The 54,495-nt window shown below is 63.2% G+C and carries 56 protein-coding genes (1 of these 56 cut by a window edge); 33 read left to right on the forward strand and 23 right to left on the reverse strand.

Annotated elements, in window-relative coordinates:
* Positions 1-108: 108 nt before the first annotated feature.
* A complete protein-coding gene (gene hisH, locus ACK4SV_RS05985; protein ID WP_409916897.1) occupies positions 109-732 on the reverse strand; it encodes an imidazole glycerol phosphate synthase subunit HisH in 624 nt (207 codons plus the stop codon).
* A 774-nt stretch (positions 733-1,506) separates the two neighbouring features.
* The gene (hisB, locus tag ACK4SV_RS05990; protein ID WP_409916898.1) at positions 1,507-2,103 is read right to left on the reverse strand and encodes an imidazoleglycerol-phosphate dehydratase HisB; all 597 of its coding nucleotides are present in this window, start codon (positions 2,101-2,103) and stop codon (positions 1,507-1,509) included.
* A gap of 145 nt (positions 2,104-2,248) precedes the next feature.
* Between hisB and ACK4SV_RS05995 the strand changes: the two genes are divergently transcribed.
* The gene (locus tag ACK4SV_RS05995; RefSeq protein WP_409916899.1) at positions 2,249-3,991 is read left to right on the forward strand and encodes a putative bifunctional diguanylate cyclase/phosphodiesterase; all 1,743 of its coding nucleotides are present in this window, start codon (positions 2,249-2,251) and stop codon (positions 3,989-3,991) included.
* Here the strand turns inward: ACK4SV_RS05995 and ACK4SV_RS06000 are convergent.
* The 3 genes from ACK4SV_RS06000 to ACK4SV_RS06010 all read right to left on the reverse strand — a co-directional run bounded on the left by ACK4SV_RS06000 (position 3,979) and on the right by ACK4SV_RS06010 (position 6,051).
* Positions 3,979-4,491, reverse strand: a complete 513-nt coding sequence (locus ACK4SV_RS06000) for a GNAT family N-acetyltransferase (RefSeq protein ID WP_409916900.1) — start codon at positions 4,489-4,491, stop codon at positions 3,979-3,981. The genes ACK4SV_RS05995 and ACK4SV_RS06000 overlap by 13 nt on opposite strands.
* The gene (locus ACK4SV_RS06005) at positions 4,488-4,913 is read right to left on the reverse strand and encodes a hypothetical protein (RefSeq protein WP_409916901.1); all 426 of its coding nucleotides are present in this window, start codon (positions 4,911-4,913) and stop codon (positions 4,488-4,490) included. The genes ACK4SV_RS06000 and ACK4SV_RS06005 overlap by 4 nt, the downstream gene beginning before the upstream one ends.
* A gap of 82 nt (positions 4,914-4,995) precedes the next feature.
* Positions 4,996-6,051, reverse strand: a complete 1,056-nt coding sequence (locus ACK4SV_RS06010) for an HpcH/HpaI aldolase/citrate lyase family protein (protein ID WP_409916902.1) — start codon at positions 6,049-6,051, stop codon at positions 4,996-4,998.
* Positions 6,052-6,184: 133 nt separating this feature from the next.
* On the opposite strand from ACK4SV_RS06010, the gene ACK4SV_RS06015 reads away from it, so the two are divergent.
* Positions 6,185-6,346 (forward strand): YqaE/Pmp3 family membrane protein, encoded by a 162-nt coding sequence (locus ACK4SV_RS06015; protein WP_409916903.1) that lies wholly within the window; start codon positions 6,185-6,187, stop codon positions 6,344-6,346.
* Between the two features lie 11 nt (positions 6,347-6,357).
* Here the strand turns inward: ACK4SV_RS06015 and ACK4SV_RS06020 are convergent, their stop codons facing one another.
* The 3 genes from ACK4SV_RS06020 to ACK4SV_RS06030 form a co-directional block, all read right to left on the reverse strand.
* A complete protein-coding gene (locus ACK4SV_RS06020; protein ID WP_409916904.1) occupies positions 6,358-6,591 on the reverse strand; it encodes a hypothetical protein in 234 nt (77 codons plus the stop codon).
* A gap of 93 nt (positions 6,592-6,684) precedes the next feature.
* Positions 6,685-7,626, reverse strand: coding sequence for a tyrosine recombinase (locus tag ACK4SV_RS06025; RefSeq protein WP_409916905.1), 942 nt, complete (start codon positions 7,624-7,626; stop codon positions 6,685-6,687).
* A gap of 45 nt (positions 7,627-7,671) precedes the next feature.
* On the reverse strand, positions 7,672-7,809 hold the full coding sequence (locus tag ACK4SV_RS06030; RefSeq protein WP_409916906.1) for a hypothetical protein: 138 nt from the start codon (positions 7,807-7,809) through the stop codon (positions 7,672-7,674).
* A 106-nt stretch (positions 7,810-7,915) separates the two neighbouring features.
* Here ACK4SV_RS06030 and ACK4SV_RS06035 point away from each other — a divergent pair, with 106 nt between their 5' ends.
* The 3 genes from ACK4SV_RS06035 to ACK4SV_RS06045 are packed head-to-tail and all read left to right on the forward strand — an operon-like array spanning position 7,916 to position 10,887.
* On the forward strand, positions 7,916-8,476 hold the full coding sequence (locus ACK4SV_RS06035; protein WP_409916907.1) for a shikimate kinase: 561 nt from the start codon (positions 7,916-7,918) through the stop codon (positions 8,474-8,476).
* Positions 8,473-9,603, forward strand: coding sequence for a 3-dehydroquinate synthase (gene aroB / locus ACK4SV_RS06040; protein ID WP_409916908.1), 1,131 nt, complete (start codon positions 8,473-8,475; stop codon positions 9,601-9,603). The genes ACK4SV_RS06035 and aroB overlap by 4 nt, the downstream gene beginning before the upstream one ends.
* A gap of 18 nt (positions 9,604-9,621) precedes the next feature.
* Positions 9,622-10,887, forward strand: coding sequence for an HlyC/CorC family transporter (locus ACK4SV_RS06045; protein WP_409916909.1), 1,266 nt, complete (start codon positions 9,622-9,624; stop codon positions 10,885-10,887).
* 7 nt (positions 10,888-10,894) lie between these two features.
* On the opposite strand, the gene ACK4SV_RS06050 is transcribed toward ACK4SV_RS06045, so the two are convergent.
* Positions 10,895-11,170 carry a BolA family protein gene (locus tag ACK4SV_RS06050; RefSeq protein ID WP_409916910.1) on the reverse strand — a complete coding sequence of 92 codons (276 nt, stop codon included), beginning with the start codon at positions 11,168-11,170 and terminating at the stop codon, positions 10,895-10,897.
* Between the two features lie 31 nt (positions 11,171-11,201).
* Here ACK4SV_RS06050 and ACK4SV_RS06055 point away from each other — a divergent pair, with 31 nt between their 5' ends.
* Together ACK4SV_RS06055 and ACK4SV_RS06060 are read left to right on the forward strand one after the other, a co-directional pair.
* Complete coding sequence (locus ACK4SV_RS06055; protein WP_409916911.1) at positions 11,202-11,825, forward strand: J domain-containing protein; 624 nt, start codon at positions 11,202-11,204, stop codon at positions 11,823-11,825.
* Positions 11,826-11,935: 110 nt separating this feature from the next.
* Complete coding sequence (locus ACK4SV_RS06060) at positions 11,936-12,925, forward strand: complex I NDUFA9 subunit family protein (protein ID WP_409916912.1); 990 nt, start codon at positions 11,936-11,938, stop codon at positions 12,923-12,925.
* An 18-nt stretch (positions 12,926-12,943) separates the two neighbouring features.
* On the opposite strand, the gene ACK4SV_RS06065 is transcribed toward ACK4SV_RS06060, so the two are convergent.
* Positions 12,944-13,798, reverse strand: coding sequence for an undecaprenyl-diphosphate phosphatase (locus ACK4SV_RS06065; RefSeq protein ID WP_409916913.1), 855 nt, complete (start codon positions 13,796-13,798; stop codon positions 12,944-12,946).
* Positions 13,799-14,032: 234 nt separating this feature from the next.
* Between ACK4SV_RS06065 and ACK4SV_RS06070 the strand changes: the two genes are divergently transcribed.
* Complete coding sequence (locus tag ACK4SV_RS06070) at positions 14,033-15,478, forward strand: NAD(P)-dependent oxidoreductase (protein WP_409916914.1); 1,446 nt, start codon at positions 14,033-14,035, stop codon at positions 15,476-15,478.
* A gap of 5 nt (positions 15,479-15,483) precedes the next feature.
* A complete protein-coding gene (gltB, locus tag ACK4SV_RS06075) occupies positions 15,484-20,025 on the forward strand; it encodes a glutamate synthase large subunit (RefSeq protein ID WP_409916915.1) in 4,542 nt (1,513 codons plus the stop codon).
* A gap of 10 nt (positions 20,026-20,035) precedes the next feature.
* Here the strand turns inward: gltB and ACK4SV_RS06080 are convergent, their stop codons facing one another.
* Positions 20,036-20,815 (reverse strand): DUF4349 domain-containing protein, encoded by a 780-nt coding sequence (locus ACK4SV_RS06080; protein WP_409916916.1) that lies wholly within the window; start codon positions 20,813-20,815, stop codon positions 20,036-20,038.
* A gap of 217 nt (positions 20,816-21,032) precedes the next feature.
* Positions 21,033-22,580 (reverse strand): acyl-CoA carboxylase subunit beta, encoded by a 1,548-nt coding sequence (locus ACK4SV_RS06085; protein WP_409916917.1) that lies wholly within the window; start codon positions 22,578-22,580, stop codon positions 21,033-21,035.
* Positions 22,581-22,687: 107 nt separating this feature from the next.
* Between ACK4SV_RS06085 and ACK4SV_RS06090 the strand changes: the two genes are divergently transcribed.
* From ACK4SV_RS06090 to ACK4SV_RS06105, 4 genes are all read left to right on the forward strand, one after another.
* Positions 22,688-22,993: an SCP2 sterol-binding domain-containing protein gene (locus ACK4SV_RS06090; protein WP_409916918.1), complete on the forward strand. Its 306-nt coding sequence runs from the start codon at positions 22,688-22,690 to the stop codon at positions 22,991-22,993.
* A gap of 87 nt (positions 22,994-23,080) precedes the next feature.
* A complete protein-coding gene (locus ACK4SV_RS06095; protein WP_409916919.1) occupies positions 23,081-24,028 on the forward strand; it encodes an alpha/beta fold hydrolase in 948 nt (315 codons plus the stop codon).
* Between the two features lie 36 nt (positions 24,029-24,064).
* Positions 24,065-25,525 carry an AMP-binding protein gene (locus ACK4SV_RS06100; RefSeq protein WP_409916920.1) on the forward strand — a complete coding sequence of 487 codons (1,461 nt, stop codon included), beginning with the start codon at positions 24,065-24,067 and terminating at the stop codon, positions 25,523-25,525.
* 53 nt (positions 25,526-25,578) lie between these two features.
* Entirely contained in the window at positions 25,579-26,586 is a 1,008-nt protein-coding gene (locus ACK4SV_RS06105; RefSeq protein ID WP_409916921.1) for a zinc-dependent alcohol dehydrogenase family protein, read from the forward strand.
* Between the two features lie 36 nt (positions 26,587-26,622).
* Here the strand turns inward: ACK4SV_RS06105 and ACK4SV_RS06110 are convergent, their stop codons facing one another.
* Positions 26,623-28,164, reverse strand: coding sequence for an alanine/glycine:cation symporter family protein (locus tag ACK4SV_RS06110; protein ID WP_409916922.1), 1,542 nt, complete (start codon positions 28,162-28,164; stop codon positions 26,623-26,625).
* A 148-nt stretch (positions 28,165-28,312) separates the two neighbouring features.
* On the opposite strand from ACK4SV_RS06110, the gene miaB reads away from it, so the two are divergent.
* The 14 genes from miaB to ACK4SV_RS06180 all read left to right on the forward strand — a co-directional run bounded on the left by miaB (position 28,313) and on the right by ACK4SV_RS06180 (position 42,100).
* The gene (gene miaB, locus ACK4SV_RS06115) at positions 28,313-29,689 is read left to right on the forward strand and encodes a tRNA (N6-isopentenyl adenosine(37)-C2)-methylthiotransferase MiaB (RefSeq protein ID WP_409916923.1); all 1,377 of its coding nucleotides are present in this window, start codon (positions 28,313-28,315) and stop codon (positions 29,687-29,689) included.
* A complete protein-coding gene (locus ACK4SV_RS06120; RefSeq protein WP_409916924.1) occupies positions 29,686-30,672 on the forward strand; it encodes a PhoH family protein in 987 nt (328 codons plus the stop codon). The genes miaB and ACK4SV_RS06120 overlap by 4 nt, the downstream gene beginning before the upstream one ends.
* Positions 30,673-30,682: 10 nt before the next feature.
* The gene (ybeY, locus tag ACK4SV_RS06125) at positions 30,683-31,132 is read left to right on the forward strand and encodes an rRNA maturation RNase YbeY (RefSeq protein ID WP_409916925.1); all 450 of its coding nucleotides are present in this window, start codon (positions 30,683-30,685) and stop codon (positions 31,130-31,132) included.
* A 6-nt stretch (positions 31,133-31,138) separates the two neighbouring features.
* The gene (locus ACK4SV_RS06130) at positions 31,139-31,999 is read left to right on the forward strand and encodes a CBS domain-containing protein (protein ID WP_409916926.1); all 861 of its coding nucleotides are present in this window, start codon (positions 31,139-31,141) and stop codon (positions 31,997-31,999) included.
* Between the two features lie 6 nt (positions 32,000-32,005).
* A complete protein-coding gene (gene lnt, locus ACK4SV_RS06135) occupies positions 32,006-33,649 on the forward strand; it encodes an apolipoprotein N-acyltransferase (protein WP_409916927.1) in 1,644 nt (547 codons plus the stop codon).
* Between the two features lie 38 nt (positions 33,650-33,687).
* Positions 33,688-34,116 (forward strand): helix-turn-helix domain-containing protein, encoded by a 429-nt coding sequence (locus ACK4SV_RS06140; RefSeq protein ID WP_409916928.1) that lies wholly within the window; start codon positions 33,688-33,690, stop codon positions 34,114-34,116.
* Positions 34,106-34,795, forward strand: coding sequence for a tRNA (guanosine(46)-N7)-methyltransferase TrmB (gene trmB, locus ACK4SV_RS06145; protein ID WP_409916929.1), 690 nt, complete (start codon positions 34,106-34,108; stop codon positions 34,793-34,795). The genes ACK4SV_RS06140 and trmB overlap by 11 nt, the downstream gene beginning before the upstream one ends.
* A gap of 187 nt (positions 34,796-34,982) precedes the next feature.
* Positions 34,983-35,192, forward strand: coding sequence for a cold-shock protein (locus ACK4SV_RS06150; protein ID WP_409916930.1), 210 nt, complete (start codon positions 34,983-34,985; stop codon positions 35,190-35,192).
* A gap of 148 nt (positions 35,193-35,340) precedes the next feature.
* A complete protein-coding gene (gene rimP, locus ACK4SV_RS06155; RefSeq protein ID WP_409916931.1) occupies positions 35,341-35,937 on the forward strand; it encodes a ribosome maturation factor RimP in 597 nt (198 codons plus the stop codon).
* A complete protein-coding gene (nusA, locus tag ACK4SV_RS06160; protein ID WP_409916932.1) occupies positions 35,934-37,703 on the forward strand; it encodes a transcription termination factor NusA in 1,770 nt (589 codons plus the stop codon). Before rimP ends, nusA begins: the two co-directional genes overlap by 4 nt.
* Positions 37,681-38,367, forward strand: coding sequence for an RNA-binding protein (locus ACK4SV_RS06165; protein WP_409916933.1), 687 nt, complete (start codon positions 37,681-37,683; stop codon positions 38,365-38,367). Before nusA ends, ACK4SV_RS06165 begins: the two co-directional genes overlap by 23 nt.
* 55 nt (positions 38,368-38,422) lie before the next feature.
* Positions 38,423-40,972 (forward strand): translation initiation factor IF-2, encoded by a 2,550-nt coding sequence (gene infB, locus ACK4SV_RS06170; RefSeq protein WP_409916934.1) that lies wholly within the window; start codon positions 38,423-38,425, stop codon positions 40,970-40,972.
* A 14-nt stretch (positions 40,973-40,986) separates the two neighbouring features.
* Entirely contained in the window at positions 40,987-41,394 is a 408-nt protein-coding gene (gene rbfA / locus ACK4SV_RS06175; RefSeq protein WP_409916935.1) for a 30S ribosome-binding factor RbfA, read from the forward strand.
* 94 nt (positions 41,395-41,488) lie between these two features.
* Complete coding sequence (locus tag ACK4SV_RS06180; protein ID WP_409916936.1) at positions 41,489-42,100, forward strand: hypothetical protein; 612 nt, start codon at positions 41,489-41,491, stop codon at positions 42,098-42,100.
* A 26-nt stretch (positions 42,101-42,126) separates the two neighbouring features.
* Here the strand turns inward: ACK4SV_RS06180 and ACK4SV_RS06185 are convergent, their stop codons facing one another.
* Both ACK4SV_RS06185 and ACK4SV_RS06190 read right to left on the reverse strand, forming a co-directional pair.
* Positions 42,127-42,549, reverse strand: a complete 423-nt coding sequence (locus ACK4SV_RS06185; protein WP_409916937.1) for an organic hydroperoxide resistance protein — start codon at positions 42,547-42,549, stop codon at positions 42,127-42,129.
* Between the two features lie 94 nt (positions 42,550-42,643).
* A complete protein-coding gene (locus tag ACK4SV_RS06190) occupies positions 42,644-43,081 on the reverse strand; it encodes a MarR family winged helix-turn-helix transcriptional regulator (protein WP_409916938.1) in 438 nt (145 codons plus the stop codon).
* 196 nt (positions 43,082-43,277) lie between these two features.
* On the opposite strand from ACK4SV_RS06190, the gene truB reads away from it, so the two are divergent.
* Positions 43,278-44,219 carry a tRNA pseudouridine(55) synthase TruB gene (gene truB, locus ACK4SV_RS06195; RefSeq protein ID WP_409916939.1) on the forward strand — a complete coding sequence of 314 codons (942 nt, stop codon included), beginning with the start codon at positions 43,278-43,280 and terminating at the stop codon, positions 44,217-44,219.
* 4 nt (positions 44,220-44,223) lie between these two features.
* On the opposite strand, the gene ACK4SV_RS06200 is transcribed toward truB, so the two are convergent.
* Positions 44,224-44,688 (reverse strand): DUF2721 domain-containing protein, encoded by a 465-nt coding sequence (locus tag ACK4SV_RS06200; protein ID WP_409916940.1) that lies wholly within the window; start codon positions 44,686-44,688, stop codon positions 44,224-44,226.
* Between the two features lie 292 nt (positions 44,689-44,980).
* On the opposite strand from ACK4SV_RS06200, the gene rpsO reads away from it, so the two are divergent.
* From rpsO to ACK4SV_RS06220, 4 genes are all read left to right on the forward strand, one after another.
* Complete coding sequence (rpsO, locus tag ACK4SV_RS06205) at positions 44,981-45,250, forward strand: 30S ribosomal protein S15 (protein ID WP_409916941.1); 270 nt, start codon at positions 44,981-44,983, stop codon at positions 45,248-45,250.
* Between the two features lie 68 nt (positions 45,251-45,318).
* A complete protein-coding gene (gene pnp, locus ACK4SV_RS06210; protein WP_409916942.1) occupies positions 45,319-47,454 on the forward strand; it encodes a polyribonucleotide nucleotidyltransferase in 2,136 nt (711 codons plus the stop codon).
* A 91-nt stretch (positions 47,455-47,545) separates the two neighbouring features.
* Complete coding sequence (udk, locus tag ACK4SV_RS06215) at positions 47,546-48,232, forward strand: uridine kinase (protein ID WP_409916943.1); 687 nt, start codon at positions 47,546-47,548, stop codon at positions 48,230-48,232.
* A 27-nt stretch (positions 48,233-48,259) separates the two neighbouring features.
* On the forward strand, positions 48,260-49,084 hold the full coding sequence (locus ACK4SV_RS06220) for a CAP domain-containing protein (protein ID WP_409916944.1): 825 nt from the start codon (positions 48,260-48,262) through the stop codon (positions 49,082-49,084).
* Here the strand turns inward: ACK4SV_RS06220 and ACK4SV_RS06225 are convergent, their stop codons facing one another.
* From ACK4SV_RS06225 to ACK4SV_RS06255, 7 genes are all read right to left on the reverse strand, one after another.
* On the reverse strand, positions 49,085-49,522 hold the full coding sequence (locus ACK4SV_RS06225) for a hypothetical protein (protein WP_409916945.1): 438 nt from the start codon (positions 49,520-49,522) through the stop codon (positions 49,085-49,087).
* Positions 49,523-49,720: 198 nt separating this feature from the next.
* Positions 49,721-50,314: an NAD(P)H-dependent oxidoreductase gene (locus ACK4SV_RS06230; protein WP_409916946.1), complete on the reverse strand. Its 594-nt coding sequence runs from the start codon at positions 50,312-50,314 to the stop codon at positions 49,721-49,723.
* Positions 50,311-51,072, reverse strand: coding sequence for a hypothetical protein (locus ACK4SV_RS06235; RefSeq protein WP_409916947.1), 762 nt, complete (start codon positions 51,070-51,072; stop codon positions 50,311-50,313). Before ACK4SV_RS06235 ends, ACK4SV_RS06230 begins: the two co-directional genes overlap by 4 nt.
* 72 nt (positions 51,073-51,144) lie before the next feature.
* Complete coding sequence (locus ACK4SV_RS06240; RefSeq protein WP_409916948.1) at positions 51,145-51,402, reverse strand: YjhX family toxin; 258 nt, start codon at positions 51,400-51,402, stop codon at positions 51,145-51,147.
* Positions 51,403-51,627: 225 nt separating this feature from the next.
* On the reverse strand, positions 51,628-52,446 hold the full coding sequence (locus tag ACK4SV_RS06245; RefSeq protein WP_409916949.1) for an enoyl-ACP reductase: 819 nt from the start codon (positions 52,444-52,446) through the stop codon (positions 51,628-51,630).
* A 127-nt stretch (positions 52,447-52,573) separates the two neighbouring features.
* Complete coding sequence (gene fabA, locus ACK4SV_RS06250) at positions 52,574-53,110, reverse strand: bifunctional 3-hydroxydecanoyl-ACP dehydratase/trans-2-decenoyl-ACP isomerase (RefSeq protein WP_409916950.1); 537 nt, start codon at positions 53,108-53,110, stop codon at positions 52,574-52,576.
* A 58-nt stretch (positions 53,111-53,168) separates the two neighbouring features.
* Positions 53,169-53,693: an SH3 domain-containing protein gene (locus tag ACK4SV_RS06255; protein ID WP_409916951.1), complete on the reverse strand. Its 525-nt coding sequence runs from the start codon at positions 53,691-53,693 to the stop codon at positions 53,169-53,171.
* Between the two features lie 140 nt (positions 53,694-53,833).
* Here ACK4SV_RS06255 and ACK4SV_RS06260 point away from each other — a divergent pair, with 140 nt between their 5' ends.
* Positions 53,834-54,495: the 5' portion of a 2-hydroxyacid dehydrogenase gene (locus tag ACK4SV_RS06260; protein ID WP_409916952.1), read on the forward strand. It continues 325 nt past the right edge of the window; the window shows 662 of its 987 coding nt (coding positions 1-662); it begins with the start codon at positions 53,834-53,836; its stop codon lies beyond the right edge, outside the window.

Genomic DNA, 54,495 nt, shown 5'->3' on the forward strand with positions numbered 1-54,495 from the left:
CTTCCCCGGCGGGGGGGCCAATTCGGGGCAGGTGGAGGTGGCTTCCCCCTCCGACCCCTTCGGGGCCACCTCCCCCGCAAGCGGGGGAGGAGCGGGTCGCGGCAGGCTTCACGGCCTCCATTGCAGGAAATTGGCGAGCAGCGTCAGGCCGACGCGCTGGCTCTTTTCGGGGTGGAACTGCGTGCCGATGAGGTTGCCGCGCGCGACCGCCGCCGCGAAGGGGCCGCCATAATCGCACCAGGCGGCGGCTTCGCCTTCATCCTCGGGGCGGAAAACGTAGGAATGGGTGAAATAGGCGTGCGGCTGGTCGCCGAGGCCGGCCATCACAGGATGGGGCCGGGGCAGGCGCAGCGCGTTCCAGCCGACATGCGGCACAGGCAGGCCGGGGGAGGGGGTGAGCCCCTCGACGAGGCCATGGATCCAGCCGAGGCCGCGCGTCTCGCCGTCCTCCAGGCCAATGTCCGCCATCAGCTGCATCCCGACACAGATGCCCAGGAAGGGCCGCCCGCCTTGCAGCACGGCCTCCTCCAGCGCGTCCACCATGCCCGGGATGGCCCGCAGCGCGCCGGCGCAGTCTGCAAAGTGGCCGACACCCGGCAGCACGATCCGCTCGGCCCGGCGGATGGTGTCAGGGTCGGCCGTCACGGTCACATCGCCTGCGGCGGCGGCGAGGGCGCGCGCGCAGGAATGGAGATTGCCGGAGCCGTAATCGATCAGGGCGACGCGCGTCATGGCGCGCTCTTAGCGGCGGCGGTGGGCCATGGCAATTATGCCCCGGTAGAGTTGCTGGCCTGAGATGCTGCGCTGACCCGGATCGGCGAATTCCTGCGCCTTGAAGGGTATGGATACTCCCGAAGACCCGATTCCACGCGCCTTGCCCTGTCCGGCTTGCTCACAGCTGCAGGTGCTTCCAGCCAATTACTGTGAGACGTGCGGGCATCGTTTGCCTCAAGCATTCCATCGAAAAGGCGCGGCCCAGGCCCCAGCCAGCAGCCCCGCTCAGAAACCGGCTCCTGTGCCGTTACCGCCGTATATGGTGCGAAAAGGCCCGCCCCCGAAACCATTCGACCCTGCGCGTGCAGGCGAATTCTCGGGCATATCGAGGTCGCCGCCTCTGGCCGCAGTGGCGGCCGGGCGCTGCGTGCGCTGCGGCGAGCCGCAGGATGGCGTCGCGAACCTCAGCTATGCCTATGAACCGAAAGACGTGTATGGTGGCCGAACAATGTATTCGGCGGGGTATGACCCCGGAATGCCTCCGGAAGGTGGGCTGCTAGTCCGGCCGGGGCCGTTTCGGACCGGGCGTTTCGGGGACCAGCCAGAGATGGATTTCTGGGGCCAGCTGACGGCTGGGGCTGTCTTTGACCTGCACGTCGATGTCGTGCGGGTGTACGTGGCCGCGTGCTCAAGTTGCGGCGAAAGCGACGTCTTCGGCTTGCGGGCCGCTGGCGAAGGGCTCGCCAGGTTCCGGGTCGTGTCGCCCGTCAGGGATGGCGCCGGGGAGGAACCCTAAAGACTGCCCTTGGTGCTCGCCGGCTTGCCGCCGAGGCGCGGGTCGATGGCGATGGCGGTGCGCAGGGCGCGGGCGGTGGCCTTGAAGCAGCTCTCGGCGATATGGTGGCAGTTCTCGCCGTAGATGTTCTCTATGTGCAGGCACATGCCGCCATTGCCGGCCAGGGCATGGAAGAACTCCTTGAAGAGCTCGGTATCCATCTCGCCGATCTTGTCGCGCGAGAAATGCACCTTCCAGACAAAATACGGCCGCTTGCACAGGTCTATCGACACCCGCGTCAGGGTCTCGTCCATCGGGATATAGGCATGGCCGAAGCGCGTTATGCCGCCGAAATCGCCCAGCGCCTTTGCAATCGCCTGGCCGATGACAATGCCTGTATCTTCCACCGAATGGTGCATGTCGATGTGCAGGTCGCCTTTGCAGCGGACGGTCAGGTCCATCAGAGAGTGGCGCGCCAGGCTGTCGAGCATATGGTCGAAGAAGCCGATGCCGGTATCGATATCGGCCTTGCCGGTGCCATCGAGGGTCACGGAGACGGAAATGTCCGTTTCCTTGGTCTTGCGGGTCACATCTGCGGAGCGGGTCTGGGTCATGGCGGCCATATAATCCGTTGCTGGCCATACAGCTAGCACATCCCTGTTCACGGATTCCTAAACATCTATGGGTCAGTGTCAGCGGGCGTTATTGATCAGAGGCCCGTCCGGGACAGTTGTGAAACAAGGCACACTCCTTGGCCGTTTGACCGGCAGTCTTACGATCCCGGCCTTTGCGGGGATTGCAGGCGGGCTTTTGTCCTCCGTTCTGTTCGTGATCATTGTCGCGGTCGAAGTGTTCGTCCGCACCCGGGCCAACGGCGAACCGCTTGGGTTTTCCTTGCCCGTTCCCGTCGTTATCGCCCTGCTCGTCGGGACAATCCTGGTCTCGGCCTGTTTCTGTTACCTGTTGGCGCGGCCGCTGCAGGGCGTCTTCCTTCGTTTCACGAACTATATGATGACGACGCGCGGCGATACGGATGCGGACCTGCGCAGCCTGCAGTTCCCGGAACTCCGGCGCCTGCGCGTTGCCACGACCCGCGCTGTCAGAAAACTTCGCCGCGAGAATGAGGCGCTCCGCAAGATCGCCTATCGCGACGCCCGCACCGGCCTGCCGAACCTGGTTGCTTCAGAAAAGCGGATCACAGACTCCCTCCCGATGGCCAGTTTCGAGCGGCCTGCTGCCTTCATGCTGCTGGACATCGACCGCTTCGCTCATCTGGTGGAGCAGGTGGGTGTCACCTATGGGGACTCGCTCATCTATCTGGCTGCGCAGCGGATTACGCGCGCGCTGAGCGATGTGCCTGATCCGTCTGCAGCAGCACTTCGCGGCTCGATGCTTGCGGCGCTGTCAGCCGATCAGTTCACCCTTTACATGCCGGATGCTGTCAGCCGCGAGCACGTCATCGCCATCGCCCGGGCGATCCGGAACGCTTTTGCCGAGCCATTCACAGTCCAGGGGCGTCCGGTGACCATGTCGCTGTCGGGCGGGATCGTTATGGCGCCGGAAGATGCCGATTCTCCGCAAAAGCTGATCCAGAACGCGAAACTCGCGCTCCGGCTCGTGCGCAATGAATCCCAGTCGGGCTTCCGCTTCTTCACGCCGCGCCTCACCCGGATTGTTCAGGGCCGCTACCGGTTCGAGGCAGAATTGCGCGAGGCGGTCGAGAACCGCGAATTCAAGGCCGTGTTCCAACCCAAGATCGACTTTGCCACAGGCCGGATCGTGGGCGCCGAGGCGCTTGCGCGCTGGCGGCGGGCCAATGGCAAGCTGATTTCCCCGGCCGCTTTCATCCCGGTTGCCGAGGAGGCCGGCCTGATTGATGAAATCGGGCGGCAGATCCTTGAAGCAGCCTGTGAAGCCGGGCGTGTGTGGGAGCTGGAAGGGCATGATGTGACGGTGGCCGTCAACGTCTCGCCCAGCCAGTTCCAGCGCAGCGACCTGACCGAAATCGTGATGAGCGCGCTCAAGCGCTCGGGTCTCCATCCCCGGCGCCTGGAGCTGGAAATCACCGAGAGCATGGCGGTGTCGGACCCCGCGCGGGTTGCCGAGTTCATATCACCGCTCCGCGCGATGGGCACGAAGCTTGCGATTGATGATTTCGGCACCGGCCACTCCAACCTCGCGATGCTCACCCAGCTGCCATTCGACGTGTTCAAGATCGACCGCCAGTTCGTCTCGGCGCTCGAGACGGATCGCCAGGCGCCCGCGATCGTGGAAATGATCCTCGCCATGGCCGAGACGCTGGGCCTCAAGACAGTGGCAGAGGGCGTCGAGACGACACGGCAGGCGGATTTCCTGCGCCGGCGCGGTTGCACCATGGCGCAGGGTTTCCTTTACAGTCCTGGCCTGCCGGATCAGGCTTTCCTCGACCTGCTTCGGGCCTGGAAGCCGCTGGGCGCCAATGACGAATTGCGGTCTGGCGGCGCTCAGGCTCAACGGGAATAGATCAAGACTTCTGTCCCGCTCAGCAGTGTCTTGCCGGTGCAGGTGTAGCCAGTTTTCTCGGCAACCCGGATCGACGCCTGATTGCCAGGTTCGATGACGCAGCAGCTCGGTTCTGCCAAAGTCCGGTCGAGCCATTGATGCATCGCCTGCACTGCTTCGGTCGCGATGCCGCGCCCCCACGCCGACGGGCCAAAAGCCCAGCCGGCCTCTGCGCCGCTGACGAGTTCCGGCGGCAGGCCGCGCTGGAAGTCCGCAAAACCCGCCTCTCCGAGAAACGCGCCTGTCTTGCGGTCTGTGACGACCCAGTAGCCGAAGCCCCGCAATGTCCACAGTCCGGCGCCGCGCAGCAGCGCAAACCAGGCATCCTGGCGCGCCCGGGGCTTGCCGCCGATAAAGCGCGTCACGTCTTCTTTCGCCCACATGTCGGCGGCAGCATCGAGGTCTTCAGCTTTGGCGCCGCGCAGCGTCAGGCGCTCGGTTTCAAGAATCGGCGCGTTCATTCGGTCAGGGGAGTCCCGATTAGATAGTCCGTTGCCGCATCAAAGCAGCTGCCACGCAAGGCCACCCAGCCACCCGGCGAGTCAGGCTCGGTGAATATCAGGTCCATCTGGCCCCAGGCATGACTGGTCCTGCCTGAGAGCGGGTCAACCATAGCTGCCGGGCAGGGGCCTTCGGTGCCCGCATCCGGGTCAACCCACACCCCGGCATGGTATCCCCGGCCGGACGTTACGCCGGCAAGGCCGTCAAATATGGCTATCAGCCGTGCGCCGCCTTCGCCCGGAAATGAAAACACGGCCCGGCCATCCGGCAGGTCTGCCTCATAGATGACCTCTCCGATCGGGGTGCTCCAGGCCTCATCGGCATGAACCGGAAGCATGATCGGCCACAGGGCCAGCAGCGACGAAGCCATCAGTTTGCGCATTGCAGGCACCTTTCCGCTCGTTGTCATCCATAGCTGTTTGCATACGGACCATAGCAGCGCGCACGGCTCTCAAGAATAGGGCTCAAGCTGAATAGGCCGAGGCGAGATCCGGATCCTTCGAAGCGACAAGGTCGGCGAGGTCGGAGATGACTTTCGCCTGTTTCCAGGTGGCATCGTCCTGCATCTTGCCGTCGATCATTGCGACACCCGACCCATCCGGCATGGCGGCGAGGATCTTCCGGGCAAATCTGACTTCGTCAGGGTCCGGCGAGAACACGCGCTTGGCAATCGCGATCTGGTTCGGGTGCAGGCTCCATGCCCCCGCGCAGCCGAGCAGGAAGGCATTGCGGAACTGCTGTTCGCAGGCATCCAGATCTGCAATATCGCCGAACGGGCCATAGAAGGCATTGATCCCGGCCATGCGGCAGGCGTCGACCATCCTTGCGATTGTGTAGTGCCAGAGATCCTGCTGAGCGTTTGCGCGCGGGCTGCCATCGGCGTGCGGGTCTTCAAGGACGCGGTAGAAGGGGTGCCCGCCGCCGACGCGGGTGGTCTTCATCTTGCGGTTAGCCGCAAGGTCCGCCGGTCCGAGCGAGATGCCCTGCATCCGGGGGGAGGCGAGCGCAATCTCCTCGACGCGGGCCATGCCCTCTGCGGTTTCGAGGATCGCGTGGAAGAGGATGGGTCGGCTCAGCCCGGCCTTGGCCTCCAGCTGAGCAACCAGCTGGTCGGCATAGTGAATGTCCCAGGGTCCCTCGACCTTGGGCAGCATGATGACGTCCAGCTGCCGGCCGGCCTTGAGGACCAAATCCGTTACATCATCCAGGAACCAGGGGGAGTTGATGCAGTTCACCCGGCTCCAGAAACCCGTGCCGGAAGCCTGCCAATCTATCATGTTCGCCATTTCAACCGCGCCCGCACGCGCTGCGTCCTTCGCATCGGAGGGAATGGCATCCTCAAGATTGGCAAGCAGGACATCCACCTGCTTCGCCATATCCGGCACCTTTGGCCGGATTTTCTCATTATGCCCGGGAACGAAGTGGATCATCCGCTCCAGCCGGACTGGCAGGTCCCGGAATGGCTCCGGCGCCCCGATGGCAAGCGGCTTGAAAAACTGACGCGGCGTTTTCTGTGACATGGCTTGGCTTCCTCCCGAAGCGCATCGCCTAGCCAGAATGCTGCAGCGCGTCAAACTGCGACGGGGGGAACGACCCGCGCCGCCACGCGTTGACCTAGCGACAGTTTAAGGAGGCTCAGCCATGTCGCTTGTAATGATCCTGTTGACCATTTTCCTTCCGCCCGTCGCGGTGGCGGTCAAGGAAGGCCTGGGCCTCCAATTGCTGCTCAATATCCTGCTGACACTGATCGGCTGGCTGCCGGGCGTTATTCACGCCTTTTGGGTGAACACCCGGTCAGGCACTTCCGTCGCCTGAATGGGTGAGCCTCAGCCTTCAGACGGTATGCCTGCTTCGATCCGCTGCTCGGATGCCATGGCGCGACGGAAGATGATGACCGCCAGAACGGCCACGCCCACCGCTGCGACCACTTCGGCGCCGATGATCACCGGCAGGCTTGCATGAAGTTCCGAGAGGAACGCCCAGATGGATGTTCCAAGAAAAATCGCTGCGATTTCAACGAGAAGAACAGTTGCGATGAGGGCACGGAAAAAGCGGCCCATGAGAGACCCCGAAGCTGGAACACCAGCATGTGCTGGCCCGCCCAATATCGGACGGCGTCCGGTAGCGTGCAAGGGCGCAAATACGGTGCGGCGCTATCGCCGCCTGCGGCCAGGAAAACCTCCCGCAGCCGCCATCGGATGCGCGGTCTCGAGGAGTTCGGCCAGCTCGTCCGTCAGCACATGGGTGTAGATCTGCGTGGTGGCGATATCGGCATGGCCGAGCAGGGTCTGGACGCTGCGAAGGTCTGCGCCTCCCTGCAGTAGGTGCGTGGCATAGGCGTGCCGCAGGGCGTGCGGATACACACGGTCGGGCCGCAGGCCGGCCTTCAGCGCAAGCTCCTCGAGCATCTGGCCAAGGCGCCGGCGGGTCAGGTGGCCGTCCTTGCCGCGCGACGGAAAGACGAACAGGTCGGCCCGAGTGCGTTGGATCGGCGTGACGGGCAGGGCAGCCTCACGGTCTGCAAGCCATGCAGCTAGGGCATTAAGGGCCTCCCGGCCGAGCGGGCAAAGCCGGTCTTTCCCGCCCTTTCCGCGGATGATTATGTCCGCGGATAGCCATTGGCCACTCTTGCGCCTCGGGAGGTTGCCCATGCGTAGCGAGACGAGTTCGGAGGCGCGCAGCCCGGCACCATAGAGCAGCTCCACGAGGCAGCGCAGGCGGGCATCCCTGCCGCAAGCCTCGATCAGGCGGGCGACTTCTTCCCGGCTCAGCACATCCGGTACTTCCCGCTCGGGTGAGGGGCCATCAAGCCGGGCGGTGGGGTCGTCCGTTCGGTCGCCTTCCTGGAAAAGGAAACGGAAGAAGCGGCGCACGGCGGAGAGCTTTCTTGCCTGGGTCGACGGCGCCATGCCGCGCGCAGCAAGGTCCGACAGCCAGCCGGCGAGGTCCGGTGCGCTCGCCCGGGTCAGCCCCCCTCCGCAGAACTCCGATGCATCCAGCAAGTCCCGGCCATACGCATCCAGCGTGTGCGGGCTGGCGCCCCGCTCCGCAGACATCATCTCAAGGAAGGCCCCGATGCGTGCACGATCACTCATGACGCCAGACTAGGCGCGCCGCTTTAAGGCAGCATGAACAAAGAGCTAGTTGAAAACGCCTTCTACGGGTATGCGAATTTCGCCTTCCGGCGGGGCATTGCTGGCAGCGCGCTGCCCGAGCCACCACATACCGCCCACGATAACGACGACCGCGACAAGGAACAGGATGAGGTATTTGCGCATGAAGCTGGTCCTGATTGGTTCAAGTCACAGGCTGATTCTGCCCGCCGATCTGGCTGCTTATGTGGCACCCCTAGGATATCTGCGCAACGCCGGGTAAGAAGTAGTTATGCCGTCTGACGCAGACCCTCCGAGTTCTCTGCCGCCCTATCAGGGGCGCACAATTGCGCTTGTCGGTCTGATGGGGGCAGGAAAATCGACAGTCGGGCGGCGTCTTGCAGAGCGCCTTGGCCGCGAATTCTTCGATAGCGACGCTGAAATCGAAAAAGCAGCCGGCTTGTCGATTCCGGACATATTCGCCCTGCACGGGGAAGCTGATTTTCGCCGGGGAGAGAAACAGGTCATCCGCCGCCTGCTCGAGCGGCCTCCGCACGTCCTGGCAACGGGGGGAGGGGCGTTCATTGATGCTGACACCCGCGCCCTGATGCGCGAACGTGCCGTCACGGTGTGGCTGAATGCGGACCTCGAGACCCTCTGGCGCCGCGTCCAGAAGCGTGAAGACCGCCCGCTCTTGCACCGGCCCGACGCCAAAGCGCACCTGACGAACCTTGTGACTGAACGCCAGCCCTATTATGCGCAGGCCGACCTGACCGTCCATTCAAAGGACGGACCTCATGCGCAAACTGTGAACGCGATCCTGAAAGCCCTTCAGACCTGGACCCCGTCATGATCACTGCCTCATCGCTGGAAACGGTGCGCGTCAATCTCGGTGCGCGTTCCTATGACATTGTCGTTGGCGCAGGGGCGCTTGCCGAACTCGGCCGGCGCCTGCCGCCCATGCTGAAGCGGCCGAGAGCCTTTGTCCTGACCGATGAAACCGTGATGCGGCACCATCGCGGCGCGCTGGAAGACGTATGCCGCAGCGCCGGGATCGCGCTGGACTGGATGGCGGTGCCCGCAGGGGAGCAAACCAAGACCTTCAGCCAGCTGGAAGCTGTCCTCGACTGGCTGCTTGCGGGCGGCGCGGACCGGGGAGACATCCTGATCGCATTCGGCGGCGGTGTGATCGGCGATATGGCCGGCCTGGCGGCCAGCCTGATGAAGCGCGGGATGGGGTTTGTGCAAGTGCCGACGACGCTGCTCGCCCAGGTCGATTCCTCTGTGGGCGGAAAAACAGCCGTCAACACACCGAGCGGCAAGAACCTGATTGGCGCTTTTTACCAGCCCCGGCTCGTGATCGCCGATACCGGCCTGCTCGCCACGTTGCCTGCACGCGAATTGAGAGCCGGTTATGCCGAGATCGTCAAATACGGCCTGATCAATGATGCTGCCTTTTTTGAATGGCTTTCCGAAAAGGGCAGCGATGTGCTCGGCCTTGAGCCGGAAGCTATCCGCCATGCGGTTGCGTGTTCCTGCGCCGCAAAGGCGGCCATCGTGGCGGAGGACGAAACAGAATCGGGGGTGCGCCAGCTGCTCAACCTCGGTCACACCTTCGGACATGCGCTTGAAGCCGCCAATGATTATGGGCCCGACCTCCTGCACGGCGAAGCCGTCGCGCTCGGCATGGCGCTCGCTTTCAGGTATGGCGCGGCGCAGGGACTCACGCCCGCCGCCGATGCGGAGCAGGTAACCCGGATGCTGGGCGCCAGCGGGCTTCCTGTTTCTCTTGCGGGCTGGGACCTGCAGCGCTTCGCGCCGCAACGGCTCGCCAGCCTCATGCAGCAGGACAAGAAAGCGCGCGGCGGACGCGTTCCGTTGATTCTCGCGCGCCGTATTGGCGCAGCGTTTGTTCATCCTGATGCAGATCTTTCTTCTGTGGAAGAATTCCTCGGCCGCGAAATATCCGGGGCCAAGTGAGCCAGCTGGGAACAAGAGATGATTGCCGGATACGCAGCCGCCATATTCTGCCTACTGATGATTTCAGCCTTCTTCTCGGGATCCGAGACCGCGCTGACAGCGGCGTCCCGCGCGCGGATGCACGCGCTTGAAAAGGAGGGTAACCGCCGGGCGCAGACCGTAAACAAATTGATTGCCAATCGTGAGAGCTTCATCGGCGCAATCCTGCTTGGCAACAATGTCGTCAATATTCTTGCTTCTGTTCTCGCCACTTCGCTTTTCACGATGATGTTCGGTCCTGGGGGTGAGGCGTTGGCGATCGCCACGCTCGTCATGACCGTCCTGGTGCTGATCTTTGCGGAAGTTCTGCCAAAAACTTATGCCATTTCGAGGCCGGACGCAGTCGCGCTGACAGTTGCCGGGCCGATCCTGCTGCTTGTGCGTTCGGCTTCCTGGGTCATTAAGGTCATTCAGTGGATTGTCGCAGTGTTTCTTCGCCTGCTTGGTGTGGGCGCGCCCGCGAACCCTCTGTCTGCGGAGGACGAGATTCGCGGAGCGATTGATCTGCATGCCGCTGAAGGCGGGGTGGGCATGGCCGACAAGTTGCGCCTCGTCGGCGCGCTCGACCTGAAAGACCTCCTCGTTGAGGACGTCATGATCCACCGCAAGAACATCCAGATGCTGGATGCGGATATGGACAGGCGGCAGCTGGTGATGAAAGCCCTGTCCAGCCCCCATACCCGCCTGCCGCTCTATCGCGGCGAGAAGGAGGAGATCATCGGCATCCTCCACGCAAAGGATTTGCTGCGCGCGGCCCTGCCGCTGGGCGGTGACCTTTCAAAGCTCGATCTCGAAACGATCCTTCGCCAGCCCTGGTTCGTTCCGGAAACGACGCCGGTGCAGGAACAACTCGACCAGTTCCTGTCGCGCGGCCAGCATTTTGCGCTTGTCGTCGATGAGTATGGTGAGCTTCAAGGCCTGATCACGCTCGAGGATATCCTGGAGGAGATCGTCGGCGCGATCCATGACGAGCACGATGTTCAGGTTCAGGGTGTTCGACCCCAGCAGGACGGGTCGGTCAATGTGGATGGCTGGGTGCCGATCCGCGACCTTAACCGGGCAACTGGCTGGAGCCTGCCGGACGAGGAGGCTGTTACAGTCGCCGGACTGGTCATTCATGAGGCGCAGACAATCCCCGAGCCCGGCCAGAGCTTCGTCTTTCACGGCTACAGGTTCAACATCCTCAGGCGGCAACGCAATCAAGTGACCGGGCTCAACGTCTCCAAAGCCGAAGACCCCGCCTGAGGGCCGATCAATCCGGGGCGCGTGCTTTCAGGGAAAGGGCGTGGAGGCCGGTGTCGAACTCCTTCTGCAGCACTATCATGACAGCGCGCTGCACCTGGACGCGCGACAGGCCGGCAAACGCCTCTGCGACGATTTCGACAGAATAGTGGGTCTCCCCGCCGGGCGCTGCGCCGGCATGGCCGGCATGGGCGGCGCTATCGTCCTTTACGGTCAACAAGACAGGCTCGAAAGCGACCGCTAGCACTTCTTCAATCCGCGAAAGCCTGTCAGTTGGTTGTGGCATCTTTACCCGGCGCTCCTTATTATCCCTGCCCATGTCCGACGGAGAGCGTTTCATCTACCGCGTCAAGTTCACCGATATACGTGTGAACCCTCCCGCCGACGAGGCTTCTCGTCAGCGGGCGAAGCGCACGCGTGTCTGCGAACAGCCGGGATGCGACCTTGAGGGCGCTCACCCCGCGCCGGCACCCGGCGGAAAAGGGCGCCGCTGGTTCTGCGAAGGCCATGCGGCGGCGTATAATCGGGGTTTCAATTTCTTTGAGGGGATGACGGAGAGCGAGGCTGCCGCTTTCCTCCGCGCCGAGCGCTATGGCCACAAACGGACCTGGCGCTTCGGGGCCGGGCCGGTTGGCGGACAGAAGGCGGCTCAGATGAACGACCCGCGCAAATGGTCCGGCCGGGGCTTTTTTGACATGGACGACACGCCAGCGGCTGAAGCGCGGGTGGCGGCCCATCGCTCCAGCCTGCAGATTCGCGCCCTGAAAGAGCTGGATCTTGAGGCTGACGCAACGTCTGCCGAAATCCGGGCGCGCTATGCCGAATATGTCCGCCGGTTCCACCCGGATTCCAACAAGGGCGACCGCTCGAGTGAGCACAAGCTCGCGCGGGTTCTGCGGGCAGGCAAGCTGCTCAAGGCGTCGGGGCTGATGAAAGCCTGACCACTGCGCTGCGGGGCGCCATCGCCGCATGGACATGTGCCCGCGAGGTGTGGTGAAAGGCGCGAAAGATCTACTCACGGCCAGACTGGCCAGAATGGGAACAGGCAGACATGAACAAGGGCCTCGTCACGCTTGTCGGCGGATCCGGATTTATCGGGCGCTATGCGGCCCGCGCGCTCGTGGAGCAGGGGTGGCGGGTCCGGGTCGCCTGCCGCCGGGTACATGCGGCTCTTGATGTGCGCCTCGCCGGGCCGCCCGGCTGGGTTGATGTGGTGCAGGCCAACATTCGCGACCGGGCCTCGCTTGAGCGCGCCCTGGACGGCGCTGATGCGGTGGTGAACCTTGTCGGCATCCTGTTTGAGAAGGGCCGCCAGACCTATCAGGGTGAGCAGGCCGACGGGGCGGGGCTGCTCGCGAGGATCGCGGCAGAAAAAGGGATCACGCGGTTTGTACAGGTGTCTGCCATTGGCGCCGATCCTCAGTCGAAATCGCCCTACGGGCGCACCAAGGCAGCTGCTGAAGCAGCGGTCAGGGAAGCTATCCCCTCGGCGGTCATTCTGAGGCCTTCCATTGTGTTCGGGCCAGAGGACCAGTTCTTCAACCGGTTCGCCAATATGGCGCGGTTCGCGCCGGTTATGCCGGCCATTGGCGGCGGCCGAACCAAGTTCCAGCCCGTTTTTGCCGGGGACGTGGCGGCGGCAATTGCTGCAGCGGTGACGCGGGATGACATTTCCGGGAAGACCTTTGAACTCGGCGGCGCGCGCAGCTACACCTTCAATGAGCTTTTCGATATCATCCTGAAGACCATTGATCGTCCGCGGTTCAAGGTGCCGGTGCCATTTTTCGCGATCCGTCCTGCGGCCTATATCGCTGGTGCGGTCTGGCGCTTTGTGCCGCCGTTCTCCTGGGGCCTATTTGGCGCTCCGCCGATTACGGGCGCGCAGATTGAGATGCTCACAAAAGACAACGTCGTATCCGGCGATCATCCCGGCCTTGCAGACCTTGGCATCACGCGCCCGGAAACCGTCGAGGCGATTGTGCCATCCTATCTGTGGCGCTTCCGACCCTATGGCGAGTTCCACAAAGCCCGCGAGGCCTGAGGCGCCCTCGTTGCCTGCTCAGAACCAACCCATGACGAACGGGGACGTCAGGAGCAAGAGCACGCCCAGCGCCAGCCGGTAGATGACAAAAGGCAGGAAGCTCATCCGCCGGACAACGGTCATCAACAGTCCGATCGAGGCGTATCCTGAGACAAAGGAAAATGCCGCGACAATGAGGCCGTCGGTGAACGTGAGGACCGACTCGCCGTCAGATGTCATGAGGCCGAGGATCCCATAAAGGCTGACAGCCGCCAGCAGCGGCGCACCGATCAGCATGGCAAAGCGCGCCGCCTCGGTACGCTCATAGCCGAGCGCCCGCGCGGCGGTCATGGTGATGCCGGATCGGCTTGTGCCCGGGATGATCACCGCGATGAGCTGAGTGGCGCCAATGAGTATGGCGTCGCGCAGGGTCATGTCGGCTTCGGTGCGGGTGCGGCCGCCCTTCACATCGGCCCACCAGAGAAGCGCACCGAAGAAAATCGTGGCGGCGGCGACGGTATAGACGGTGCGCATCCCCGTCTGGAATACTTCCGGGGCCAGCCGGTCATAAAGAAGCGCGCCAATCATCGCAAAAGGCGTTGCAACCAGGATGCAGAGCGCGAGCCGGGCGCCGCGCGAAAGCGAAGCGGGTTTCCGCACAGGGGCGAGGGCCAGTTCGAAACTCCCGAAGATTGCCGCGCTGACATCCTTACGGAAATAGATCAGCATCGCCACCAGAGTTCCGGAATGCGAGATCGCGTTGATCAGCAATTCATCCCGTCCGGTGACACCGAAAAAATCCGATGCGAGCAGCACATGCGCCGATGACGAAATCGGCAGCCATTCGGTCACGCCCTGGACGATGGCAATAAGGATCAGCTGTATCAGGGACATGCAACGGCCAACTTTTTCTGGAGACCTTGCGGTTAAAGCAATTTGGATGCCGTTGGCAGGGTCAAATTAAAGTATCAAGTTGATATTATGAGTAAGCACCGAAGCTCGGCTGCGCGCCGGCAGTGAGGAAAATCTGCAAGTCAGATATCAATTAGATATTATAATTGATAAAAGCTGCTTCCCCGGCGCGCTCCGCCGGTCTAAAGCCATGCGGCTGCGTTCAGGAGGACGGAAATGGCGGAAAAAATGCTCCAGTTCACAAAGGTTTCGCGGGCAATGCCGGCGAAACGCCCGCCTGTTGAACGCGCGTCTGATTTCGGCGAGATCTATGCGGGCTACACGCCCGAGGCCGCAGAGGCACAGGCCAGTCGCTGCTCACAGTGCGGGGTGCCGTTCTGTCAGCAAGGGTGTCCGCTCCAGAACAATATTCCGGACTGGCTGAAGCTCGCCGCTGAAGGCCGCATGGAAGAGGCCTGGCGGGTGTCATCCGCAACCAACAACATGCCGGAGATCTGCGGCCGCATCTGCCCTCAGGACCGGCTGTGCGAGGGTATCTGCACGATCGAGCAATCTGGCCATGGCACAGTGACAATCGGCTCAATCGAGAAACACATCACGGATACCGCGTGGGCCGAAGGCTGGGTTCAGCCAATCAAGCCCATGCGGGAACGCGCCCAGTCTGCCGGCATAATCGGCGCTGGCCCGGCAGGGCTCGCTGCTGCGGAACAACTCCGCCGCAAGGGTTACCAGGTCACCGTTTATGATGCCTATGACCGGGGAGGGGGGCTGCTGATCTATGGCATTCCCGGTTTCAAGCTTGAAAAAGATGTCGTCGAGCGCCGGATCAAATGGCTGGAGGACTCAGGGATTACGTTCCGGTTCAACACCCGCATCGGGGTCGACAGGAGCCTCTCCGAGCTTCGCGCTGAACATGATACAGTGCTGATCGCCACCGGCGTTTATGCAGCGAAAGACCTGAAGTGTCCCGGCAGCGGCGCAGATGGTGTTTTCGCGGCGCTCGAATACCTCACCGCGTCCAACCGGGTCGGCCTCGGGGATGTCGTGGAGGAATATGAATCCGGCGCGCTCAATGCTGCAGGCAAACGGATCGTTGTCATTGGCGGCGGTGATACCGCCATGGATTGCGTGCGAACGGCAATCCGCCAGGGCGCAAAATCGGTTACCTGCGTCTACCGGCGGGACAGGGCCAACATGCCGGGCTCCCAGCGGGAAGTGCAGAATGCCGAGGAAGAAGGCGTTGTCTTCGAGTGGCTCGCCAATCCGGAATCGATTCTCGATACCAAGGCCGGCAAGGTGAAGGCAGTCCGGGCAAGCCGGATGAAGCTCGGAGAACCCGATGCCTCCGGCCGTCAGGCGCCTGTGAAAACCGGGGAAACATTCGATCTGAAGGCCGACATGGTGATCAAGGCGCTGGGCTTTGACCCGGAAGACCTGCCGGCTCTGTTCAATGAGCCGGCCCTCACGGTCAACCGGTGGGGCGCCGTGCGCATCGACTATGCGACGATGATGACCAGTCTGCCGGGCGTCTATGCCGCCGGGGATATCGTGCGCGGCGCCTCGCTGGTGGTCTGGGCCATCAAGGATGGCCGGGACGCGGCCGAAGCAATGCACAAGGCAATGAAGGCCGCAGATGCGGCAGCGAAAGTGGCGGCGGAGTAAATCAGATGTCTGATTATGTGAAACAGTATGAGCAGAACCGCCAGCGGCTGATCGAGGCGAATGCCTATAACCCCGACGATGAGCGCGACGCCTGCGGCGTTGGTCTCGTTGTGGCGCTTGACGGCAAGCCCCGCCGCGAGATCGTGGAAATGGGTATCAAGGCGCTCAAGAATGTCTGGCACCGCGGCGCAGTCGATGCAGATGGCAAGACCGGGGACGGCGCCGGTATCCGGCTTGATGTGCCGCAGGATTTCTTCCGCGAGCATGTCAGCCGTACGGGCCATAGCCCGACCGATGACCGGATCTGTGTTGGCCAGATATTCCTTCCGCAGACGGATTTCTCCGCGCAGGAGGCCGGGCGCACCCTGGTGGAGCGCGAAGTGCTCAACTCAGGCTTTTACATTTATGGCTGGCGCCAGCCGCCGGTCGATGTGTCAGTCATCGGGCAAAAGGCCAAGGACACGCGCCCGGCCATCGAACAGATCATGTTCCGCGATGCCCGCAACCGGACGCCCGAGGAGCTTGAACGCGCCCTTTATATCTGCCGAAGGCGGATCGAACGTCGCGCCCGCGAAGCGGCGATCCCTTCCTTCTATGTTTGTTCGCTCAGCCATAAATCCCTGATCTACAAGGGCATGTTCCTTGCGCAGGATATCGACAATTTCTTCCTCGACCTGCGCGACCCGCGCTTTGTCTCGGCCTTTGCGATCTACCACCAGAGATATTCCACCAACACCTTTCCCCAATGGGCGCTTGCGCAGCCGTTCCGCCAGATCGCCCACAATGGTGAAATCAACACGCTGCGCGGAAACCGCAACTGGATGAAGAGTCACGAGATCCGAATGGTCTCTGAGGCGTTCGGTGATTATACGCAGGACCTGAAGCCCGTGATCCCGGATGGAACATCCGATTCCGGAGCATTGGACGCAGTCTTCGAACTTCTGTGTAAATCAGGACGCCCGGCCCCGATGGCCAAGGCGATGCTTATTCCGGAAGCCTGGTCGAAACGGGACTCGGTCATGCCGGTGGCGCACCGCGCGCTGTATGATTACTGCAATTCGGTGATGGAGCCCTGGGATGGCCCGGCTGCTATTGCCGCCTATGACGGGCGTTGGGCGATTGCAGGCCTGGACCGGAATGGCCTCAGGCCTCTGCGCTATGCTCTGACGACGGATGGTATCCTGGCAGTCGGCTCGGAAACCGGCATGTGCCCGCTGGGTGACCATGAAATCGCGCGCCGGGGATCCATCCCCGCCGGCGGGATGATTGCGGCCGATCTCGGGACAGGCAAGTTCTACGACCACCGGGAAATCATTGATTACCTTGCCGCTCAGGCCCCTTACGAAGATTGGCTGCAGGCGGTCGTTGAACTTGAGCCGGAAATCGGACCGGGGCCGGAACCGGCCTTGTTCGGACGTGAGGACCTGCTGCGGCGCCAGACAGCCGCAGGCTTCACGCTCGAAACGCTCGAACTGATCCTTGCGCCGATGGCAGAGGGGGCAAAGGAGGCAGTCGGCTCCATGGGTGATGATACAGCGCCGGCAGTGCTGACATCCGCCTATCGCCCGATGAGCCATTTCTTCCGCCAGAATTTCAGCCAGGTGACCAACCCGCCGATTGACCCGCTGCGGGAAGGCCGGGTCATGAGCCTTCGCACCCGCTTCAAGAACCTCGGAAATGTTCTGGATACAGACAAATCCCAGCAGGAAGTGTTTGTCCTCGAAAGCCCGGTGCTGACAACCGGCATGTATGAGCGTCTTATCGAACGGCTCGGCGTCGGCACGGAAATCATCGACTGCACATTTGCCGCCGAAGATGTGACTTCCGAAGGCGCAGCGCTCAAGGCTGCGCTGGAACGTATCCGGCGCGAGGCTGAAGAAGCAGTCCGGGCCGGGCGCGAACACATCATCCTGACGGACGAACACCAGTCGGCCACCCGGATCGCCGCCCCGATGGTTCTCGCCACCGGCGCTGTTCATTCCCACCTGGTTGCTCAAGGGCTGCGGACATTCTGCTCCATCACGGTCCGGTCCGCTGAATGTCTGGATACGCATTACTTTGCGGTTCTGGTCGGCGTTGGTGCGACCTGCGTGAATGCGTACCTCGCTCAGGATGCGATTGCTGATCGCCATGCGCGCGGATTGATGGGCGATATGTCGCTCGGAAAAGCCGTGCAGAATTACAAGGAAGCCATTGAGGCGGGTCTTCTCAAGATCATTTCGAAAATGGGTATCTCCGTCATCTCGTCATACCGCGGAGGATACAATTTCGAGGCGCTCGGGCTCTCCCGCGCATTGGTCGCGGATTACTTCCCCGGCATGTCCAGCCGCATTTCCGGCCTCGGCCTCGCGGGCCTCGAAGAAAACGCCCTTGTCCGGCATCAGAAGGCTTTTGATGAGGACGTCATCTCGCTTCCTGTCGGCGGGTTCTATCGTCTGCGGGCGTCGGATGAACCTCATGCCCTTGATGGCAACCTGATCCATACGCTTCAGGCGGCGTGCGACCGGGGCGACTACTCAATCTACCGGAAATATGTCGATGCGGTTCACAACCGTGACCCGATACAGTTGCGAGACCTCCTGGATTTCAAGGCCGCTGGACCGGCCGTGCCGCTGTCTCAAGTTCAGTCGATCAATGAGATCCGCAAGCGGTTCGTCACACCGGGCATGTCGCTCGGAGCGCTTTCGCCAGAGGCGCACGGAACGCTGAACATCGCCATGAACCGCATCGGCGCAAAGTCCGTATCCGGAGAAGGCGGTGAGGACCGCGCGCGTTACCGTCCGCTTCCGAACGGCGACAACATGAACTCTGCGGTCAAGCAGATCGCCTCCGGCCGCTTTGGTGTGACGGCGGAATATCTCAATGAATGCCGTGAAATCGAGATCAAGGTGGCTCAAGGCGCAAAGCCGGGCGAAGGCGGCCAGCTTCCGGGCTTCAAGGTCACGGAACTGATTGCGAAGCTGCGCCATGCAACGCCAGGCGTGACGCTGATCTCGCCCCCGCCACATCACGATATCTATTCCATCGAAGACCTCGCCCAGCTGATCTATGACCTGAAGCAGATCAACCCGGATTGCCGGGTCTGCGTGAAACTCGTCGCTCAGTCCGGCGTCGGCACGGTCGCGGCCGGCGTTGCAAAGGCGAAGGCAGACATCATCCTGATCGCCGGCGGTGTCGGCGGCACGGGCGCGAGCCCGCAGACATCAATCAAGTATGCTGGCCTCCCCTGGGAAATCGGCCTGGCGGAAGCCCATCAGGTGCTCTCCCTCAACAATCTGCGCGACAAGATCACTTTGCGTACGGATGGTGGCCTGCGCACGGGCCGTGACATTGTCATCGCGGCCATGCTGGGCGCCGAGGAATATGGTATTGGCACAGCCTCGCTCGTCGCAATGGGCTGTATCATGGTGCGCCAGTGCCACTCGAACACCTGCCCGGTCGGCGTCTGTACGCAGGATGAGGCGTTGCGTGCACACTTTACGGGTAACCCCGACAAGGTCGTGAACCTCATGAGTTTCATCGCTGAGGATGTCCGCGAAATACTCGCCTCTCTCGGCCTGAAATCGCTCGATGAAGCCATCGGTCGCACGGACCTCCTGAAACAGGTCAGCCGCGGCGCGACCCATCTCGACGACCTCGATCTCAACCCGCTCCTTGTCCAGGTCGATACCGACAGCCCGGTTGTCTACAAGCCGAACCGGCGCGAACCTGTGCCAGATACGCTGGACGCTCAGATCCTGCGCGATGCCGAACCCTTCTTCGAGCGCGGCGAGAAGATGCAGCTCGAATACGGCGTCCAGAACACGATGCGGGCCATCGGCGCGCGCGCGAGCTCGCGCATTACCCGTAAGTTCGGGATGCATTCCCTGCCGGAAGGCCGCTTGCACATCCGGCTGGAAGGATCGGCTGGACAGTCGCTGGGTGCGTTCAGTGTCCAGGGCTTGCTCCTTGAGGTTCTAGGCGACGCGAACGACTATGTCGGCAAAGGCCTCTCCGGTGCGACGATTGTCGTCACGCCGCGCCCGCGTGACCGGCGTGCGGCGGTCGGCGATGCGATCATCGGCAATACCTGCCTCTATGGCGCCACTTCGGGAAAACTGTTCGCAGCAGGTACAGCAGGTGTCCGTTTCGCGGTCCGCAACTCCGGCGCAAAGACGGTTGTTGAAGGGTGCGGCGCCAATGGCTGCGAATACATGACCGGTGGAAGAGCTTTGATTCTCGGTTCGGTTGGCGACAATTTCGGCGCCGGCATGACGGGCGGCGCAGCCTTCATCTGGGATCCTTCAGACCGTTTCGAGCGGGTCGTGAACCCGGACTCGGTTGACTGGTATCCGCTGGCCGAAATGCCGGCCGAGCATATCGGCGAGGCGCGCGCCCTGCTTGAGGAACATGTCCGCCGCACCGGTTCAGTGCGGGGCAAGGAACGCCTTGACTATTGGGAAACGACGCTCAGCCAGACACTGATGGTCGTGCCGAAGGAAATCGCGGCCCTTCTTCTGAAAGGCAAAGGCGACACTGCCCGCCGGAAGGAAGCCGAACGGGCCTGATCCTTCCGGGTCAGGCCCCCGGCTTCTTGCGGCGCACGCGCGGCCAGATCAGCCGCAGCCAGATCCAGAGCAGGGCGCCAATCAGCAGCAGCCAGGGCAGCCCCACCGCGAAGGCCGTGATGACAGCGGCCAGCGCGCTCGCAAGATTGTAGAAGAATCCGCTGAAGGCATCGCCCAGCGGTTTCAGGGCGCCTTGCGAGACCGGATTGCGCTTCGTTTCGTAACTGATCGACAGCCGGCTCATATCGACCCGCTGGCGCAGGGCGGCGAGCGTCGATTTCAGCGAGTCGATCTCGCCATTGACGCGCGCCAGCTCTCGCTCGGTCTCCAGCACATCCTTGAGTTCACCCGGCCGCGTCGCGAGCAGCTGTTCAAGACGTCCCTGCAGGGTTGTGAGCGCTTTCACGCGCGCATCGGTATCAACGATGGAAACGGTCAGATCTTCGGCGGTGGTCTGCCGGCTGGTAACCTCCCCGCGAACCGCCTGCACCTCGGCATCGATGCCGCCAAGGAAGCTCTCTATCCAGGCAGGCGTTGCCCGAAGGTTCAGGAAAGCTGAGGCCTCGTCCTCGGAATAGGCATACAGGTTTGAATTGGTCACGATACAGACGGACGGGCCAGCTGCGTTGCAGGCATCGATATGGCCCTGAAGGCTTGGCTCGATAGACCGCACAGGCAAGCGCAGACCGATTGAGTGGGCGTAGGCGATGTATTGCTGAGCGACGGGTTCACTGCCGCCGCCGCCAGCTTCGCCGCTGGCCATGTCGAACTTTGCGTCGGAGCGCTGCATGGCCATCTCAATCGGGGGCGCGGGGGCGGTTGCAACACGTCCGCCATCATATCCCGAGCCGCCGCACCCTGCGAGCAGCAGGGCTGAAAGTCCGCAAAACAAAGTTGTCCGTATCATGACAGGTTCCCTCCCCAAGGACTGGGCGTAAGGAGGCATCATCCGCATGAAAATGGCAAGAGGATGCTCTAAGCCGGGCGAATTGGCGCGGGCCGGGTTGCTATGGGCGGAAGCCGATGCGCCGCTCCCCCGTTTCCAGGCAACGCTGCGCATGGTGGATGAAATCCACGAGCAGGGGCCTTGTGTCCCGCGGGTCGATGATTTCCTCCGCAAGGAAACTTTCTGCCGTCCGGAACGGGGATCGGATCGCCTCGAACTTCCGGTAGAGCTGGGCTTTCAGCGCTTCAGGGTCTTCAGCTTCGGAAAGCTCCTTGCGGAACGCCGCCTCGATGCCGCCGGCCATCGGCAGGGACCCCCAGTCGCCGCTCGGCCAGCAGTACCGCCACTTCGTCCGGCTCTGGTTCATCATCGCCGATCCGGCAAGGCCGTAAGCTTTGCGGATGACGACGGAACAAACGGGCACATCGGCCTGATAGACCGCTGTCATCGCCCGCACACCGGCGCGGGTGACCCCGGCAGTTTCCGCCTTCACTCCGACTGCAAAGCCCGGACAGTCCACGAAATGAACGACAGGCAGGTGGAAGGTAGAGCAGAGGTCCATATGCCGGGTAACCTTGTCGCACACATCCGCTGTCCATGCGCCGTCCAGGAAGAACGGGTCGCCTGCGAGGATGCCGACCGGATAGCCATCAATCCGCGCAAGCCCGGCAACGATGCCCCGTCCCCAGTATTGCCCGATCTCGAAGAAGCTGCCCTTGTCAACGCTCGCTTCGATGATCCGGCGCGGCTTGTACGGCGTGCGCCCGTCCTTCGGGACGATTGACAAGAGGCTGTCATCACGCCGGCGCGGGTCGTCGGCAGGCGGCGTGCGCTCAGCCAGTTGGTGCACCGACAAGGGCATGTAGCTCAGAAAGCGCCGCGCTGCTGCGAAGGCATCCGCCTCTGTGTCGACGACGTTATCGACGGTGCCATTCATCGCCTGGATCTTCCAGCCACCGAGTTCTTCCTTGGTGACATCTTCACCGAGTGCGATCGCGACCGGTGGCCCTGCCACGAAGACCTGGGAGAGTTCCTTCACCATGATGCTGAAATGGCTCGCGGCCACCCGGCCTGCGCCCATGCCGGCGCATGGGCCGAGCGCCAGCGAGACAAACGGCACCTGCGTCAGGCCGTGGGTGATCTCGTTCCAGCCTGGCGTCTCTGGGATATAGGTGCGCGGATCCTTCTCCAGCATCTTGACGGATCCGCCCCCGCCGGTGCCGTCAATCATCTGCACCAGCGGCATCCGGTATTCGGCGGCCATCTTGATGGCCTGCACCATCTTCTGCCAGATCGAGGCGTCGGCCGCCCCGCCGCGCACCGTGAAGTCATCCGCCAGGATCACAGTGGGGCGGCCCTCCAGCGTGGCCCGGCCCATGACGGAGTTGGAGGGCATGAAGCTCGCGAGGTCCTCATCCAGCCCATACGTCGCCTTGCCGGCGATTTTGCCGATCTCATGGAAACTGCCGGGGTCGGCCAGGAAGGCGACACGCTCCCGGACGGTCAGCTTGCCGCGCCCACGCTGGCGGGAGACAGGCTCCTCGCCGCCCATTTCCTCTGCAAGCCGTTCCCGGCGGCGAAGTTCCTCAATTGCTTTTTGCCAGCTCATAGGCCCACCTGATTGACGTGCCGCCGCGCACGTCAAGGGATTCTTCTTGCCCGCGCGGCCCCGGTTTGCTTTACCCACAGCAGGTCTCAATCCAAGGAGGAAGCCTGATGGATCTCGCCCAACTCACCGCCCGCGCGTCGGAAGCACTCGCTGGCGGCAGCGATTTCAAGAAGAAGGTAAAGTTTGATTTCGGAAGCGTCGGCAAGCTGCTGATCGATGGTGCCGCCGGCAAGGTCGACAATTCCGATGATCCGGCCGACGCGACGATCTCGGTCAGCTGGGATGATTTCGTGAAAATCGCTTCTGGCGCAATGGATCCCACCATGGCGTTCATGCAGGGCAAGCTGAAAGTGGCCGGCGACATGTCGGTTGCCATGCAGCTGCAGTCGCTGATGAAGAAGCTCGCGGGCTGATCACGCGCCCAGGTGCTTGACGGATCGGGCCGCCCCGGGGGAGACCTCTGGGCGGCCCAGTCTTTTTTTGCCGGAACAAGCTGCCCCATGACCCAGACGCCCGAGCTTGACCGTTTCATCGACGTACCCGGGAATCCAGCACCGAAGGGCGCCGAGATCATCTGGTTTGAAGGCGGGGGAAACCGCCGGCTGCGGGCGTGTGCTGCGCCGGCTCTGTCGGCATCTTCGCCGCGGGGAACGGTCATCGTGTGCCCGGGGCGCACCGAGTTCATAGAAAAGTATTTCGAGGTTGGCCGTGAGCTGCAGCAGATGGGCTTTGCGGTTCTTATCCTCGACTGGCCGGGGCAGGGCTTGTCCGACCGTCTGCTGCCAGATGGCCGCAAGGGACATATCGACCGGTTCGAGACCTTCATGACCGCCCTTGCCAGCGGGCTGGAGACTTTGGATGAACGGCTACCGAGACCCTACGTCTCGCTCGCGCATTCGATGGGCGGCGCCATCGCGCTGGCCGCCATCGCGCAAGGGTTTGTAAAGGTCGAGGCGGCCGCTTTCTGCGCGCCGATGTGGGGCCTCAAATCGAAATTCTTCGGGATGCGCTACCTGGTCTGGGCGATGCGCGTGACAGGCCGATCGGGCGATTACGCCATTCAGCCCGGGCCGCCGGAGCGGTTCGAGACCAATATCGTCACGCATGACAAGCGCCGCTGGGAAATCCAGCGTGCACTCACGGATGCGCACCCAACGCTGGAACTGGGCCCGGTGACCTGGGGCTGGCTTGATGCCTCGCTGAACATCCTTGAGACCTTCACAAAACCTAAGGCCCTCGCGCGGGTGAATATCCCGGTCTTTGTCGCATCAGCCAGCGAGGAAAAGCTCGTCGACAACGCCTCCCACGCCGCCATCGCCGCGCGCCTGAAGGATTGCGAGCACATCACGGTCGAAGGCGCGATGCATGAAATCCTGATGGAAACAGACGACCGGCGCGCGGAATTCTGGGCGGGTTTCCAACGCCTCCTGAAGCGCGCAAACATCTGACAATTACAAAACAATACAAAACCAGACGGGGCGGAAATGGCAGTCATCTCACTCTCGCGGATCATCGCGCATTGGGCGGCAATCCTGCCGGACCGGGTCGCCCTTGCGCATGAGGGGCAAGGGGTAAGCTGGATAGAGTTTGAGCAGCGCACGAATCGCCTCGCGCGTGCCTACCAGGCGCTTGGCGTAAAGCCCGGAGACTTCGTGACGATCGCGCTGCCGAACGGGACCGAGTTCTTCGAGGCTTGTTTCGCAGTCTGGAAGGCTGGCGCAACACCGCAGCCCATTTCCGCGCGCCTGCCCAAGATCGAGCGCGACCAGATTGTCGAGATTGGCGCGCCAAGCCTCGTCGTCGGCGTGCAACCAGGTGAGTATCCGCAGTCTGCCTGCATTCCGGAACAGTTTGTGCCCGACGTGTCGCTCTCTGATGCGCCGCTGCCGGAAATGACAGCCGAGAGCTTCAAGGCGATGACCTCCGGCGGCTCGACCGGGCGGCCGAAGCTGATCGTTTCCAAGACGCCTGCGGCCGTCGATCCCGACCTGCCGATGCTCGAAATTGTCACGGGTGGCACAATGCTGATCCCTGGCCCGCTCTACCATAACGGCCCGTTCCTCTGGGCGATGCAGGCGCTGTTCCGTGGGTGCACGGTTGTTGTCACGACGCGGTTCGACGCCGAGGAAACGCTCCGCCTGATCGAAGCGCACAAGGTGGATGTGGTCTATACGGTGCCGACCATGATGCGCCGCATCTGGGCGCTGCCGGAAGAGACGCGCAGCCGGTATGACCTCTCCAGCCTGCGCGCGCTTTGGCATCTCGCCGCCCCATGCCCGGCCTGGCTGAAGGAGTGTTTCATCGGCTGGCTAGGGGCCGAAGTGATCTGGGAGCTGTATGGCGGCACTGAGGGGCAGGGGTCGACCATCATCCGGGGAACGGAGTGGCTCGCCCATCGCGGCTCGGTCGGCCGCCCGGTGGAAACGTGTGAGATGAAGATCGTTGGCGAGGATGGAGAAACGCTTCCACCCGGAGAAGTGGGTGAAGTCTTCATGCGTCCGCATACAGGTCAGGGCACCACTTATCGTTATATCGGCGCGGAGGCCAAGGCCATCGAAGGCGGCTGGGAAAGCCTTGGCGACATGGGCTGGATGGACGCCGAGGGGTATCTCTACCTGACTGACCGGCTATCGGACATGATCATCGTCGGCGGCGCCAATATCTACCCGGCCGAAGTCGAGGCCGCGATTGATGCTTATCCCGGTGTGCGCTCGTCGGCCGTCATCGGCTTGCCGGATGAGGACATGGGCGCGCGCCTGCATGCCATCATCGACCGTCCGGAGGGTCCGGCCAGCGACGCAGACATGCTGGCCCATCTTTCCGGCCGGCTGGTGCGCTACAAGGTTCCCAAGAGCTTCGAATATGTCGCCGAGGCTGTGCGCGACGACGCCGGCAAGGTCCGCCGCAAGGCTTTACGCGAGGCGAGGCTCGCTCCGGCCCCTTGACTTACCTAGGGGCGCCATAGCTCCCGTCCTGCCAGATTGGGAGGATCAAGACCATGAAAGTTGCAGCCGTAAAGAAGCCTGGCGGGCTCGACAAACTCGTCATCGAAACCCGCGACGACCCTAAGCCGAAGGCTGGCGAAGTTCTCGTCCGCGTGCGCGCCAGCTCGCTCAATTATCACGATTTCATTGTTGTCCTCGGGGGTATCCCGACACCCGACAGGCGTATCCCGATGTCGGATGGCGCCGGTGAGGTGGTCGCGGTCGGTGAGGGCGTCACGAAATGGAAGGCGGGAGACAAGGTCATCTCGCTCTTCTTCCCGAACTGGCAGTCCGGCCAGATTGAGGCCGCCGGTTTCCAGAGCGTCCCGGGCGACGGCGCCGATGGCTTCGGCTGCGAGCTTTATGCCGGCCCGGAAACCGCCTTCACCCGGATGCCGGAGGGATGGACGTTTGAGGAAGCTGCGACGCTCCCTTGCGCGGCGCTGACGGCTTGGCGCGGCATGTTCGTCGAAACAAAGACCAAGCCCGGTGACTGGGTGCTCGTACAGGGCACCGGAGGGGTCTCAATCTTTGCGCTGCAGTTCGCAAAGATGGCCGGCGCGCGCGTCATCGCGACCTCATCATCTGACGCCAAGCTGGAGAAACTGAAGAGCCTCGGTGCCGATCACGTGATCAACTACAAGGAAACGCCGGACTGGGGCAAAAAGGCCTTTGAACTGACCGGTGGCCGCGGCGTCGATGAAGTGGTCGAGATCGGCGGGCCGGGCACGATGGCGCAGTCGATCAATGCCTGCCGGCCGGGCGGGCACATCTCGCTCATTGGCGTGCTGACCGGCATTTCCGGCGAAGTGCCGACCGCTGCGCTGTTCTCGCGCAACATCACAGTGTCCGGCATCACGGTCGGCTCACGCCGCCACCAGGAAGACATGGTCGATGCGCTCAACGCCTCGCCCAGCCTTCGGCCCATCATCGACAGCCGCTTCCCGCTGGACCAGATCGCGGCCGCCTTTGCCCATCAGGCCAGCCAGCAGCATTTCGGCAAGATTGTCCTGACGATCTGATCCTGCTGCTTGCTGAACCGCCGGAGCGAAGCCCGCCTATTCGGCGGGCTTCGTCACGCGCAGGTCTTCCATGATGCTCTCGCCATCGGCGGTATCTGGATCGCCATTCTTCTTGTGAATGGCATAGACGACACCCGACAGGAGCAGGATGGCGATCAGGTTCGGGAACGCCATCGAGGCATTGGCGATGTCGCCGAAGCGCCAGATGAAGTCGACCTCCTGAAGGCTGCCGATAAAGATGATGATGACCCAGACATAGCGGAACGGCTTGGTGGCCCATTCGCCGGCGAGGAAGGTCGTCGCCTGCTCGGCATAGTATGACCAGCCGATGATCGTGGTGAAGGCGAACAGGGTCAGGCAGAGCGTGACCACCCATCCGCCGACTGGACCAGGCACGGCATCTGTGAAGGCCCGGTTGGTCAGGGTTGCGGCATCGGTGCCCTCAGCCATCCAGAGATGTGTCGTGGTCTCCGCAAGCCCGGCAGCGACAAAGGCCGGCTTCTCAAGCAGGGCCGGAGCGGTGGCGAATGTTCCCTCGGCGGTCAGGATCACCAGCGCAGTCATCGTGCAGAGCACCATCGTGTCGATAAACACGCCGATCATGGCGATCTCGCCCTGCTTGGCGGGGTTTTTCATCTGCGATGCCGCGTGGGCGATGGGCGCAGATCCCTGGCCGGCTTCGTTAGAGAACAGGCCGCGTGCCACGCCCGCCCGGATCGCCCAGAGGACGCCATAGCCTGCAAGCCCGCCGACTGCGCTTTCAAGCCCGAAAGCAGAGGCGAAGATCATGCCGAACGCGCCCGGAATATGGGGAATGTTCAAGAGCAGGATAACCGTACAGGCGAGCACATAGACGATCGCCATGGCCGGCACGAGGTTTCCGGCGACGCGCCCGATGGACTTGATCCCGCCTATGATCACCGCAAAGACGAGACCTGCGAGGATCAGGCCGAGCACCCAGATCGGGATTGAGAAGCCCGCGCCCTCGGCGACAGACTGGATATTTGCCGTCATCGCATTGGCCTGGATCATCCCGCCGGTGGCTGTGGCGGAGAAGATCGTGCCGATGCAGAAGATCGCAGCGAGCCAGGTCCAGTTCCTCCCGAGCCCTTTCTTGATGTAATACATCGGCCCGCCATTGATGCGGCCATTCTCGTCGATCTCGCGATATTTGATGGCGAGAGAGCTTTCGGCGAAGGCGAGTGCCATGCCGAAGATCGCCGTGATCCACATCCAGAAGATCGCGCCCGGCCCGCCAAGGGTGAGCGCGGTGGCCACCCCCACGATGTTCCCTGTGCCGACCTGCCCCGAAAGTGCTGTTGCGAGGGCCTGGAAGGGCGTGATGGCGGCCGCGTCGCCATTTCCCTTGCGGCCGCGCCAGACTTCCACAATCGCAGGAACAAACCGGCGCAGCGGCCGGCCGCCCAGGCGGATCATGAAAAACAGGCCGGTGCCAAGCAGGATGACCGCCATCGGACCGAAGGGCAGGACTTCTTCCCCGTTCCATTCGCCGCCCCAGATGAAGTTCGATATGTTTTCAACAGCGCCAGCAAACGCTTCGTAGAAATCTGCGAGCATGAGTGTGAGGCCTCCCCGGCGCCAATCTTGACCAATTCGGGGCACACTAGCCCGCTTCTCCTGCCTGTGAAGCCTGCGATTGCTGTCGGGGCAAGGGGATGGAGGAAGGTTCTTCCGGCTTGCCCGCTTTTGAGGCATAAGCCGCCGGATGACCGTCACCCTCAGCGCAAAGCCCCCCAAGGGTCTGTTTATCAGGACCTATGGCTGCCAGATGAATGTGTATGATTCAGAACGCATCCGCGATGTTCTGAAGCCACTGGGCTATGCCCCTGTGGAAAGCCCCGACGCGGCAGACCTTGTCGTCGTCAACACCTGCCATATCCGGGAAAAGGCGACCGAAAAGGTCTATTCCGAGCTTGGCCAGCTGAAACGCCTGAAAGAGGCGTCTGGCGGCCGCATGACCATTGCGGTCGCCGGCTGTGTTGCCCAGGCCGAAGGCGAGGAGCTGATCCGCCGCCAGCCGGCTGTCGATCTCGTGCTCGGCCCGCAGGCCTATCACAAGCTACCCGAAATGATCGCCCGCGCCAGCCGCGCCATCGGTGACCGGCTGGAAACCGAGTTTGACACGATCGAGAAGTTCGACGCCCTGCCGAAAACCCGCGAGGCAGATGGCCCCACGGCTTTCGTCTCGGTTCAGGAAGGGTGCGACAAGTTCTGCACCTTCTGCGTCGTCCCTTACACGCGCGGCGCCGAAATCTCCCGCCGGGTGGACGATATTGTTGCCGAAGTGCGCAGCCTCGCCGTCCAAGGGGTCCGCGAGATCACCCTGCTCGGCCAGAATGTGAACGCCTTCCATGGCGCGGCCCCGGCGATTGAGGGGCAGGGGGTATGGTCCCTTGGCCAGCTCTGCCGCCACATCTCCAAAGTCGGCGGGATAGAACGCATCCGCTACACGACCAGCCATCCGCGCGACATGGACGATGATCTGATCGCCGCCCATGGCGACACGCCCGCGCTGATGCCGTTCCTGCACCTGCCCGTCCAGTCAGGCTCCGACCGTATCCTGAAAGCCATGAACCGCGGCCATACGGCGGATGCCTACCGCGACATCATCGCCCGCGTGCGCAAGGCCCGGCCCGATATTGCGGTCGCCTCGGACTTCATCGTCGGCTTCCCCGGTGAGACGGATGCCGACTTCGAGGCGACGATGCAGCTGGTCCGCGATACCGGTTTCGCGATTGCCTATTCCTTCAAATACTCCTCGCGCCCGGGCACTCCGGCGGCAGAGATGCACGGCCATGTGCCGGAAGCGGTGAAGGATCAACGCCTTCAGGCGCTTCAGGCGCTGCTGCGGGAACAACAATCCGCGTTCAATGCGGCCCAGATCGGCCGGACGCTGCCGGTGCTCGTGACCGGCAAGGGCCGCAATCCCGGCCAGGCTCATGGCCGTTCGCCCTATCTGCAGGCTGTCCATTTTGACGGGCCGGACCATCTCACAGGCCAGATCGTGGACGTGAAGATCCGGGCTGCCAGCCTCAATTCGCTCACCGGTGAACTCGTATCGCTCCGCGAGGCCGCTCTGTGAGCGGAAAGCGCCGGTCTACCACAGAGACGGAAACGCCCCCCGTACGGCGCCTGTATGAAGTGCGCAATTCTGCGCGCCTGCAGGATCTGTGCGGCCCGCATCACCGTCATCTGACCCTGCTCGAAACCCGGCTGAAGGACTATGGCCTCAGCGCGGAGAGCCAGGGCGGCGGGATCCTGCTACAGGGAACCGATGAAGGTGTTTCCGTCGCCGAGGCGGCGCTCGCCGAATTTGAACGCCGCCTGCGCGGCGGCTCGGAGGCTTCGGAAATGGAACTCGACGGGGCGCTTGAGGCGGCGCAATCCCCCTCCCAATCCTTTTCCAGCCTGCGCGGCCTGAAGAAATCCGTCGCCGCGATGACGCGCGGACAGGCCCGCTATCTCGAAATGCTCGCCAATCCGGACAATGCGATGGTCTTCGGCGTCGGCCCGGCGGGCACCGGCAAGACTTATCTTGCGGTCGCGACCGGTGTGGCAGAGCTCAATGCCGGCCTTCGCCAGCGCCTGATCGTGACGCGCCCGGCGGTCGAGGCGGGTGAAAAGCTCGGCTTCCTGCCCGGCACGCTGGAGGAGAAGGTCGATCCCTACATGCTGCCGATCTGGGACAGCCTGCGCGAGCTGATGGGGCAGGAACAGATGGAGCGGCGCATGGCGCGCGGAGAGATTGAGGTTGCGCCGATTGCGTTCATGCGCGGCCGCACGCTCAAGAACGCCTTCGTCATCGTCGATGAAGCCCAGAACACGACCGCCGCCCAGATGAAGATGGTGCTGACCCGGCTCGGCCGCGACAGCCGCATGGTCATCACCGGCGACCCTGACCAGGTTGACCTGCCGGCGAGCCAGACGTCCGGCCTGCGCCAGGCGCTGCGGATTCTCGGTGAGGTCGAAGGCATCAGCGTGCACCGCCTGACGGCTGCTGATGTGGTGCGCCACGGCCTCGTCAGCCGTATCATCGACGCCTATGCCGCCGCCGGTGAGAGCTGATCTGCAACCCATGGTCTCGTTTGATCTGCTCATCGAGGACGAACGCTGGTCAGCGGCCGGCGATGTCGAGGCACTTTGCCGGGAAGCGCTCGAATTGGGCCTCGCGCTGGTCGAAGATGGCGGCGGCCGGCTCGCGATCCTTCTGACGGATGATGCCGCCTTGCATGACCTGAACCGCGAGTTTCGCGGAAAGGACAAGCCGACCGACGTGCTGTCATTCCCGTCCCTGCCGATGGACCGGCCTTTCCTCGGCGACATCGCCGTCGCCTTCGGTGTTGCGTCAGGCGATGCAGCGCGGCAGGGCAAGCCGCTTGGAAGCCATCTCATCCACCTGATCCTGCACGGATACCTCCACCTGCTGGGATACGATCATGAAACCGAAGCAGACGCCGCCGTCATGGAGGCACTCGAGACAAAGGCGCTTGCTTCGCTCGGTATTCCTGATCCATATCAAATCTGACCGGCAATGAGCGATTCAGACCCTTCCGACGCGGCGCCCTCAGGCCGATTACGCACCCTCTTCGGCTTCCGGAAAAAGGCTGTAGAGGACGCACCCGTTTCTGCTGAAGACGCGGCTGCAGCGGCCGCGCCGCAGGAAATGCGGCTCAGGCTCGCCGAGTTTGAAGAGTTGCGGGTCTATGACGTCATGGTCCCGCGCGCCGAGGTGAAGGCTGTCGAAGCCAGCACCAGCATTGATGAGCTGATTGCCTTCTTTGCAGAGGTCACTCACTCCCGATTGCCCGTGTTTCGGGAAAATCTCGATGACCCGATTGGCTTCGTCCACATCAAGGACCTTATCGGCGAACTCGCCAAGGATGGTCCGCCTGCCCGCCGGCCGCTCGAACGGCTGCGGCGCGAGGTGCTGTATGTTCCGCCATCGATGAAGCTGACGGACCTGCTCGTGAAGATGCAGGCCACCCGGATTCACCTCGCTCTCGTCGTTGACGAGTATGGCGGCACGGATGGCCTGGTCACGCTTGAAGACCTTGTCGAGGTCATTGTGGGCGACATCGAAGACGAGCATGACGAAGAGGAAGCGATGTTCGTGCGCCGCTCTGCGCGGGTGTGGGAAGCGGACGCGCGAACGGAAATCGACGATTTCCGCGAAGAGACCGGCATGGACCTCTCCCTTGAAGAGAATGACGCAGACATCGACACGTTGGGCGGGGTTGCCTTCGCCCTCGCTGGCAAGGTACCGCTGCGCGGAGAAGTGCTGAAACACCCTGGCGGAGCAGAGATCGAGATCATGGATGCGGATACACGGCGCATCCGGCGGCTCCGGTTGCGGCTGCCGGAGCTGGCGCCTCAGGCGGCTGCCGAGGAGTAGCCAGTCATGAACGTTGTCGTGCGCAGTCATGGCTTTACTGCGCTGGGTCCCCTGCATGAGGGCTTTGCGCGCCTTCAGGGGGTTGCCGCCGCCGGTGTCGCTTTCCTGCTCGGCGCGCTGGCCGCCGTGGCGTTCGCGCCTTTCCATTTCAGCGCTGTGCTGGCCATCTCGTTCACCGGGCTGATCTGGATGATTGACGGGGCCCGGGCATTGCCGCGCTGGGGCAGGGCGGTCTTCCTGAGAGGCTGGGCCTTCGGGACCGGTTTCTTTCTGGTGGGGTTGCACTGGACGGCGATGCCATTCCTGGTCGATCCCGCCCGCACCATCTGGTTCATCTGGATGCCGCTCGTGCTTCTGCCGGCGGGAATGGCGCTGATCTGGGGTCTTCTGACAGCCATGGCGGGGGCGTTCTGGTCTGCTTCGCCGTCGCGGATCTTTGTCTTCGCGCTCTTCTTTGCGCTCGCAGAATATACCCGGGGCCACCTGTTCGGAGGCTTTCCATGGAACCTGCCGGGCACAACCTGGATTCCCGGCGGCGCCATATCTCAGGCTGCCTCGCTTGGCGGAGTCTACTGGTTGACGCTGGTCACCGTGTTCGTGATGGCGTCTCCGGCCGCCCTCGTGGACACACGTGACGCCCGGGGTGTGCCGCTGCGTCTTGCGCCGGCCCTCATTTCCGTTGTCGTCCTCGCGCTTGGCTGGGCCTGGGGCGCCGAGCGCACGCAGGCGCCCTCACCGCTGACAGACAAGGCCATCGTTGTCATGGACGCCGGCGTTCCTCAGGACCAGTGGGACCGGATCGGGCCCGACCCGGTGCTCTACGAATATCTCCGGATGCTCACCTATCCCGACAGCCGGCCCGGCGATATTGTCGTCTGGCCCGAGAGCGCCGTGCCAGCTTACCTCCTTCAGGATGCAAACGCGCTGGATGCCATCGTTGCCTATATCGGCCAACGGACCCTGATTACCGGCACAACGCGGTATGAGCTTGGCCAGGCCGACAGCCGCGTCTTCTACAACAGCCTCGCCGTTCTGGACGAGACAGCCAACCAGACGGGTCCTCTCGCGCTTTATGACAAGCACAGGCTGGTGCCATTCGGCGAGCTCGCGGCGGTCAACTTCATTCCTTTCGGACAACAGCTCAGCGGGTTCCTGCCGCCTGCGATCCAGCGGCTTGCGGCGGACGGTTTCCGGCCTGGCGCAGGCGCAACCGCGATAGAGGCCGGTCCGCTCGCGCCATTCGTCGCCCTGATCTGCTATGAGGGCCTGTTTCCGGACATCCCGCGCGTCGCCAACATGGCGGACCGGGCGCAGTGGATGGTGCTCATCTCCAACGATGCATGGTTCGGGCGGGGAATGGGTCCTGCGCAGCATTATGCACAGAACCGCTACCGGTCGATCGAGACGGGCCTGCCGCTGGTGCGTGCCGCAAACCGGGGAACATCCGGGATCGTTGATGGGTTTGGGCGGGAAATCATGCGCACCGCCCCCGCCGAGACAGCGCCAGATGGCTGGGCCACCAGCTATGGCAGGGCCCGCCTGCCAGTGGCCGCAGACGTCACGCTCTACCAGTCCCGGGTCGGCGGAGCGCTCTTCTGGCTCACGCTCTGCCTGTTTGCCGGACTCGCCTTCCTGACGTGGAGGCGTTAAGCCGTTGACACGCAACGTGTGAACAGGCCGGGCAGATCATGTCGGAGAGCAAATCGCCGAGCGGGGTAGACCGCGCCGTCGGGCAGCGCATCCGCTGGCGCCGCCGCGAAATGAAGCTCACCCAGGAAAAACTCGGCGAGATCCTCGATCTGACTTTTCAGCAGGTCCAGAAGTACGAGAAAGGCGTGAACCGCGTTTCCGCTGGCCGTTTGTATGAGATCGCCTCGGTGCTGGACGTTCCGGTCGGCTATTTCTTCGAAGGACTCGGCGAGTCGGTACAGGCGGCAAATGCGGGCGTTGCCGAAGGTGAAGACGAGGAAGGTTTCCTCTCCCTCTCCCTGTCGAGCGAGGACCTCGAACTTATCGCGGCCTTCCAGAAGATCGGCGATGCGGCCCTTCGCAGATCCCTGCTTGATACCGTGAAGGCAGCGGCAAGTGCCACGGATACGCGCGATCATGATGCCTGATGCTGCGGACAGACCGTTGGTGCGCAGCTTTGGCCGCAAGGGCGGCCGTCCGTTGTCGCAGCGGCAGAAAACGCTGCTTGCAGAGCGCCTGCACCTCTGGGAGGTCCCCGCAGGGGACGCGCCAATCGACCCCGAAGTCCTTTTTCCCGGCACGCAGGACATCTGGCTGGAGATCGGCTTTGGCGGGGCTGAGCACCTGATCGCCCAGGCCGCGCGCCATCCGCAGGCCGGGTTGATCGGCTGTGAACCCTTCATCGAGGGCGTCGCCAAGGCTGTCGCGGGCATCGAGGATGCGGGTCTCACGAATGTCCGGCTGTGGCCCGATGATGCGCGGTTACTCCTGACGCGGCTGCCCGAGGCGAGCCTCGCCCGCGTCTTCATCCTGTTTCCGGACCCCTGGCCGAAGCGCCGCCAGCAAAAGCGCCGCCTTGTGCAGCCGGATTTCCTGCGGCTGCTGCGCAGCCGGATGCAGCCAGGTGCGCGGGTCCGGTTCGCAACTGATGTGCGCAGCTATGCCGATGAAGCGCTCCTTGCTTTCCTTTCCGCCGGCGGGTTCGAATGGACGGCAACAGTCGCCCGGGACTGGCAGGCAGCCCCCGAAGACCATGTGACAACCCGCTATGAATCGAAGCAGCTGGGCGATTGCCAGCCTGTCTGGATCGAGTGCGTTTCGGCCTGAACCTGTGGGATTTCCTTGACCTCTGGGCCCGGTTGTGTGCAAACTCGCGCATCGAAACCGGTCGGTCTGAATATCAAGACCCCGTCAGACCGACGGCCATGACTTTTCTCCTCCGCTTTCGATCGGCACGGCAAATGGGGCAATCCCGCACCCAGCCCGGCCACAGGAACGGTAAAGGAAGGCCATTATGGCAACCGGAAAAGTGAAATGGTTCAACGACCAGAAGGGTTTCGGCTTCATCAAGCCGGATGAGGGCGGTGCGGACGTGTTCGTTCACATCTCTGCGGTCGAGCGGTCGGGCCTTCGGACCCTCGCCGAGAACCAGGCGATCTCCTACGAACTCTTCAAGGATGAGCGCCGCGGCAAAACCTCCGCTGTCGATCTGAAGATCCTCTGAGGTTTCCAGGCTGACTGCGCCGCGTCGCCTCTGGCCTCTCGACAAGGCCTGAGAAAGCGATTATCTGGCGCCCAAGTCGAAATATATCGGCGGCGGGTCCGGAAACGGGTCCGCCGCTTTTCTTTAGCCCAGGAGTCTCCAGCCCCCGATGATCGCCCTGACCGAACAGGAGCGCCGCCTGCTTGATCTCATCCAGCCTGTTGCCAGCGGGCTGGAGATGGAGATCGTGCGCCTGCGCGTCTCCGGTGGGCGCCGGCCGCACCTGCAGGTGATGGCGGAGCGGGCTGGGGGAGCACCGACTGATGTTGAGGATTGCGCACGCCTCAGCAGGGCCCTTTCACCTGTTCTTGAGGCCGCCGATCCGATCCAGGACGCTTATGTCCTGGAAGTGTCGACGCCCGGCATTGACCGCCCGCTGACGCGCCCCGGTGATTTCGGCCGCTGGATCGGTCATTCGGCAAAGGTCGAGCTTGCGCGCCCGATTGATGGCCGCCGCCGCTTTACCGGCATCATCGTTTCCGAAGATGCGGACGGCGTGCACCTTGAGCTTGAAGACGATACCGAGCTTGTGGCCGGCGTGCACGAGATGAGCCGGGCGAGCCTTGTGCTGACCGATGAATTGATCGAGGCGGCCCGCGCAGCCGGAAACCTGCCTCCGCAGCCCGAAGACGAAGAATTCCTCGCCGGTTTTGAAATCGACGAGACGGAAGACGAAGAAGACCCAGAGACAGGAGATGTCCAATGAGCGCCATCGGCGTTTCGGCCAACCGGCTTGAAATCCTCCAGATCGCCAAGGCGGTCGCGGAAGAGAAGTCGATCGACCAGCGCATCGTCATCGAGGCGATGCAGGAGGCGATCGAGAAAGCCGCCAAGGCCAAGTACGGGCAGGAACATGACATCCGGGCGAAGATCGACCCCGTGACCGGCGAGCAGACGCTGTGGCGCGTGCAGACGGTCGTCGAGGAGGAAGCGTTCGAAGACGAAGCGAAACAGCTCCGCCTCGCCGAAGCGAAAAAGATCGACGCTTCGCTCGAGATCGGCAGTGAGCTGAAGGAAGAGCTTCCGCCCTTCGATTTCGGCCGTGTTGCCGCACAGACCGCCAAGCAGGTCATCACGCAGAAAGTGCGCGATGCGGAGCGCGAACGTCAGTATAATGAATACAAGGACCGTGTCGGCGAGATCGTCTCCGGCATCGTCAAGCGCGTCGAATACGGCCATGTGATCGTCGATCTCGGCCGCGCCGAGGGCATCATCCGCCGGAATGACGGTATCCCGCGCGAGAACTTCCAGCCGAACGACCGTGTCCGCGCTTATCTCTACAAGGTCAGCCGCGAGCTGAAAGGCCCGCAAATCTTCCTGTCGCGCGCTGCGCCCGACTTCATGCGCAAGCTGTTCGCCCAGGAAGTGCCGGAAGTTTACGAGGGTGTGATCCAGATCAAGGCCTGCGCCCGTGATCCGGGCAGCCGCGCCAAGATCGGTGTGATCTCGAATGACTCATCGATTGATCCGGTCGGCGCCTGCGTCGGTATGCGCGGTGCGCGCGTCCAGGCCGTGGTCGGAGAGCTTTCGGGCGAGAAGATCGACATCATCCCGTGGAGCTATGACGCCGCAACCTTCATCGTGAACGCGCTTCAGCCGGCGGAAGTTTCCAAAGTGGTGCTTGATGAAGACGAGCGCCGGGTTGAGGTCGTGGTCGCCGATGATCAGTTCCCGCTGGCCATTGGCCGGCGCGGCCAGAACGTCCGCCTCGCCTCGCAGCTCACCGGCTGGCAGATCGACCTGATCACCGAGACAGCCGACTCCGAGCGCTTCCAGAAGGAATTCCAGGAGCGGACCGAGCTGTTCATGAAAGCTCTTGATGCTGACGAAACCCTCGCCCAGCTCCTCGCTTCCGAAGGCTTCGAGACGGTCGAGGAGATCGCCTATGTTGCCCCGGATGACTTCATTACGATCGAAGGCTTCGATCAGGACGTCGCCGAGGAGCTGCAACAGCGCGCCCGGGACTTCCTCGAGCAGATGGCCGCCGAGAACGATGCCAAGCGCCGCGAACTCGGCGTCGAGGATGAGGTCATGGAGCTCGAGGGCGTGACACCGGGCTTTGCCGTCAAGCTCGGCCTGCAAGGCGTGAAAACCGTGGAAGACGTCGCTGGTCTCGTGCCGGACGACATCACCGGCTCCCGCGAACCCGGTCCGGACGGAAAGCCGGTCTGGGTCGAGGGCATCCTGAAGAAGGGCGAAATGCGCAAGGATGACGCGCAGATGTTCGTCATGAAGGCCCGCGTGGCCGCAGGCTGGATTGAGCCGGAAGCCATTGATGCCCTGCTCGCGCAGCAGGCCGACGCCGAACCGGCTGAACTTACCGAGGAAGAGCGCGCGCTGCTCGCCCTCGGCGAGCTTGGTAACTCGGTTGACGAAGAAGAGGACGAAGACGCCCTCGCCGAGGAGCTCGGAATCGATCTGGCAGACCTGGTAGCGGAGGGCGGTGACGATGAAACCGCATCCCGAGAGTGATCCCGGCCTGACCTCAGACATTGTAGATGACGGCCCGGTGCGGGAGGGTAAGTCTCCCGCGCCGGATCGCCAATGCGCCGTCACGCGCGAGCGGCTCCCCCGGTCCGCGATGATCCGTTTTGTGCTGTCGCCGGAAGGCGAGGTCACACCGGATATTCAGGCGCGGCTGCCGGGAAGGGGCGTCTGGATCAAGGCGGATCGGCAGGTTCTGGAAACCGGCGCGCGCAAAGGCGTTTTTGCCAGGGCGTTCAAGACAAATGTCCGCGCTCCGGATGGGCTGGCAGATTTCGTCGAACAGCTTCTCGCGCGGCGCTGCATCGAGCTTCTGGGCCTCGCCCGGAAAGCCGGCCAGGCGGTTGCGGGCTTCGATCAGGTCCGCGATGCCATAAGGGATGCGCGGCCTGCTGCCCTGCTTGAAGCATCGGATGGGGCTGAAGATGGGCGCCGGAAGGTGTATTTCCTTGCGGAAGCCTTATATACGGGCGTGCCAGTGGCTGGCGCACTCAGCGCTACGGAATTGGGCATGGCTTTCGGCCGTGACCATGTGGTACACGGGCTCCTCCGCAGGGGGGCACTTGCGGATAACTGGTCAAGCGCGTACCGCCGCCTGACCGGTTTCCGTCCGGCACCCGAACTGGAGTGGTTCCCGGATCAGGGCGCCTAGCGGAAGTCGCCGGAACGCACAGGCGTTGCGGCTTAGTTTATGATATGTAGGACGAATGAGCGATAATAACGATCAGGGCAACAATACCGGCGGGCGCAAGCCGCTGACCGTACCACGCAAGACAGCGGGGACGGTCAAGCAGAGCTTCAGCCATGGTCGCTCCAAGTCTGTGGTCGTCGAGACCAAGAAGCGCCGGCCTGTGACCGCTGAGGCCGGAAAAGGCCCTGCTGCGCCGGGCGCGCAGCCGGCAGCGGCAGACTCGATGGAGGCCAAGCTCGTGGCGCTGGCGTCCAAGCTCGGCATCACGGTTGACGAGTTAAAAGCCCGCCAGAAAGTCCTCGAACAGCGCAAGGCCGAAGAAGCCGCCCGCGCCAAGGATAATGAGCGCGAACGCGAAGCGCAGGATCGTCTCCGGTCCGAGCAGGAGCGCAAGGTCCAGGTCGTGCGCGAGCGCGAGGAAGCGGAAGCCCGCCGCCGCGCCGAAGAAGAGGCCCGCAAGGCAACAGAGGCGGCGGCTCGCGAACGCACAGATCGCGCGCCCAAGACGGCTCGCCCCGCCGCCGCAACGCCGGCTGCCCCGGTCATCGAAGAAACCGACGACGCATCCCGCAACAAGCGCGGCAGCAAGCCTGCCCGCGACGACCGTGCCGAGCGCGCCCGCGAGGCGGCTGCAAAGTCCCGCGGGGATGCGGGTGAGCGCCGCCGGGGCAAGCTGACGATCGCTTCGGCGCTTGGGGATGATGCCGACCGCCAGCGGTCGCTGGCCTCTGTCCGCCGGGCGCGAGAGCGTGAACGCGAGCGCCGGATCGGTGGATCCGAGCAGCGTGAGAAGGTCGCGATTGAAGTGATCCTTCCCGAGACGATTACCCTTCAGGACCTTGCCGGCCGGATGAATGAGCGCGTCGCCGACGTCGTGAAATTCATGTTCAAGCAGGGCGAGATGCTGCGCGGGAACGACATCATCGACGCCGACATGGCCGAGCTGATTGCCAACGAATTTGGCCACACGGTTCGCCGCGTCTCCGAATCGGATGTCGAGATCGGACTCGAGGGTGCTGCAGATGATGTGAGCGACCTCCAGCCGCGGCCGCCGATCGTCACGATCATGGGCCATGTCGATCACGGCAAGACCTCACTGCTCGACGCGCTTCGCAAGACCGATGTCGCATCCGGCGAGGCTGGCGGCATTACCCAGCATATCGGCGCCTACCAGGTTCAGCTGAAGTCGGGCGAGCGGATCACTTTCCTCGACACGCCAGGCCACGCCGCCTTCACCGCCATGCGGGCCCGCGGCGCGAATGCGACTGATATCGCGATCCTCGTGGTTGCGGCCGACGATTCAGTGATGCCGCAGACGATCGAGTCCATCAATCACGCCAAGGCGGCCGGGGTTCCGATCATCGTGGCGGTCAACAAGTGCGACCTGCATGATGCCAATCCGGACAAGGTGCTGACAGACCTCCTGCAGCATGACATCCAGGTCGAATCGATGGGCGGCGTGACCCAGGCGGTCCAGGTCTCGGCCAAGACCGGCTTTGGGCTTGATGAGCTGACGGACGCGATCACGCTCCAGGCGGAAGTTCTTGAACTCAAGGCGAATCCGGACCGTCAGGCCGACGGCGTCGTGATCGAATCGAAACTCGACAAGGGTCGCGGGCCGGTGGCGACCGTGCTGATCAAGCGCGGCACGCTGAAGCGCGGCGACATTGTCGTGGCCGGCGCGTCATGGGGCAAGGTGCGTGCTCTGGTCGATGAACGCGGCCAGCAGCTGCCCGATGCCGGGCCGTCGCTTCCGGTCGAAGTGCTCGGCCTGGATGGTGCACCTGACCCGGGCGAGGCGTTTGTCGTTGTCGAAAATGAGGCCCGCGCCCGCGAGATCACCGAATACCGTGATCGTCACAAGCGCCAGGTTGCCGGCAATGCGTCCGTCGCCGCTCGCGCCTCGCTCGACCAGCTGATGAACCGTCTGAAGGATGGGGCCATCGAAACACGTGAACTGCCCGTCGTCCTGAAGGGCGATGTGCAGGGCTCCGTCGAGGCCATCAGCATGTCGCTGGACAAGGTTTCGACCGAGGAAGTGCGCGCCAAGGTGATCCACGGGGCCGTCGGCGGGATTTCGGAATCCGATGTTCTGCTCGCCCGTTCCTCGAACGCGCCGATCTTCGCGTTCAACGTCCGCGCCAACAAGCAGGCGCGCGATCTTGCTGAGCGTGAAGGCGTGGAGATCCGGTACTATTCGGTCATCTACGACCTGATCGACGATGTGAAAGCGACCCTGTCGGGGATGCTGGCGCCGGAGAAGCGCGAGACCTTCCTTGGCTATGCAGACATCCTCGAAGTCTTCAACATCACCAAGGTCGGCAAGGTTGCCGGCTGCCGCATTTCCGAAGGAAAGGTCCTTCGTGGATGCGGCGTGCGTCTCCTGCGAGACAACGTCGTGATCCACGAAGGCAAGCTGAAAACGCTCAAGCGGTTCAAGGATGAAGTGAACGAAGTCAATGCCGGTATGGAATGCGGCATGGCGTTCGAGCGCTATGAAGACATCCGGGTCGGTGACAAGATCGAGTGCTTCCAGGTCGAGGAAATCGCCCGGACGCTGGCATAAGGGGCGGCCTGTCTATGGCTCGCCGACCTGCCTCTCCCGCCATGCCGTCCCAGCGCCAACTGCGCGCGGGCGAGATCATCCGTCATGCGCTGGCGGATATTCTCTCGCGGGAAGCGTTCCGTGACCCGGATCTCACCGGCGTCATCATAACGGTCGGCGAGGTCCGCTGCTCGCCGGACCTGAAACACGCCAATATCTTCGTGACACCGCTCGGTGACGAGACGGAGGAGGGCAGGGCCCGCCTTGCGGCGGCGCTCACACGCGCCGCCGGCTTCCTGCGTGGCCGGCTTGGGCGCGAAATCGACATGAAGTTCACCCCAGAGCTGCATTTCATCGCCGATGCTTCCTATGACGAGGCAACGGCAATCGACCGCCTGCTGGCAGATCCGCGCGTGCGCCGGGATGTTGCCGGCGGGGACTAATCCACCCGCCCGCCGTCTTTCTGCCTTGATGGTTTGATATTTGACTCAGGGTTGCGGCTCTGCGAGCCCTGATCCAGGATGAATGGGGCTCAGAATGGACCGTCAGACACTCGATATGGAAGGCGCGCGGCAGGGCGAGATTTCCGCTGCGTCTTTGCAGCTCGGCGATGATACGATCGCGGTGAAACAGGTCGCGACCATGTCAGTGGAGCGTCACGAGTTCGCGCCCTGGGATACGCCGCGCAATCGCAAGGTCCAGAGCGTCTATGCCACGCTGAGCGTCAGCGCCCTGTTTTTCGGCCTTGTCGGCCTCGGCTGGTGGGCGCTTCGCCCGCAACAGGCTGACGGCGTGATCGGGCTCGCGGTTGGCGGCGGGCTCCTCCTTCTCGGGGTGATCCTCGGCGTGCGGGCCGTAATGATCGCCACGATGCTGAAGCGGCGAGAGCCCTATTTCCGGCTTCAGATCGGCACGTCTGATGGGCGCCAGATCCCCCTGGTCGACAACAGCCGGGAAGTCCTCGTGAAGATCCGCGACATCATCCGGCACAAGCTCGACACCGGCGACGCCCAGATTGTCGGCGACTTCGATCTCAATCTCGACATCGTCAACCTGCGCACGCCGAAGGGGTTGCACGCGGTAAGTCCCCCGCCGCCGCAGGCGCAGGAAGATGAAGTGTTCGAAGGTCGGCCCCGCCTCAGCTATTGAGGCAAGGCCGCGCCTCCTGCGGACAATCACGCGAGCTGAAGCTGCACGTCCACATTGCCCCGCGTTGCGTTTGAATAGGGGCACACTTCGTGCGTCTCGGCGATCAGCGTCTCGGCTTCTGCCCGGCCCATGCCCGGCAGCGAGATTGTCAGCGCCGCCGTGATCGCAAACCCCTTGCCCTTCGGATTAGGGCCAAGGCCGATTTCCGCGCCTACGGACGAGTTTGCCGGCAGGGCGATCTTCTTCTGGCCAGCAACATATTTCAGCGCTGAGTGAAAGCAGGCCGCATACCCGGCAGCGAACAATTGCTCCGGATTGCTGCCAGGGCCGCCCGCGCCGCCCATTTCCTTGGGTGTTTCGAGTGTGACTTCGAGCCGGCCATCATCGCTGCGGGCCGTGCCGGTGCGCCCGCCGGAGGATGTGGCGCGGGCCGTATAAAGAGTCGTCATGTGTTCTCTCCTGTCTGAACAACATGTATATAGGAAGCAATAAGATTGTGTGCAATGTAAGTTCCGTTTTTGTTGCTTTCCCGGCGACAGGGCCTCAGCCCATCAGGCTGGCCCGCAATTCCTTCAGTTTCTTTCGCAGGCTCAGGAATTCCGAGGCGCTCATATCGCCCGACGCTGCAATCCTGAGCGGAATGTCCTGCGCAGCCGTTTTCAGCGCCTGTCCGGCCGGGGTCAGGCGTACGATCACCTGGCGCTCATCCTCGGCATTGCGCGCGCGGGTGATAAGCCCGGCCTTTTCAAGCCGCTTCAGCAGCGGCGTCAGGGTTCCGGAATCGAGAAACAAGCGCTCGCCCAGCCGCCCTACGCTGACCCCATCCTCTTCCCACAGGACCAGCATCGTCAGGTATTGCGGATAGGTCAGGCCAATCTCGTCCAGCAGCGGCTTGTAGAGCTTCGTCATCTGCAATGACGCCGAATACAGCGCAAAGCAGAGCTGGTTGTCGAGCAGCAGGGGGTTCTCCGGATCGTTCATGGGGGCAGGGGCCTTGTATCCTGCTTCCTAGATAGGTGCGCCGGCACCGATGACACAATCGAATTGTGCGCAGGGCGCAGCGCCGCCTGCAGCAGGGGTGATTGACGCAGCCTGCCTGCCCCGACTATGCCCCGCCAACCCATCAAACCAGACCGGAGACGCGTTCGACCCGCGCCGCTGGCTATCGGAGCCTCCCTTGTCCCGTCAGAGAAAGCGCAAAGGCGAGCCCATCACGGGCTGGATCAACCTGTTCAAGCCGGTGGAGATGACCTCCACCCAGGCGGTCGCCATCATCAAACGGCTGTATAATGCCGAAAAGGTCGGCCATGGCGGCACGCTCGACCCGCTCGCCGATGGCATCCTGCCCATCGCCCTCGGCCAGGCCACCAAGACCGTCCAGTGGGCGATGGATGCCCGCAAGGAATATGTCCTCACCATCCGCTGGGGCGCCTCCACCTCCAGCCAGGATGCCGAAGGCGAGATCATCGCCACCTCCGATGTGCGCCCTGCGCGCGAGGCGGTCGAAGCTGCGCTGACAGCCTATACCGGCCTCATCCGCCAGATCCCGCCGAAATTCTCCGCCATCAAGGTCGGCGGCGAGCGCGCCTATGACCTTGCGCGGGAAGGGGAGGCGTTCGAACTCGAGGCCCGCGAGGTCGAGGTCCATTCCGCCGCCGTCATCGGCATGCCGGATGCAGACCACACCGTGATCCATGTGGCCTCCGGCAAGGGCTTTTACGTCCGCGCCATCGCGCGCGACCTGGCCGCTGATCTCGGCACCGAGGGCCATATCGTCCAGCTCCGCCGCACCCGTGTCGGCGCGTTCGATGCGCCGGGCGCGGTGGCCATCGCTGACCTCGAAGCCCTGAAGGACGACAAGCCGGCCCTTATGGCGAAGCTCCTGCCGCTGCAATCCGTCCTCGGCGGGATGCCGCAGGTCGAGGTCAGCCCGCATGATGCGTCAAACCTGCGTCAGGGCCGCTCGGTCGTGCTGCTGCCGCATATCGTCGAGCGCTGGCGCAGCGTCCGCAAGGATGAGGATGACCGTCTCGCGCTTGCGCTGTCGGGTGATAAGGCAATTGCCCTCGGCGAAATTCGCGCGGGGCAGTTCGAGCCGGTGCGGGTGTTCGCAGGCTGAGCGTTCAGCGCTTCGCTTTCATGTCGGCCAGCACCGCGCGCGTCACGCGCAGCGACCGGCTCGAAATCCGCACCTCGATATAGAATGAGACGAGGCTGACCGAGAGCAGCGCCATCGTGATCACGAACAGGACAGCCACCGCTTCGGTGACCGGGATCGGCGCAAGCTGGCCGGCAAACAACAGGATGATGACGATACAGATCAGCAGCGCGGCCAGCGTCGAGAGCGCAATCGCGCGGTGGATCTGCGCCATCCGCCGGTCGAGGATTGCCAGTTCAGCCAGGTGGGCCGCGCGCTCGGCCTCATTGTCGGCCGCCAGCCCGCCCTCCAGCGCCCGCCACCGGTCCACCACCCGCACGAGCCGGTTCGCCATCACATTGAGCAGCGCCCCGATCCCCGCCAGCGTAAACACCGGTGCAATCGCCAGCTGGATGGCATGGGCAATCTCGGAGGGGAGGGGTGTGGGCATCAGCTTCTCGCATAGGTGAATCCTGCTGAGAATCGTAGCCCAAGCCGCTTGGCCTGTCGCCAAGGAGTCACGGTTGGGTTCTTCATGGCAACCCGGCGACACCCCACCCCCTTCCCAATCCCCCCCTTTTGGGTCATAAGCCCGCTTTTGGGGCAGAGGCCTGCCGCTTGACCCTGCTGGACGACATCCCGGCTGTGGCCATCTGGAAGAAGGCTGTTCCCAAAAACCCCGCCAATTCAGGCGATTAGTGAAACCGGCGCCCTGAAGGCGCTTCAACCAGAAGGTATTTCCGATGTCGATTACTGCGGAAAAGAAGCAGGAACTCATCAAGAAGTTCGCCACCAAAGAAGGCGATACCGGGTCTCCGGAAGTGCAGGTCGCGATCCTCACCGAGCGGATCAACAACCTGACCGACCACTTCAAGACCAACAAGAAAGACAACCATTCCCGCCGCGGCCTCCTCACCATGGTCGCCACGCGCCGGAAACTCCTTGATTACGTCAAGGGCAAGGATGAGGCGCGCTATGCGAAGCTCATCACGGAACTCGGCATCCGCCGCTAGGTTCCGGCAAAACAGCCCGCCGGGCATAGGGCCACGGCGGGCTTTTCGTATGTGAAAGAAAGACAGACATGTTCAATAAGCAATCCGTGTCGCTGGAATGGGCCGGCCGCACGCTGACGATCGAGACGGGCCAGGTGGCACGTCAGGCCGATGGCGCCGTGATGGTGCAGTATGGCGACACCATTGTCCTCGCGACCGCCGTGTTCGCGAAGGAAGCAAAACCGGGGCAGGACTTCTTCCCCCTCACCGTGAATTACCAGGAAAAATACTTCGCCTCCGGCCGCATTCCCGGCGGATATTTCAAGCGCGAAGGCCGCCCCACCGAAAAAGAGACGCTGACCTCGCGCCTGATCGACCGTCCGATCCGCCCGCTCTTCGTTGAAGGCTTCAAGCATGAAGTCCAGGTCGTCGTCACCACGCTCTCCTATGACCTCGAGAACGATCCCGATGTCGTTGGCATGATCGGCGCCTCTGCCGCGCTCGTCCTCTCCGGCGCGCCCTTCATGGGCCCGATCGGCGCCGCCCGCGTCGGCTACAAGGACGGCGCCTACATCATCAACCCGACTGTCGCCGAACTCGAAGAGTCCGAGCTTGACCTCGTCCTCGCCGGCACGGCCGATGCCGTGATGATGGTGGAATCGCAAGCCAAGGAACTGTCGGAAGACGTGATGCTCGGCGCGGTCGTGGCCGGTCATGAGGCGATGCAGCCGGTGATCGACGCGATCATCGCCCTCGCCGAGAAAGCCGCTAAGGACGCCTTCGACTATGAGCCTGCCGACCGGTCTGCGGACCTGAAGGCGATCCTCGACGCAGTCGGCGCAGACCTTTCCAAGGCTTACAAGATCACCGCCAAGGGTGAGCGCCAGGCCGCTGTCGGCGCCGCGAAGGACAAGGCGAAAGCCGCCCTCGTGGGCACCGAAGATGCGCCCGGCGTGATGAGCGCGGAAGTGTTCAAGGCCGTGTTCAAGGAGGCCGAAGCCTCCGTCGTGCGCGGCGACATCATCCGCACCGGCGAGCGGATCGACGGGCGCAAGCTCGACCAGATCCGTCCGATCGTGGCCGAGGCCGGCTTCCTGCCGCGCACCCACGGCTCCGCGCTGTTCACCCGCGGCGAAACGCAGGCCATCTGCGTTGCGACGCTCGGAACCTCCGACGACGAACAATATGTCGACGGCCTCGACGGCACGCGCAAAGAAAAGTTCATGCTGCACTACAACTTCCCGCCCTATTCGGTCGGGGAGACGGGCCGCATGGGCGGTGCTGGCCGCCGCGAGATCGGCCATGGCAAGCTCGCCTGGCGCGCGCTGCAGGCTGTCCTGCCCAAGCATGAGGAATTTCCGTACACGATCCGTCTGGTCTCCGAGATCACCGAGTCGAACGGGTCTTCCTCGATGGCAACCGTCTGCGGCTGCTCGCTCGCAATGATGGATGCGGGCGTTCCGCTGGCACGCCCCGTCTCGGGTATCGCCATGGGCCTCATCCTCGAGGGCAAGGACTTTGCGGTCCTCTCCGACATTCTCGGCGATGAGGATCACCTCGGCGACATGGACTTCAAGGTGGCCGGTACGGAGCATGGTATCACCTCGCTCCAGATGGACATCAAGGTTGCCGGCATCACCAAGGACATCATGGGCAAGGCCCTGGAGCAGGCCAAAGGCGGCCGTCTCCACATCCTCGGCGAAATGTCGAAAGCCCTCGGCGCCTCGCGCGGCAAGCTCTCCGAAAATGCCCCGCAGATGGAAATCATGAAGGTCCCGACCGACAAGATCCGCGATGTGATCGGCTCCGGCGGCAAAGTCATCCGCGGCATCGTCGACGAGACGGGCGCCAAGGTGAACATCGAGGATGACGGCACGGTGCAGATATCTGCGCTCGACCGCAAATCCATCGACGCCGCAATCCGCATGATCAAGGGCATCGTGGCCGAACCCGAAGTCGGCGAAATCTATCAGGGCAAAGTTGTCTCGATGAAGGATTTCGGCATCTTCGTGAACTTCTTCGGTCCCAAGGACGGCCTCGTCCATGTCTCCCAGATGGCCAACAAGCGCGTCGGCCACCCCAAGGAGATGGTCAAGGAAGGCGACACTGTGTGGGTGAAGCTCATGGGCTTCGATGAGCGCGGCAAGGTCCGCCTCTCCATGAAAGTCGTCGACCAGGAGACCGGCAAGGAAATCGAAGGCGCAGAGGCCGGCGCGGAGGAGTAATCTCCCGCCGATCTGCCCAACAGATCAGGGGCCGCTCCTTGCGGGGCGGCCCTTTTTCATGGAAGACCCGAACCAAGAGGAGACCGCGCCCATGTCCCGCAAGAAGTCGTTTCTCATCGCGATGTCCGGCGGCTCCGGTTCAGGCAAATCGACCGTCGCCGAAGCCCTCCTCGCCCATCTGGGGCCGGACCGGGCCGTGATGTTCGGTGAAGACGCCTACTACCATCCGATGAGCTATTACGGCGCGCCATCAACCGAAGAGGAGCGCGCGGCGCTGGTCGCCGGCATCAATTATGACGATCCCAAATCGAAGGAAGTTGACCACCTCGTCTCTGATCTCAAAGCCCTCAAGGCTGGCGAAGCGGTCGAGCAGCCGATCTATGATTATGAGCGCCATGACCGCTCGAAAAACACCCGCCGCATCGAATCTGCCCCGGTCCTGATCCTGGAGGGCATCCATGCTCTCTCGATGCCCAAGATCCGCAGCTTTATCGACCTTTCGGTCTATGTCGACACGCCCGACGATCTCCGCCTCGCGCGCCGCATCCGCCGCGATGTGCTGGAGCGCGGGCGCACCGTGCATTCAGTATTGCTGCAATACATGTCGACCGTCCGTTCGGCCCACTATCGCTGGACCTATCCGGCAAAGTTCGATGCAGACCTTGTGATCGCGGATGAAGGCCTGCCGGCCTATGGCGATGTGAAACCGTCCCCCGAAGCGATCGAGCGGATGCTCGCCCCCGTCCTTGCCCGGTTGCAGACGGCAGGCGTGATTTGAAGCCCAACCCATGATAGCCTCAGGGGCATGTTTCGCGCTGCCCTTCTCCTGATTGCGCTGGCGGGCCTGACCGCGCCGGCCTTCGCCTGCGATATGCGCCTTGCCTCCCGCCCTGCAGGCGTCGCCGCCTATGTGGAAGCGGCCGGGCCCTGTCTCATCGCACCGCCGGAAGGCCTCGCTTTCGATGCATCCCTGGAGGCGCAGTTCCTCGGCCTAGTGAATGACGAGCGGCGGCGGGCAGGCCTGCCGCCCATCAGTCTGCGGACAAACCTCTCCGGCGCGGCCCGGTTCCATAGCCTGGACATGGCGGCAAACACCTTCTTTGGCCATGATGGACGGGATGGGCGCAGCCCGCAGGACCGTATCGCGGCCTTTGACCGGACAGCGCTCGCCAGCTTCACGGCCGAAAATGTCGCCTCGCTTTCCCGGCCTGGCGGACGCCTCAGCCCGGATTTCGCGCTGCGGCGGCTGCATCAGAACCTGATGGATAGCCCCGGCCACCGGGCCAACATCCTCGATCCGCGCGCCACCCATGCCGCTTTCGGCGTCGTGCGTACACGCGACAGCGTCTGGGTCACACAGCTTTTCATGGGCCTTGCTGGCACACTGCCGCAGGAGGCGCCGCTGCGGATCGCCGCGCCAAACGGTCTCGGCGCCCCGTCGGGCCTCGAAGGCTGGCAGTTTGTCCGCTATGAGATTGTCTCGCCCACGGGCGATCCATGGCCGTCCGGCGTGCGGCTCGGGCCCGGCCTCTCCGCGCGGCTCGCAGCCTACGCAACCCAACCCAGGGACGGCCGGGGCAGCTTCACGGCAATCCGCTTCACCGGCCCGGCCATCACCATTGAGCGCTGATCAGTTCAGGCTGGCGCCGGGATAGCTTGCCCGGAAATCGGCCTCTGCGGCGGCCTTCAAGCGACGTCCCTGCGCGGCAGAGTCGCGCCCCGCCTGCTCGGCCTGTTGCGCCTCGCTCAAGGTGCGCTGTGCCCGCGTCAGTCGGTCCTGATGGCGCTTCACTTGGCGCTCTGCATCGCGGATGTCGTTCTGTGCGCGGCGGATGTCGCGGACAGCATCGCGCTCCTGTCGCTCACCCGCCGCGATCATCTGGTCGCCCTCGCGCCACTGTTCCGCTAGCGCCCGGCGGGCGGAAACTTCATCCGCCAACGGAATGGCAGACTGTTCCATCATGTCGGCGACAGTCGGCGCTGCGGGCGTTGAAGATCGGCTCGCGCACGCCCCGAGCGAAAGGATCAGGCCAAGCGCCGCTGCGGTCATCAGACGTACAGGTTTCATGTGAACTCCTTATGCAAACAAGTGTACGCTCGCTCACGTAGTGTCAGATTGACCTGCTTGAAGTCTTAATCTACGGATTGTCGGCATCTCTCTCAGAATGTTGTTTTTATGCAACTATTGGGCTGTTGCACAGAACGAAAAAAGTGAGCGCTTACATTATATCGCCAGCAAGGTCGCTTTCGTGTTGTAAGTCCAAAGTCAGCCAAGGCGCCGCGCAGCACTCCGCCCGCGTGCCTCGGCCTGTTTCAGCCAGGCGGCAATCTTTTCCGGCCTCGCGGATTTCACCGTACCCACCTGCAGGGTGCGCACAGGCTTGATCCCGGCAAACTTCAGCACAAGGTTTTCCATCTGCAACTTCGCGGGCCGCCCATACATCAACTGGTCGAACCAGGCCGGTCCGTCAGCTGTCATCAGCACATCGGCAGATCGCCCGGCTAGCAATTTGTCCCACCACGGATCATTCTCATGGTAGCGCATCGCGAATCCCGGAAGGTAGGCCCGGTCGATCACGCCCTTCATCTTAGCAGGCATGCCGCCCCACCATTGCGGATAGGCCCAGCACAGATGGTTTGCCCACAGAATACTCTCCCGCCAGGCTTCGAGGCAGGGCTCCAACTCTTTGCGCGAATGATACCCGTCCTGAAGGTCCGGATCGAACACCATCTCCGACAGGTGCATCCGCCGGATTTCCGCGCCTTCGGCCTCGGCGCCGTGCTGAAAAGCATCGGCCATCCCATGGCTGAGAGAGGCCTCGCGAGGGTGCCCGACCCAGATAAAGATCCGCGCCGTCACTCCGCCTTCTCCACCGGAGCGGTCTCAAGATACGCCGCAAACCGAAGGAAGCGCGAGACAGAAAGTTCAACCGGGCAGCTGTGCAACAGATGGCGCACCGGCTCGCCAGCGATGGAGACCTCAGCGAGATAAGCCGCAGAATCGGGCGGGCATAGCCAACCCGGCGTATCGTCATCGCCGGTGCCGTGCACGGGCAGGCTATAGCTCAACTGATCCGGTCCCGTCTGAAAGCAGGGATCAGACAGGAATGCGTCCAGCCTTTCCGCCTTGTCCGCCGACAGGGCGGATGAAAGGTAAGGCGGCGGCTCCGGCGGCGGAACGTAGCCGTCATGCTCGCCCGGCAGCAGGACAGGCCGGGGCGGCGGCGGTGGCAAATCCAGCCGCAGGTTATTGGTGGCGATCTGCCAGACGCCGCCCTCATCCTTCCAGAGGGTCACCCGCGTATCCAGCTGCCACATCGTCGTTGGCGGCACGCGCACGCGGATCAGCGCTTCGGCCCCTTCTGAGTCCGGCGGCATCGGCGTGGCGGACGCAAGCGCGGCGATCCGCTCCGCCCGCTCCGGCCCATTCAGGGCATTCTCTGCCCTGATCTTTGCGACATCGAATCTCTCTGCGCCGGGGCAGAGCGCAAGATCGCTGGCCGCTCCTTCCGCCTGCGCATGAGCAGGAGGTGTATCCGCAGGCGGCGTCGAACAGCCCGATGCGATCAGGGCTATTCCGGCAACCGGCGCTGCGAAGCCCTTGAAAATAAAGTGCATGCAAGACGCCTCCCCGCCGGATGAACGCGCAAGTCGTCCAGCAATTCCGGCGGGGAGGCAAGGGGGGCGAGGTCAGCAATTGTCCGGTTGCGAGCGGACGAGTTGCAGGCCCCGCCGCGTGATCCGGTATGGCTTGCCGCCAGTCGAGGCGATGGTCCTTCGCCGTTTCAGCTTGCGGAAGAGGGCGAGGTCGAGCCCGTCGAGGCGCCAGCCTTCACGGGAATAGCAGTGAACGCCGGAAGGTTTCTTCTGGTCGTCGCGGATAAGTTCGATCCAGCCGCCCTGGGCGAGCAGGTGAAGAATGCGCTGTTCAGCGCGGGAAATGTCCATGTGTAGTGGTCCGGAGAAGCGCCGCATGGGCGCGCAGGAACGTTACCGGCGCGCGAAGGCGCCAGCAGTGTCGCTCATGCCGGCCTGCCTGGCACGGACAATTTCCGTGCGGGAACGGCAGGCCCTCTAGCGGGTCTCGGACAGGTTAGGGCGCATACTCACCTCAGCAGGCCACCAGAAGTCGGCGTTGGGTCAGCTGAAGTCAAGATGTACGAGGACTGAGGACTATTCTTCCTCGCCCGCGTCCGGCACGCCCACGGCATGGAAGCCGGCATCGACATGGATCACTTCGCCGGCAATCGAGCGGCCGAGCGGGGAGAGCAGGTATAGCGCGCAGCCCGCGACGCCTTCCATGCTGGTGTCTTCCTTCAGGAGCGACCATTGCCGGCCTGTGCCCATCAGGCTCTTGCCGCCGCGAATGCCGGCAAGCGACAGCGTCCGCATCGCGCCGGCCGAAATAGCGTTCACGCGGATGCCCTGAGGGCCGAGGTCGCGCGCGGCATAGCGCGTCGCAGCTTCCAGCGCCGCCTTGGCAACGCCCATGACGTTGTACGAAGGCACGGTCCGCTCGGCGCCTAGATATGTCATGCAGATGATCGATCCGCCATCGGGCATGATCTCTGAGGCTCGGCGTGCGCAGTCGATAAAGCTGTAGACGGAGATATCCATCGCCCTGCGGAAGCCTTCGCGCGAGGTGTTGGCGACCATCGACCCCATCAGCTCGTCCTTGCCCGCAAAGGCGATGGAGTGGACCAGGAAATCGATCTTCCCCCACTTCGCCTTGATGGCCGCAAAGGCTGCATCCATCGAGGTGTCATCGGTCACATCGGCCGGGATCATCGTGTCCATGCCGATGGATTCGACCAGTGGGCGCACCCGGCGCTCAAGCGTCTCACCTTGATAGGTGAACGCAATCTCGGCGCCCTGTGCGGCCAGCTGGCTGGCAATACCCCAGGCGATCGAGTTCTGGTTCGCTACGCCCATCACGACGCCGCGCTTGCCCTTCATCAGGTCGCCTTTCGGCATGTTCCAGTCATCGGCCATGGCAAGCCTCCCTTGGTCCTCGAAATGTTGGCAATGGGCTAGGCGGCGCTCACCGCCCCGTCAAGACGGCAATGGCCCGGACGCTGCGGGCGCCCGGGCCATTGCAAACGAAGTTGAATTCCAGGCCTCAGGCAGCCGGGGTGAGCGTTTTCAGGCCGACTTTCATGTCGAGGGCGGTGTAGACATGCTCTCCGTCCACGAACACCTTGCCGTCGGCGATACCCAGAACCAGCTTCCCGCGGCGGGCGCGCTTGATGTCGATCTCGTAGCGCACGAGCTTCTTGTCCGGCGTGATCTCGCCGGTGAACTTCACCTCGCCCACGCCCAGCGCGCGGCCCTTGCCGGGGCTGCCCGACCAGCCGAGCCAGTAGCCGACGATCTGCCACATCGCATCAAGGCCGAGGCAGCCGGGCATCACCGGATCGCCCGGGAAGTGGCACTGGAAGAACCAGAGGTCCGGCGTGATATCGAGTTCGCCGACCACATGCCCCTTGCCATAGGCGCCGCCGTCAAGGCTGATCTCGGTAATCCGGTCCATCATCAGCATCGGCGGGGCCGGCAGCTGGGCGTTGCCCGGTCCGAAGTATCCGCCCTGGCCTGATTTCAGCAGGTCTTCTTTCGAGTAGGACGATTGCGGCGTGTGATAATCGTGCGGTCCGGACATGCCTCGGCACCCTCCAACGGTTGTATCCGGCGGCTTCCAGCCTTTACGCCGCAGCTTGTCAACCGTTTGTGGCGGCGGTGCGGATTTCCGGCAGGCTGGCGCCCCAAAGTGCATCACGCGGCGCAAAGCCCCGGAAGTTCCCCGCGCGGATGCGGCAATGCTCCAGCTGGCAGCTGTCGACCTGCACAAGCACCCCTTCGCCGACCTCCGCAACAGGGGAGGCGTCTACTGCCGGGCTGTTGGCCAGGATTACGGTCCGCGTCACAAGGGCCGAGGCGCCACCTTCCAGCATCCGCTGGTGGATCCACACTTCATCGCCGGAAGGGTCGCGCACATGGCGCCACTCGCCGCTCTCCTTCAGGATGAGCACCGGCAGGCCCTTGCGGTTGTATCGCCAGGCGACCGGATAGGCGAGGCTCGGCCCGGTCCGGCCGTTCACCTCTGCCCAGCGCAGCGTCTCGAACCGTGGCACCGGTTTGCCCGAAAACCGGCTGACGACCGGCTCCGTAAGGGAAGCTGGCTCAGCAAACGCGGATGCGGCTGCGCCAAGAAGCAGCGCGAGCGAAAGAATTGCCCGTTTCATTTGCACCCTGTCCATCACCAAGGGGGAAACCCTTGATCGCATACGGGCATGAATCCCCCGTAAAGCCGATGATGATTGGCGTTTCCGGCGGGCTCTGCTAAGCCCGCCGGAACAAAAGAAATAATCCTGACGGGAGTCCCATGCCGGCCAGCAAGCTGAAAGTTGTCGTCACCCGCAAGCTCCCCTCACCGGTCGAGCTGCGGATGAAGGAATTGTTCGATACGCAGCTGAACGAATCCGACCGGCCCTTCACGTCGGACCAGCTCGCCGAAGCGATCCAGACCGCAGATGTCCTTGTCCCGACCGTGACGGACCGGATTGATGGCCGCCTCCTCGCCCGCGCGGGAGAGAAGCTGCGCCTCATTGCCCAGTTCGGTGCGGGTGTAGACAACATCGATGTGGCCTCTGCCGTCCAGCGGGGCATCACGGTCACCAACACGCCGGGCGTGCTGACCGATGACACGGCCGATGTCGCCATGGCGCTGATCCTCGCTGTGCCCCGCCGCCTGCATGAGGGCGTGCAGATCATGGAGCAGGGCCGGTTCGATGGCTGGACGCCGACCTGGATGATGGGCCGCCGCCTTTCCGGCAAGCGCCTTGGCATCATCGGCATGGGCCGCATCGGCCAGGCCGTCGCGCGCCGCGCAAGGGCTTTCGGCCTGCAGATCCACTATCATAACCGCAAGCCCGTCGGCCCACGGATCGAGGAATCCCTCGAGGCGACCTATTGGGACTCGCTCGACCAGATGCTCGCCCGTATGGACATCGTCTCGGTCAACTGCCCGCATACGCCGGCAACCTT

It is taken from the genome of Hyphomonas sp. (assembly GCF_046313735.1).
Classification (GTDB): Bacteria; Pseudomonadota; Alphaproteobacteria; order Caulobacterales; family Hyphomonadaceae; genus Hyphomonas.

What these genes read in the sequence shown, in the direction of transcription:
- rpsO (WP_409916941.1), top strand. Translation starts at nt 44,981, where the DNA reads ATGTCGATTACTGCGGAAAAGAAGCAGGAACTCATCAAGAAGTTCGCC.
- hisB (WP_409916898.1), bottom strand. Translation starts at nt 2,103, where the DNA reads ATGACCCAGACCCGCTCCGCAGATGTGACCCGCAAGACCAAGGAAACG.
- ACK4SV_RS06140 (WP_409916928.1), top strand. Translation starts at nt 33,688, where the DNA reads ATGTCGGAGAGCAAATCGCCGAGCGGGGTAGACCGCGCCGTCGGGCAG.
- rimP (WP_409916931.1), top strand. Translation starts at nt 35,341, where the DNA reads ATGATCGCCCTGACCGAACAGGAGCGCCGCCTGCTTGATCTCATCCAG.
- ACK4SV_RS06095 (WP_409916919.1), top strand. Translation starts at nt 23,081, where the DNA reads ATGACCCAGACGCCCGAGCTTGACCGTTTCATCGACGTACCCGGGAAT.
- ACK4SV_RS06035 (WP_409916907.1), top strand. Translation starts at nt 7,916, where the DNA reads ATGCCGTCTGACGCAGACCCTCCGAGTTCTCTGCCGCCCTATCAGGGG.
- ACK4SV_RS06165 (WP_409916933.1), top strand. Translation starts at nt 37,681, where the DNA reads ATGAAACCGCATCCCGAGAGTGATCCCGGCCTGACCTCAGACATTGTA.
- ACK4SV_RS06065 (WP_409916913.1), bottom strand. Translation starts at nt 13,798, where the DNA reads ATGTCCCTGATACAGCTGATCCTTATTGCCATCGTCCAGGGCGTGACC.
- ACK4SV_RS06010 (WP_409916902.1), bottom strand. Translation starts at nt 6,051, where the DNA reads ATGTCACAGAAAACGCCGCGTCAGTTTTTCAAGCCGCTTGCCATCGGG.
- ACK4SV_RS06005 (WP_409916901.1), bottom strand. Translation starts at nt 4,913, where the DNA reads ATGCGCAAACTGATGGCTTCGTCGCTGCTGGCCCTGTGGCCGATCATG.
- ACK4SV_RS06240 (WP_409916948.1), bottom strand. Translation starts at nt 51,402, where the DNA reads ATGGACATTTCCCGCGCTGAACAGCGCATTCTTCACCTGCTCGCCCAG.
- aroB (WP_409916908.1), top strand. Translation starts at nt 8,473, where the DNA reads ATGATCACTGCCTCATCGCTGGAAACGGTGCGCGTCAATCTCGGTGCG.
- ACK4SV_RS06060 (WP_409916912.1), top strand. Translation starts at nt 11,936, where the DNA reads ATGAACAAGGGCCTCGTCACGCTTGTCGGCGGATCCGGATTTATCGGG.
- ACK4SV_RS06200 (WP_409916940.1), bottom strand. Translation starts at nt 44,688, where the DNA reads ATGCCCACACCCCTCCCCTCCGAGATTGCCCATGCCATCCAGCTGGCG.
- udk (WP_409916943.1), top strand. Translation starts at nt 47,546, where the DNA reads ATGTCCCGCAAGAAGTCGTTTCTCATCGCGATGTCCGGCGGCTCCGGT.
- ACK4SV_RS06050 (WP_409916910.1), bottom strand. Translation starts at nt 11,170, where the DNA reads ATGCCACAACCAACTGACAGGCTTTCGCGGATTGAAGAAGTGCTAGCG.
- ACK4SV_RS06000 (WP_409916900.1), bottom strand. Translation starts at nt 4,491, where the DNA reads ATGAACGCGCCGATTCTTGAAACCGAGCGCCTGACGCTGCGCGGCGCC.
- ACK4SV_RS06085 (WP_409916917.1), bottom strand. Translation starts at nt 22,580, where the DNA reads ATGAGCTGGCAAAAAGCAATTGAGGAACTTCGCCGCCGGGAACGGCTT.
- ybeY (WP_409916925.1), top strand. Translation starts at nt 30,683, where the DNA reads ATGGTCTCGTTTGATCTGCTCATCGAGGACGAACGCTGGTCAGCGGCC.
- ACK4SV_RS06235 (WP_409916947.1), bottom strand. Translation starts at nt 51,072, where the DNA reads ATGCACTTTATTTTCAAGGGCTTCGCAGCGCCGGTTGCCGGAATAGCC.
- ACK4SV_RS06255 (WP_409916951.1), bottom strand. Translation starts at nt 53,693, where the DNA reads ATGAAACGGGCAATTCTTTCGCTCGCGCTGCTTCTTGGCGCAGCCGCA.
- ACK4SV_RS06110 (WP_409916922.1), bottom strand. Translation starts at nt 28,164, where the DNA reads ATGCTCGCAGATTTCTACGAAGCGTTTGCTGGCGCTGTTGAAAACATA.
- nusA (WP_409916932.1), top strand. Translation starts at nt 35,934, where the DNA reads ATGAGCGCCATCGGCGTTTCGGCCAACCGGCTTGAAATCCTCCAGATC.
- ACK4SV_RS06045 (WP_409916909.1), top strand. Translation starts at nt 9,622, where the DNA reads ATGATTGCCGGATACGCAGCCGCCATATTCTGCCTACTGATGATTTCA.
- ACK4SV_RS06055 (WP_409916911.1), top strand. Translation starts at nt 11,202, where the DNA reads ATGTCCGACGGAGAGCGTTTCATCTACCGCGTCAAGTTCACCGATATA.
- trmB (WP_409916929.1), top strand. Translation starts at nt 34,106, where the DNA reads ATGATGCCTGATGCTGCGGACAGACCGTTGGTGCGCAGCTTTGGCCGC.
- ACK4SV_RS06185 (WP_409916937.1), bottom strand. Translation starts at nt 42,549, where the DNA reads ATGACGACTCTTTATACGGCCCGCGCCACATCCTCCGGCGGGCGCACC.
- ACK4SV_RS06225 (WP_409916945.1), bottom strand. Translation starts at nt 49,522, where the DNA reads ATGAAACCTGTACGTCTGATGACCGCAGCGGCGCTTGGCCTGATCCTT.
- ACK4SV_RS06150 (WP_409916930.1), top strand. Translation starts at nt 34,983, where the DNA reads ATGGCAACCGGAAAAGTGAAATGGTTCAACGACCAGAAGGGTTTCGGC.
- ACK4SV_RS06190 (WP_409916938.1), bottom strand. Translation starts at nt 43,081, where the DNA reads ATGAACGATCCGGAGAACCCCCTGCTGCTCGACAACCAGCTCTGCTTT.
- miaB (WP_409916923.1), top strand. Translation starts at nt 28,313, where the DNA reads ATGACCGTCACCCTCAGCGCAAAGCCCCCCAAGGGTCTGTTTATCAGG.
- pnp (WP_409916942.1), top strand. Translation starts at nt 45,319, where the DNA reads ATGTTCAATAAGCAATCCGTGTCGCTGGAATGGGCCGGCCGCACGCTG.
- ACK4SV_RS06100 (WP_409916920.1), top strand. Translation starts at nt 24,065, where the DNA reads ATGGCAGTCATCTCACTCTCGCGGATCATCGCGCATTGGGCGGCAATC.
- ACK4SV_RS06070 (WP_409916914.1), top strand. Translation starts at nt 14,033, where the DNA reads ATGGCGGAAAAAATGCTCCAGTTCACAAAGGTTTCGCGGGCAATGCCG.
- ACK4SV_RS06025 (WP_409916905.1), bottom strand. Translation starts at nt 7,626, where the DNA reads ATGAGTGATCGTGCACGCATCGGGGCCTTCCTTGAGATGATGTCTGCG.
- hisH (WP_409916897.1), bottom strand. Translation starts at nt 732, where the DNA reads ATGACGCGCGTCGCCCTGATCGATTACGGCTCCGGCAATCTCCATTCC.
- lnt (WP_409916927.1), top strand. Translation starts at nt 32,006, where the DNA reads ATGAACGTTGTCGTGCGCAGTCATGGCTTTACTGCGCTGGGTCCCCTG.
- infB (WP_409916934.1), top strand. Translation starts at nt 38,423, where the DNA reads ATGAGCGATAATAACGATCAGGGCAACAATACCGGCGGGCGCAAGCCG.
- rbfA (WP_409916935.1), top strand. Translation starts at nt 40,987, where the DNA reads ATGGCTCGCCGACCTGCCTCTCCCGCCATGCCGTCCCAGCGCCAACTG.
- ACK4SV_RS06090 (WP_409916918.1), top strand. Translation starts at nt 22,688, where the DNA reads ATGGATCTCGCCCAACTCACCGCCCGCGCGTCGGAAGCACTCGCTGGC.
- fabA (WP_409916950.1), bottom strand. Translation starts at nt 53,110, where the DNA reads ATGTCCGGACCGCACGATTATCACACGCCGCAATCGTCCTACTCGAAA.
- ACK4SV_RS06080 (WP_409916916.1), bottom strand. Translation starts at nt 20,815, where the DNA reads ATGCAGCGCTCCGACGCAAAGTTCGACATGGCCAGCGGCGAAGCTGGC.
- ACK4SV_RS06030 (WP_409916906.1), bottom strand. Translation starts at nt 7,809, where the DNA reads ATGCGCAAATACCTCATCCTGTTCCTTGTCGCGGTCGTCGTTATCGTG.
- ACK4SV_RS06180 (WP_409916936.1), top strand. Translation starts at nt 41,489, where the DNA reads ATGGACCGTCAGACACTCGATATGGAAGGCGCGCGGCAGGGCGAGATT.
- ACK4SV_RS06130 (WP_409916926.1), top strand. Translation starts at nt 31,139, where the DNA reads ATGAGCGATTCAGACCCTTCCGACGCGGCGCCCTCAGGCCGATTACGC.
- ACK4SV_RS06245 (WP_409916949.1), bottom strand. Translation starts at nt 52,446, where the DNA reads ATGGCCGATGACTGGAACATGCCGAAAGGCGACCTGATGAAGGGCAAG.
- gltB (WP_409916915.1), top strand. Translation starts at nt 15,484, where the DNA reads ATGTCTGATTATGTGAAACAGTATGAGCAGAACCGCCAGCGGCTGATC.
- ACK4SV_RS06020 (WP_409916904.1), bottom strand. Translation starts at nt 6,591, where the DNA reads ATGGGCCGCTTTTTCCGTGCCCTCATCGCAACTGTTCTTCTCGTTGAA.
- ACK4SV_RS06220 (WP_409916944.1), top strand. Translation starts at nt 48,260, where the DNA reads ATGTTTCGCGCTGCCCTTCTCCTGATTGCGCTGGCGGGCCTGACCGCG.
- ACK4SV_RS06105 (WP_409916921.1), top strand. Translation starts at nt 25,579, where the DNA reads ATGAAAGTTGCAGCCGTAAAGAAGCCTGGCGGGCTCGACAAACTCGTC.
- ACK4SV_RS06015 (WP_409916903.1), top strand. Translation starts at nt 6,185, where the DNA reads ATGATCCTGTTGACCATTTTCCTTCCGCCCGTCGCGGTGGCGGTCAAG.